The organism is Massilia oculi, assembly GCF_017582745.1.
GTDB classification, from domain to species: domain Bacteria; phylum Pseudomonadota; class Gammaproteobacteria; order Burkholderiales; family Burkholderiaceae_D; genus Telluria; species Telluria oculi_A.
This window is the reverse complement of sequence record NZ_JAFVIM010000013.1, coordinates 1-57,671: the sequence shown is the minus strand read 5'-3', so window position 1 is coordinate 57,671 and position 57,671 is coordinate 1. Positions and strand designations below refer to the sequence as shown.

Below are 57,671 nucleotides of genomic sequence, written 5' to 3'. Positions count from 1 at the left end.
CCCCAGCGTGCCGACCCGCCCCAGCTCGACCGTGGTGCCGGCCGCGCCGAGGTGCTCGGACGTGAAATAGCTGTAGGTGCCGGCGGAGGCCGGATTCATGATGATGGCCTGGATCCCGGCCTCGCCCATCCACGCGATCAGGTTTTCGCGGGCCCGGTCCTCGATCAGCTCCGGCACGATCGCGAACATCGGATAGTGCGAAGGCCGGATCGCCGTGTGCAGGTCGAGGTGCCAGCGCTGCGGCCCGCTGCCTTCGAAGAAGGCGCGGGTGACGTCGATCAGCACGTCGGCGCGGCCAGCCTCGAAAGTGCCGGCCAGCGAGCCACGCTCCAGCCGGAACATGCGGTTCAGGTCCGCATCGATGAAGCGCTTGGCCGAACGGATCGCATCGATATTCCCGACGCACAGCATCAGGTCCACCGCCAGCGCCTCCGGCGTCCGCGACAGCGCCTCGACCAGCCAGGCGACCATCTCGATCGGTCCGGTCTCGTCGCCATGCACGCCGACCGACACCAGCACGCTGGGACGGCCGGCATCCGGCGTCGCCGCCTTGACGGTCAGCACGCCGGACGCCGGCTGCGCGACCGCGAAGCCGGCGCTTTCGAAGCGCTGCGCAACCGAGGCGAAATCCGCCTCGGCCAGCGCGCGCACTGCTTCAGGCAATGCGCTCACGACTCAGGCCGCCAGACGTTCCGGGTTCAGGCCTTCGGACAAGGCCCACACGTCCAGCATCGCCTGCTCCAGGTCGGCCGGCTGGGCAAAGCCGGTCAGGCCGCGCGCGGCCATCACTTCCTCGACCGCCGCTTCCATATTGCCGTCCTGGCCGGCACGCTCGATCACCTGCAGCAGCAGGCGCTGCTGGGCGCGGCGCAGCGACTGCAGCGCATAGTTGCGCAGCTGTTCCTGCGACTTGCTCTGCGCCGGCAATTTGAGGCCCAGTTCCAGCGTATCGATGCCGACCTTCTGGCGCAGCACGGTGCCGATCTGCAGGAACTGCAGCAGGGTCATGCCGCCCGGACGCTGCACCGACACGGCCGCGAACAGGAATGATGCCTGCGATTCGATGATCTCGACCGCCTTCCAGGCCGCCGCGAACGGCACCGGCAGGCCGGTGTGGCCGTCGGCTTCCGAACGGATCTGCGGCGCCTGGCTCTGGTCGGCCTCGGCGAACAGGGTCGACAGTTCCTTCAGGCCTTCCGAATTGGCCGGCAGCGACAGCACGCCTTCGACCACGGCGCGCAGCATGGCGCGGCTGCGGTTGTCGACCGAGACCGACACGTCGCGCGGCACCACCAGCGCGTCATGGTCGAGCGCATCGAATACCGGCGCCAGGTGCAGGGCCGCCCAGGCGCGCGCCCATGCCTTGACCACTTCGGTCTCGTCGATGCGGTGTTCCAGCGCCAGGTCGCGCAGCATCAACGGGCCGCAGCGGTTGACCGCTTCGTTGGCCAGCACGGTGGCCAGGATGGTGTTGGCCAGCGGATGATCGAGCGGGTCGCGGGTCGCCACCAGCTGGGCCGGGAAGTAAGGGCGCAGCAGCGAGTCGGCCCACGATTCGCCCGTCAGCTCGAGCGCCGCCAGGGTGCGCTTGAAGCGGTTCTTGACGTTGGCGATGACCACCGCCAGCTCCGGCGCCGTCAGGCCCAGGCCAAGCGACTTGCGACGCTGCAGCTCGACGTCCGTCGGCAGCTGTTCCAGCTCGCGCGAGACCGCGCCTTCGGCTTCCAGGTTGCCGATCAGGGTGATGTAGCCGTCGACCACCGCGCTATTGGCTTGCGCCTGCACTTCGCGCGTCAGCAGGTGGGTCTGCAGCGTATTGTCGCGCAGGACCAGGCGCTCGATCTCGCCCGTCATCTCGTTCAGGATGCGGTTGCGGTCGCCCTCCGGCAGCTTGCCGGCGTTGACTTCGGTGTCGAGCCAGATCTTGACGTTGACTTCGTGGTCCGAGCAATCCACGCCGGCCGAGTTGTCGATCGCATCGGTGAAGATGCGGCCACCGGCCAGCGCGAATTCGATGCGGCCGGCCTGGGTTGCGCCCAGGTTGCCGCCCTCGGCCACTACCTTGCAGCGCAGTTCGTTGCCGTTGACGCGGATCTGATCGTTGGCGCGGTCCTTCACTTGCGCATGGGTCTCGGTCGAGGCCTTGATGTAGGTGCCGATGCCGCCGTTGTAGAACAGGTCGACCGACGCCTTGACGATGCGGTGCATCAGTTCCTGAGGCGGCAGCGAGGTTTCCTCGATGCCCAGCACTTCACGGATCTGCGGCGACAGCTCGATCGAGCGGGCGTTACGCGGATACACGCCGCCGCCAGCCGAAATCAGGTTCTTGTCGTAGTCTTCCCACGACGAGCGTGGCAGCGCGAACATGCGCTCGCGCTCCTTGAACGAGACTTCGACATCCGGGGTCGGATCGAGGAAGATGTGGCGGTGATCAAAAGCGGCCACCAGTTTCAGCTGGCGCGACAGCAAGACGCCGTTGCCGAACACGTCGCCCGACATGTCGCCCACGCCGGTCATGGTGATCGGGTTGTTGGCCAGGTCGTGGCCCAGTTCGTAGAAGTGGCGCTTGACCGCTTCGAACGCGCCCTTGGCGGTGATGCCCATCTTCTTGTGGTCGTAGCCGTTCGAGCCGCCCGAGGCGAAGGCGTCGCCCAGCCAGAAGCCGCGTTCCACCGCGATGCTGTTGGCGATGTCGGAGAAGGTCGCGGTGCCCTTGTCGGCAGCCACCACCAGGTAAGGATCGTCGCCGTCATGGCGCGTGGTGGCCGCGGGCGGCACGATCTCGCCCTGCACGCGGTTGTCGGTCACTTCCAGCAGGCTGGCGATGAACAGGCGATAGACTGCCTCGCCCTCGGCCGCCACGACGTCGCGCGCGGCGCCGGCCGGCATCTGCTTGCAGACGAAGCCGCCCTTCGAACCGGCAGGCACGATGACGGCGTTCTTGACCATCTGCGCCTTCACCAGGCCCAGCACCTCGGTGCGGTAGTCTTCCATGCGGTCCGACCAGCGCAGGCCGCCGCGGGCGACCGGGCCGCCGCGCAGGTGCACGCCTTCGAAGCGGCGCGAGAACACATAGATCTCGCGGTAGGGACGCGGCTCCGGCGCCAGCGCCAGGTTGCTGGTGTCGACCTTGAAGATGATCTTCTCGCCGCTGTTCTGGAAGTAGTTGGTGCGCACGGTGGCCAGCGCCATGTCGACCAGCGCGCCCATGATCTCTTCGGTGTCGGCATGATTCACGCTCGGCAGGCCGGTCTTGAGGGTGTACAGCTTGCTGCTGCCCTCGTTGCGTTGCTCTTCGCTCAGGCTCGGGTCGAAGCGCTGGATGAAGCCGGCGACGAATTCCTTCACCAGGGCCGGCTGGGTGCGCAGGGTCTCGGCCATGTAGCGCACCGAGAACTTCGAGCCCAGCTGGCGCCAGTAGCTGATGTAGGCGCGCACCAGCTGCACTTCGCGCAGCGACAGGCCGCCTTCGATGGTCAGGCCGTTCATGCGGCCGTCTTCGGCTTCGTCGTTGAACAGGGCGCTGAACAGTTCTTCGGCCACCTGGGCGATGCCCGGCTTGGCCAGCTTGGCCGCGCTCTCGGCATCAACCGTCAGCGCGGTCACGTAGCGGCGCACGCCGTCCAGGCCGGTGTGGCGGTAGGTCTGCTCGCGGTCGACCGCGATGCCGGCGTTCTGCAGCGCCGGCAGGATGCGCGACAGCGACGGCACGGTCTCGCTCGAATACAGGCGGATCGAGGCGCCGGCGGCGTCATCGTTCTCGATGCGCGCGGTCACACGGTCCGGGCGGCATTTGGTCAACAGCGCGTGCACGTCGCGGAACGCGGTTTCGGGCGCGGTCGCGGTCACGAAGTTGACCGGCAGGGTCGGCACGATCTTGCGCATCAGGCTGCGCTGGCGGCTCTCGTCGACCGAGTTGATCAACTCGGCGAAGCGGTCGTGCCAGCCATCGAGCACGCCCAGCAGCGGACGCTGGATATCGCTTTCCAGGTCGAGCGGATAACGCGCGGCGTGGGCGGTCAGGTAGACGCGCGCCAGCGGGCCGTCGGCCACCAGGGTCTGGACGTCGACGTCGCGCGCGCCCGAGCTTTCCTTCAGGGCGGCGGCCAGGCTGGATGCGACGGCGGCGGAAAAGCGCTCGCGCGGCAGGTAGACCAGCACGTTCAGGTGGCGCTGGTAGACATCGCGGCGCGCGAACACCTTCGCGCGCGGCTGCTTGTACAGCGAGACCACGGCGCCGCAGACTTCGGCCAGCCATTCCGGCTCGGCTTCCAGCGCCTCGGTGCGTGGCAGCGATTCGAGGATCTCGATGAATTTCTCGGCGCGGAAGCCTTCTTGGCGCACGCCGGCGATGGAGAGCACCTTGGCCACGCGGCCGCGCGCGAACGGCAGGCGCGCCAGCGGGGTCGAGGTGGCAGCGCGGGTGAACAGGCCGATGAAGCAGTGCTCGCCCAGGATCTTGCCTTGCGCATCCAGGTCGCGCACGCCGATGAAGTCCAGCGGCGCGTCGCGGTGCAGGGTGCCGGCCACGTCGGCCTTGACGATCGACAGGTTCTCGGCGCGCAGCGACAGGGTTTCGAAGTCGCCCGGAATGCTGGCCAGGCAGGTGCCGTAGACCGGGTGCGCGGTGTCCTTCAGCACGCCGATGCGGCTCGGGATGTCGCGTTCGAGTTCGCGCGCGCCCGGCTTGACGACGTAGTAGGCGTAGCCGAACGGCTCGAATCCCTCGTTCTTGGCCCATTCGAGGAAGGCCGCGACTTCCTGGCCTTCCGGGGTGCCGGAGGCAGCGGCGGCGGCGGCCACGGCGGTCATGCGGTCGCCCATGGCGACGGCGTCGCGCTGCACGGTGGCGGCGTCGTTGGCGACCATGCGCAGGCGCGCGGTCAGCTTGTCCAGTTCTTCGAACTGCAGTTCATCGTTCAGCAGGCACAGGACGATCGATTCCAGCGGGCTGCCGGCTTCGCCGACGGCGACGAAGGCGCCATTGGCGTCGCGGCGCACCGGCAGCACGGCATTCATCACGCCGGCGGCGGTCAGGCGTTCCTTGCGCAGGGCCATGACGAAGGAGTCGACCAGGTAGGGACGGTCGTCGTTCAGAATCAAGAGTGCGGTGGCGGTGCCGCCGCGGCCGTCCAGGTAGCGCATGGTGGCGATCTGCGCGCCGGGGCCGCTGCGCTGGGCCAGTTGCGAGAACCCTTCCACCAGTACCGGCGCCAGGCTTTGCGGCGCGGTGCCGGCCAGGTCTTCGTCGTCGAGCGATCCGAGCCAGGCGGCGGTCAGGGCATTGACCTGCGCGCTGTTGGCGGACTGGTTTGCACCGACCAGAGCGAGCGTCTGGTTGCGCAAATCGTTGGGCATGTCTTTCATCTTGCTTCTCCAAAGTTGTGTGCCTGGTGCGTCGACTGCTCGTGGCCCGACGCGGCCCTGCTTATACAGGACAGGGATCTTCCCGCCCGAATACTACATCGTTACAAGTCGTACAGCCCCGGCAATCCGAGGATGCGGGTGAGTTCTTCCAGTGCGGCCGCGCATTCCAGCGCCAGCTGCGGGTCGGCCAGGTCCTTCGGCTCGATGCGGTCGCGGTAATATTGCTCGACCCAGGCAACCAGACGCGCGTACAGCGCCTCGGTCATGATCACGCCCTGGTGCATGGCGGCGGCTTCCTCGTCGGTCAGCACCACGCGCAGGCGCAGGCAGGCCGGTCCGCCGCCATTGCGCATGCTCTGGCGCAGGTCGAATTCGACCAGCTCGTCGATCGGTCCGCCGCTGGCGACCAGGCCGGCCAGGTAATTCGACACGGCCGCGTTCTCGCGGCATTCGTGCGGCACCACCAGCGCCATGCGGCCGTCCGGCTTCGAGAGCAGCTGGCTGTTGAACAGGTAGCTGGCCACGGCGTCGGCCACCGGCACCTGGCTGCTCGCCACGCGCACCGATTGCAGCTCGGTATCGACGCCGTCCAGGGCGCGCCGGAGCAGATCCAGGGTGCCCGCTTCGTCGGCGAACGCCTGCTCGTGGTGGAACAGCACGTTGCCGTTGCCGACCGAGATCACGTCGTTGTGGAACACGCCCTGGTCGATCACGTCCGGATTCTGGGCGGCGAACACGGTGCGCGCCGGGTCCAGGCCATGCAGGCGCGCGATCGCCTGCGACGCCTCGAGCGTCTGGCGCGCCGGGTACTTCTTCGGCGCCGGGGCGGATGGATCGAACTCCACGCGGCCATAGACGAAGAACTCGACGCCGGGCGCGCCATGGCTGGCGGCGAAGCGCGTGTGGTTGGCGGCGCCCTCGTCGGCGAAGGCCGGCACCGACGGCAAGGTGTCGTGCACCACGAAATGGTTGCTGTCGGCGAAGATCGCGCGCAGGGTGCGGGTCGCCTGCAGGTGCTCTTCGGAGCGATGCAGCTTGTTGTTCAGGTTCGCGGCAGTAAAGTGCACGCGGCCGTCGAGCGAGTCGGCCGACGGGCTGACGGTGCCGGCATTCGCGGTCCACATCGGCGCGGCCGACCAGGCGCAGGCCAGGATCACTGGCGCTTCGCGGTAGGCGCGCGCCAGGACGTCGGCGTCGGTACCCGAGAAGCCCAGGCTGCGCAGCAGGCGGAAGTTCGGACGGCCCTGCGGCGGCATCACCGCCTGGGCGAAGCCGCGCGCGGCCAGTTCGCGCATCTTGGCCAGGCCCTGCAGCGCGGCCTGGCGCGGATTCGAGGCCGAGCGCACGTTGTTGAACGAGGCGACGTTGCCGAACGAGAGGCCGGCATAGTTGTGCGACGGGCCGACCAGGCCGTCGAAGTTGAATTCGCGGGCGTCACGCATGCTCAGGCTCCTTGCGCCGGAAAGGCCAGGCCGGGCGACAGCCTGGCCGGCATCTCGAGTTGCGCCGTCTCGATCGAGGCCACCGGATAGGCGCAGTAGTCGGCCGCGTAATAGGCGCTCGGACGGTGGTTGCCCGACTTGCCGACGCCGCCGAACGGCGCCGAGCTGGCCGCGCCCGTGGTCGGACGGTTCCAGTTGACGATGCCGGCCCTGGCGCGCACGGCAAACCGCTTCCACAACTCTTCCGACGGCGACAGCAGCGCGGCAGCCAGGCCGAATTCGGTGGCGTTGGCCACGCGCAGGGCTTCATCGAAGTCGCTCACGCGGATCACCTGCAGCAATGGGCCGAACCATTCTTCGTCCGGAATGCCTTGTGCATCGGTGGTGTCGACGATGCCGGCGGTGACGAAGCCGGCGTCCTTGTCGAGCTGGCGCATCTGCAGCAGGATTTTTCCACCTCTCGTCGCCATATCGGCCTGCGCCTGCACCAGGCGCGCCGCGACCGCGCTCGAGACCACCGGCCCCATGAACGGCTGCGGCTCGGCGTTCGACGGGCCGACTTGCAGCTGTGCTGCCACTTCGACCAGACGCGCAAGGAAGGCCTGCCCCGCTTCGTTGTCCTGGATGACCAGGCGGCGCGCGCAGGTGCAGCGCTGGCCGGCCGAGATGAAGGCCGACATCACCGTATGGTGGACAGCGGCGTCGACGTCTTCCACGTCCCACACCACCAGCGGATTGTTGCCGCCCATTTCCAGCGCCAGCATCTTGCCCGGCTGGCCACCGAACTGCTTGTGCAGGGCCGCGCCGGTCTGGCTGCTGCCGGTGAACAGCACACCATCGACCAGCGGTTCCTGGCCCAGCGCGATGCCGGTCTCGCGGCCACCGTTGACCAGATTGAGCACGCCCTTCGGCAGGCCGGCCTTCTCCCACAGTTCGACGGTTTTCAGCGCCGTGCGCGGCGCGTATTCGCTCGGCTTGAACACGATGGTATTCCCGGCGATCAGGGCCGGCACGATGTGGCCGTTCGGCAGGTGGCCGGGGAAGTTGTACGGACCGTAGACGGCGAACACGCCGTGCGGACGATGACGCAGCACGGCATTGCCGTCGGCGACCTTGGCCAGGCTTTCACCGGTGCGGGCGCCATACGACTGGACCGAGATGTCGATCTTGTTGGCCATGGTCGCGACCTCGGTACGCGCTTCCCACAGCGGTTTGCCGACTTCCTCGGCGATGGTCGCCGCCAGTTCCTCGGCGTTTTCCTTCAGCAGGTCACGAAAACGGGTGGCGACGGCGATACGTTCTTCCAGGGGGCGCAGGGCCCAGTCTTCGAAGCTGTCGCGCGCCGCCTGGGCCGCGCGCGCCACGTCTTCCTGGGTCGATTCGCCGCTGGTCCAGGTCTGGCGGCCGGTCGACGGATCGACGGTGGCCAGTTCGCGACCGCTGCCGGCGAGCCACTCGCCGTTGATGTAGTTCGAGAGATTAGCCATGGGAAGTCTTCCTGGTATTGAGTGTCAGGGTGCGCACGTTGTCCCCCGCGCTGCAGCCCAGCTGCGCCAGCTCTTCGGGCTTCAGGACCACGCTGGTGGCGCCCGGCACGGCGCGGGTCAGGATCATCCGGAAATCGCCGAGGCGGGTGTTCGACACCAGCATGTGCTCGGTGTCCGGGGCAGCGTCATGGTCTTCGACCGGCAGCCCTTCGGCCGCCACCGCCAGCACGCTGTCGCGCACCGCGCGCAGCTCGGACACGCGGCCCTGCAGCACCGGGCCGGCGTCGAAGATGTCGACGTAGCCCTCGTAATGCATGCCTTCCTGCTCCAGCAGGCGGCGCGCCGGCTGGGTCGAGGTGTGCACCTTGCCGATCACGTCGATCGCCGACTGCGGCAGGTAATCGACATACAGCGGCTGGCGCGGCATCAGTTCGGCGATAAAGGATTTCTTGCCGATCGCGGTCAAGCCGTCGACATGGTTGAAATCCATCTTGAAGAAATGGCGGCCCAGTCCTTCGTAGAACGGCGAATCGCCGGCCTCGTCCTGGTAGCCGCGCATCTCGGCGATGATTTTTTCGGTGAACAGGTGCTGGAACTGGGCGATGAACAGGAAGCGGCTCTTGGACAGCCACTTGCCGTTGAAGCCGGCGCGGTACTGCGGCAGCAGGAACAGCGAGCACAGTTCGGTCGAACCGGTCAGGTCGTTCGACAGGTACAGCGTTTCCATCCGGGTGAACACGTTCAGCTCGCGGCTGCAGTGCACCAGGGTGCCGATGCGGTAGTTGTAGAACGGCTCGGTCAGCCCGACCGCGCCCTTGATCGCGCACACGCCGGCGATGCTGCCGGCCTCGCCGGCAGGCCCCGTGTGCTCCAGCACGAACATGTAGTCGCGCTTCTCCGGCGCGATGGTCTCGGCGAACGAGGCCTCCGAGGTGGCCAGGCGCTGGCCCAGCATCTCCGGATCGGGTTTCAGGGTGGTCATGCCGCTGCCGGCCTGGCGCGCCATTTCCATCAGGGCGTCGAGGTCGGTCAGTCTGGAGGAACGGATCACGAGCATGCTGGTTCTCCCTGGATGCGCACGCACACCACTTCGTCGCCCGGCGCCACGCCCAGCGCCTGCTGGACGTCGCGCGGCAGCGCGATGGTGTGCGCATGTTCGATCGGCGCCGTGCGCACGGTCACGGCGCGGAAACCGTTGTCGACGGTGGCGACGGCGTAGTCGACAGGCGCCACGTCCGGCGCATGATCGGGTCCCTGAGCAGGTCCGGCGCCCACGCGCAGCCGGTGCGAGGCGCAGAACGAGCGCAGCGCGTTCTTGTGCGCCTGCAGGATCGGGCCGCCGTCGAAGATGTCGATGTATTCGTCGGCCTCGAAACCTTCCTGCGCCAGCAGGTCGAAGGCCATCTGTCCGCCGGGATGGATCTGGCCCAGCGCGGCCTGGGCGTCGCCCGGCAGCAGCGGCACGTAGACCGGATAGTGCGGCATCAGCTCGACGATCAGGGTGCGGTTGCGCGCGCCCTCGATCAGGCGTTCGGCCTCGAGGAAGTCCATCTTGAAGAACTTGCGGCCCAGCGCATTCCAGAACGGCGACTGGCCGTCGCCATCCAGGCGCCCGGCCAGCGGCACGAAGAAGCGGTCGCCGAAGCGGTGCGGCGCCAGCATGGCGTACAGCAGGCGCGCGCGCGACAGCAGCGCGGCCTCGATGCCGGCGCTGTCGCGGTGGCGCAGGAAGAATCCGGACAGCTGCGAATAGGCGGTGAGCTCGGAGCACAGGGTCAGCGCGTGGACGCTGTGGCTGATGTTCAGGTCGCGCGAGACCTGCTGGATCACGTCGTTGCGGAAGGCGAAATAGGTGCCGTTCGAGCCGGCCGAGGCGTGGATGATGGCGGTGCCGACCACTTCGCGCGAGCGCAGGTCTTCCAGCACGAACAGGTAGGATTCTTCGCTCGGGATATCGACCTGGGCCGCGAACGAGGCGATCGAGCGCTCGACCGCCGCGACAATGCCTTCTCGCGTGCGCGGCAGCGTGTGCACGCCCGGCATCGAGATGGCCGCCATCGCTTCCAGCGCGCCGATATCGGCGCGATCTACCGGACGGACAACATACATGTGTACTCCCAGGTGGTACGTCAGTGGAGACAATAAGTGGAGACAATGCCCACGGCCGGCCTCATCCTCCCAGGCGGGCCGGCCGCGACCGGAAGGTGGGGATCAGGCGCCGGCGAATTCCGCCACCGCCGCGCGCATCAGGCGGTCGGCTTCGACGATCTGCTCGTCCGACACCACCAGGGCCGGCGCCAGGCGCACGACGTCCGGGCCGGCGATCAGGAGCATCAGGCCGAGCTTCTCGCACAGCTTGGTGTAGTCCTTCGAGCGGCCCTTGAAGCCTTCGGCCATCGGCAGGCCGATGAGCAGGCCCATGCCGCGCGGCTGGCCGAACACCTGCGGATAATCCGCCGCCAGCTGCTGCAGGTTGGCCATGACTTTCGCGCTGGCCTCCTTGACGCGGCCCAGGAAGGCCGGCCGGTTGATCAGCTCGAGGACCTTGAGGCCGACGCTCGACGCCAGCGGATTGCCGCCGTAGGTGGTGCCGTGGGTGCCGACCGCCAGGTACTGGGCGATCTCGTTGGTGGTCAGCATGGCGCCGATCGGATAGCCGTTGCCCAGCGCCTTGGCCGAGGTCAGCACGTCCGGCACCACGCCCATCTGCTCGTAGGCGAACAGCGAGCCGGTGCGGCCCATGCCCGACTGCACTTCGTCGAACACCAGCAGCGCGCCGGTCTTGGTGCAGAACTCGCGCAGCGCCTTCAGGTAGTCCGGGTTGCCCGGGATGACGCCGCCCTCGCCCTGGATCGGCTCGACGATCACGGCGGCGACGTCGTCGGTGATGGCGGCGCGCGCCGCTTCGATGTCGTTGTACGGGATGTGGGAGAGGTCTTGCGGCAGCGGCTCGAAGCCTTCGGTGTACTTCGGCTGGCCGCCGACCGAGACGGTGAACAGGGTGCGGCCGTGGAACGACGACAGGCAGGACACGATGCGCGACTTGTGCGGGCCGAACTTGCCGTGCGCGTACTTGCGCGCCAGTTTGAGGGCGGCTTCGTTGGCTTCGGCGCCCGAGTTGCAGAAGAAGGCGCGTTCGGCGAAAGTGGCGGCGATCAGGGCCGAGGCCAGGCGCAGCACCGGCTCGTTGGTGTAGCCATTGCCGATGTGCCACAGGGTGTTCAATTGCCTGGTCAGCGCTTCGTTCACTTCCGGATTGGCGTGGCCAAGGGCGGTGACGGCGATGCCCGAGGTGAAGTCGAGGTAATGCTTGCCTTCCTGGTCCCACAGATCGAGGCCCGACGCGCGCACCGGCACCATCGCGGCCGGGGCGTAGGTGGGGACCAGGACCTCGTCGAAGGTCTGACGGCTAACCGGCAGCGTGGCGATACCCGAATCAAGCTGAGCGTTCATTGGCTTCTTCCTCTTGCAATGGTGAATGAACCGCGGATGATACCCGCATTGTCGGGCCATTATAGGAACGCTGAGTGACAACATCTTTTAGAAGTGCGACAGGCATTTTCATTTTTGGACGGAGAACTGACGCTCGCAGTCGTTGGCTCGATAGCAACAGTACCGCACACTGTCCTCGTGTGCCCGCAGACGCCCCCCTTGACCTCAAGTTGAGTTGAGATTTTATAGTGACCCGACCGCTGCCGTTGCAGCTTTTCCAGGGACATCCATGCATTCCGTCAACTCCACACACGCAAGGCATTCATTCATCAACCCGGCGCAGCTGTACGATCCGCGCCCCAACGCTTATACCCATGTTGTGGTAGCCAGCACACCTGCACGCATCGTCCATGTCGCAGGACAGGGAGGAGAAGACGATGCCGGTCAGTTGGCCGCTGACTTCGAGACGCAGGTAAGGCAGGCGCTGACCAACCTCGGCGCGGCGCTGGCCGCCGCCGACGCCACCTTTTCCGAGGTCGTCAAGATCACGGTGTTGATCGTCGATCACGACGCCGACCGGCTCGCCATCTTCGGCCGCGCACTCGGCGCCGCCTGGGGTGTTCATCCACCGCCGGCCTGCACCCTGATACCGGTTGCCCGGCTGGCCCTCGACGGCATGCTGTTCGAGATCGACGCCATGGCCGTGTCCACGCTGCCGGCGAGCCTGACGTGACGCCCGGCGCAGCGTATCGCGCCGGCACGCCGCCGGCTGCCGCGCCGGCAGCGCTCGCAACGCCGGTGTTGCTGTTGATGGCGGTCGCCACCGGCCTGTGCGCAGGCAGCAATTACTTTAATCAACCGCTCCTGCACTCGATTGCACAAGGCTTGCACGTGAGCGAAGCGACCGCCGCCCTCACCGTCACCCTGTCGCAAATGGCGTATGCCAGCGGCCTGCTGTTGTTCGTCCCGCTGGCGGACAGCCTGGAACGGCGCTCGCTGACCGTCGGACTGATGCTGCTGTCGGCGCTGGGACTGTCGCTCAGCGCCTTTGCCAGCAACTTCGCCATGCTGGCGGCCGGCACCCTCGTTACCGGCCTGTTCTCCGTCGCCGCGCAGACGCTGGTGCCAATGGCTGCGGCGCTCGCCGCGCCACAGCGAAGCGGCCGCGCCGTCGGGATCGTCATGACCGGCCTGCTGAGCGGCATCCTGGTTGCGCGCAGCGCCGCCGGACTCTTGTCCGACATCGGCGGATGGCGCACGGTCTACCAGGCGGCGGCGCCATGCATGGTCGTACTGGCCTTCATGCTGTGGCGTACGCTGCCTCGTTCGCGCAACACGGTACCGATGCGTTACGTGGAGATCCTGCGCTCGCTGCTGACCTTGACCGCGCGCCATCCGCGCCTGCGCAGCCGCGCGCTGCTCGGTGCGCTGTCATTCGCTTCCGTCAGCGTCCTGTTGTCGAGCACCACGTTATTGCTGTCGGGCCCCGCCTTCGACATGAACGACAGCAGCATCGGCCTGGTCGGACTGCTCGGCGTGGCTGGCGCCATCATGGCAAGCGTAACCGGCCGCCTTGCCGATCGGGGATGGGGCCAGGCGACGTCGGCGGTCGGCGTGCTACTGCTGTTGGTTGGCTGGGCATGCCTGTCGATGGGCGCGACTATCCTCGCCTGGCTACTAGCTGGCACGCTGGCGGTCGATATCGCCCTGGCAAGCCTACATATCAGCAACCAGAGCGTGATCTACCAGCTGGAGCCGGCGGCGCGGGCGCGCGTCAATGCGGTGTACATGACATGCTATTTTGCCGGCGCCGCGACCGGTTCGGCACTGGCCTCGCTTGCCTGGAGCCAGGGCGGCTGGCGAGGCGTCTGCGTGGCCGGCGCCGGCCTGGCCGTGTTGAGCGGGTGCGCGCTTGCCCATGACCATATGCTGGTCCGCGCTGGCGCCCGACAGTGACCGTTCGCCGTCGGAACAGCGCGGCAGCGGCGGCCTGTCGCGTTGACTGCCCAGGCTTACTGCGCCAGCTTTCGCTGCCGCTCTTCCCTCGGCGTATTGCCGAACAAGGCCCCGAATGCCGTCGAGAAATGCGACCCGGAGGAAAAGCCGCACATCAGCCCGACCTGCACGATCGAGTGATTGGTGTCGAGCAGGAGTTGGCGCGCGCGGCGCAGGCGCAGTTCGAGGTAGTAGCGCGACGGCAGGCTGCCCAGGTATTGCTTGAACAGGCGCTCCAGCTGGCGCCGCGAAATGCCGGCCAGCTGGGCGATCTCGTCGGTCGAGAGCGGCTCTTCGATGTTCGCCTCCATCAGCGCCACCGCCTCGGACAGCTTCGGCTGCAGGGCGCCGAAGCGGGCCTGCAGCGCCACCCGCTGGCGCTCGTCCGGGCCGCGCACGCGGTCGATGCACAGGGTTTCCTTCACCTGTGCCTGGACCGTGGCGCCGAACAGCAGCTCGACCATGGTCAGGGCGAAGTCGATGCTGGCCGCGCCGCCGCAGCAGGTGAGGCGGTTGGCGTCGAACTCGTACAAATGGGGGGTGAGAAGGGCCTGCTCGGCCTGGGCGTTCACGTCCGGATACAGGGCCCAGGGCAAGGCGGTGCGGGCGCCGTGCAGGACGCCGGCGTCGGCCAGCCACAGCACGCCGGCCCCGACCCCGCCCCAGTACGGCGCGGCGCGGCAGCGCTCGACCAGGGCGCGCAGATTGGCCGGGCGCAGGGCCGCCTCGGCCTCGTCGGCCACCAGCAGCACCAGGTGCCAGTGGCGTCCGGGATCGCCCATGAATTTGTCCGGGCCGCGCACGTCGACGTGCAGCCGCTCCGGCCCCAGCACCTTGGCCGCCAGGCGCAGCGGCTGGTACAGCCCGGACCAGGTCAGCGCATCGGGTTCGCCGGCGTTCACCAGCAGGACGCGCAGCGGCCGCTCCTGCGCCAGCAGGGACAGGTCAGGCTGCATCGTGGCGGGTGATGGATGCCATTGGAGAGGTGGATTCGCGGCGGACGTGATGAAAGAACATGGTCGTCTATCATACCGGAGATCAATCGGAGCGTTTCGAGCCGGCTATGCCTCTCGCAGAATCTTGCGTAGCGGGCAACGGAAGGCGCGGCGGACGGCTATAATCCCGGCCCATGGGGGAACGATATCTAAAAAGCATCCGGCTGCTGGCCGAGTGCATGCAGGGCTTCGAGCGCGTCTCGGGCGACGCGGTGCGCCAGAACGGGTTGACGCATGCGCAGTTCGATATCATCGCCACGCTGGGCAATACCACCGGCATGAGCTACAAGGAACTGGGCGAACGTACCCTGATCACCAAGGGCACCCTGACCGGCGTCATCGAACGCCTGGAACAAAAAGGCCTGGTGCTGCGCGAGCGCAGCTGCGACGACAAGCGATCGTTCTTCGTGCGCCTGACGCCTGCCGGCGACCGGGTGTTCTGCGATGTGTTCCCGAAAGTGATTGCACGTGGAAAAGAATTATTCACCGCCTACAGCGATGCCGACTTCGCCGCGCTCGAAGACGCGCTCGGCCTGCTGCGCGCGCGCATCCAGGCCGGCGCCCGGCATGACGCCGGCGGCGATGGCGACCGCCCCACTCCCTCCCCATTCCACCTGAAGGAAACGCCTTGAAAACCTCTCTCATCGACGGCAAGAAGCCAGCCCATTTCGACAAGCACATTATTGGCAACATCCTGCTCGACGTCGCCCCACTGGACGAAGTGCGCGAGGAACCGATGCTGATCGGCGTGCGCAACGAAGCCGGCGAGATCTATCGCCTCATCGGCGCAACCAAACTCAATAGCTACATGAACGCGGTCGAGGAACTGCTCGACCTCGGCCTGGTCGACGAGCTGGAAAACCTCGAAGAACAGAAGGAAGGCTGCGACGCCATCTTCAGCGAAGAATAAAGACGCCTGGATACGACGGTCCCGCTGAGATCGATACCATAGAGCAATATTTTTGCAAGCAAGGTGTTGTGTTGGGGGTATAATTTTTTCATGGACCAAGTCTCCGCACTCGACAGCATCGCCGCCGAAGCCAGCCGCGGCGAACTTGCCTTCCCCACCAGCGTCAACGCCTCGCTGACCCTGCAGCGGGCGCTGGGCGAACCCGATTGCCATATCGACGCCGCCGCCCGCCTGGTGCAGGCCGAGCCGCTGCTGGCGGCGCGCACGGTCGCGATCGCCAACTCGGTGGCCTATAACCGCAGCGGCAACGACGTCACCAATGTGCGCGCGGCGGTCCAGCGCGTGGGCTTTCGGACCCTGGGCGCCCTGGCGGCCTCGGTCATCGTGCGCCAGCTGGCCAGCGAGATCCGCGATCCGGGCCTGCGCCACAAGGCCGACCAGCTGTGGGCCCACTCGGCCCACGTGGCGGCCCTCAGCCAGGTGATCGCGCGGCGCGTCTCCTTCGTCGATCCCGAAACGGCGCTGTTCGCCGGCATCGTGCACGAGGTCGGCGGCTTCTACCTGCTGTCGCGCGCCGAAGCCCTGCCCGGCCTGCTGGACGACAACCTCGATGCCTGGCTCGACCATGGCGAAGCGGCCATCGGCCGCGGCGTGCTGCACAAGCTGGGCGTCCCGGCCCCGGTGATGGACGCGATCGAGGCGCTGTGGGACGGCATGCGCGCGCTCCCGCCGGAAACCCTGGGCGACACCCTGCTGCTGGCCAACGACCTGGCGCCCCTGCCTTCTCCCCTGTTCGCGCCGCCCGGCGCCACCACCCATGCCGCGGCGGCGACCATCGACTTCGTGTTCGGCGAAGGCACGCTCAAGGGTGTGCTGGAAGAATCGGGCGAGGAAGTGAAGAGCCTGACGTCGGCCCTGCTGTAAGGCAACCCACGAAAAAAAACGCCCGCTCGGTAAGGAGCGGGCCAAGTCCAAAACTAGGGATGTCCTGAAAGAGACAGCTTCATCTTATGCATCCGGCGTAGCGCACTCCGTACGTTCACGCACACTGGCGCTCATTCTTTTCATCTCGCCCATTCCATGCCTTTGCCGGCCCAGCCGTGCATTTCCCATCCCCGCTTTCTGCTAAGGTCGTTCCAGCCGGGCACGCAAGCGCAGAGCTGTCCGGCGTATTCACGCTCTGGAGGACATCCCATGCAAATCAGCCTGAACGACCAGGTGGCGCTCGTGACCGGTGGCGACTCCGGCATCGGCCGCGCCATCAGCATCGCCTTCGCCGCGGCCGGCGCCAAGGTGGTGGTCAACTACAACAGCAGCCAGGACAAGGCTGACGAAGTCGTACGACAGATCAAGGAAGCCGGCGGCCAGGCGCTGGCGGTGCAGTGCAATGTGTCCAGCGAAGACGACGTCGCGCGCCTGTTCGACGCCACCGGCGAGGCCTTCGGCGGCCTCGACATCCTGGTCGCCAATGCCGGCATGCAGAAGGATGCCGGCATCGCCGACATGTCGCTGGACGACTGGAAAGCCGTGCTCGACGTCAACCTGACCGGCCAATTCCTGTGCGCCCGCGCGGCAGTGAAGCGCTTTCGCCAACAGGGCAACCGCGGCCGCATGCGCGCCAACGGCGTCATCCTGTGCATGAGCTCGGTCCACGAGACGATCCCCTGGGCCGGCCACGTCAACTATGCCGCGTCCAAGGGCGGGATCGGCATGTTCATGCGCTCGCTGGCCCAGGAAGTGGCGCAGGAAGGCATCCGCGTCAACGGGATCGCGCCGGGCGCCATCCGCACCCCGATCAACGAAGACGCCACCGAAGGCGAGGCGGGCAAGAAGCTGCTCGAGCTGATCCCGTATGGCCGCATCGGCGAGACCGACGACGTGGCCAGCCTGGCGCTGTTCATGGCGTCCGACCTGGCCGACTACATGACCGGCACCACGGTCTATGTCGACGGCGGCATGTCACTCTATCCAGGATTCGAAGACAATGGCTGAACCAAACGCAACCCGCCCTCCGCGCCCGATCGCCGGCCACGGCGCCATCGGCAATATGGCCACGATCGCGCTGGTCGCGCTCGATGGCGCGGTCGACTTCCTGTGCTGGCCCGACTTCGACAGTCCCAGCATCTTCGCCGCCCTGCTCGACCCCGAGCAGGGCGGCCACTTCACCATCGCGCCGGAGGACGGGGACATGCGCGTGGTGCAGACCTACCTGCCCGCCACCAATGTGCTCCTCACCCAGTGGCTGGGTGAAGAGTCCAGCGTCCACGTGACCGACTATATGGCCGGCCCGGAACAGCTCGGCCACGGTCCGGCGCGCATGCTGCGCCGGGTCCACGTCACCAGCGGCGAGGTGCGCATCCGGGTCGACTGCCAGCCCCGCTTCGACTATGCCCGCCAGCGGCCGGAGGTCGCGGCCGGCCAGGACCAGGCGGTGTTCTCGGCGCCCGGCGCCCCGCGACTGCGCCTGTCGGCGCCCGTGGCCTTCGAGGCTGCCGATGGCGGCGCCACGGCCTCGATCGTGATGCGTGAAGGCGACGTCATCGACTTCGTGCTCGACGAAGACGGCGACCCGTCCCTGGAGGCCGGCGCCGGCGATGCCCTGCTGCGGGAGGTCGTCCAGTACTGGCAGACATGGAGCCAGCGCTCGACCTATCGCGGGCGCTGGCGCGAAGCGGTCACGCGCTCGGCACTGGTGCTCAAGCTGATGACGTCGTGCCGCCACGGCTCGATCGTCGCCGCCGCCACCTTCGGCCTGCCCGAGGTGCTGGGCGGCTCGCGCAACTGGGATTACCGCGCCACCTGGATCCGCGACGCGTCGTTCACCGTGTATGCCCTGATGCGGCTCGGATACATCGACGAGGCGAAGGCGTTCACGCGCTGGACCGCCGAACTGCCCAAGCATGATCCGAGCGACGGCCACCTGCGCATCATGTACGCGTTCGACGGCCGTCCGATCGGGGAGGAAACCGAGCTCGACCATCTGGCCGGCTATGCGAACTCCAAGCCCGTTCGCATCGGCAATGCAGCCGCCAGCCAATTACAGCTCGACATCTTCGGCGCCCTGCTCGATTCGATCTATCTCAGTAATAAGTATGGCGAGGCCATTTCTCATGCCGACTGGGTGGGGGTCTGCCAGGTGGTCAATTTCGTTTGCGACAATTGGAAGCGCCCGGATGCCGGCATCTGGGAGGGCCGCGAACCGGAGCGCGAACACCTGCATTCGCAGCTCATGTGCTGGGTGGCGGTCGATCGCGCACTGCGCCTGGCGAGCAAGCGCTCGCTGCGCGCGCCGTTCGATCGCTGGATCGCCGCACGCAACGAAATCTCGGGCTATATTTGGGAAACCTTCTGGAACAAAGAGCTCGGGCATTTTGTGCGCAGCAAGGGCTCACGCAATGTGGACGGCGCGATGCTGATGATGCCGCTGGTGCGCTTCATCGGCTCCACCGATCCGCAATGGCTGGCGACCCTGGACGCCATTGGAGACCAGCTCAGCCACGACGCGCTGGTGCAGCGCTACGACCGCGACGACGGGCTCGAAGGGCAGGAAGGTGCGTTCGCGGCCTGCTCATTCTGGTACGTGGAATGCCTGGCGCGGGCCGGGCGCATCGACCATGCGCGCAACAATATGGAAAAGCTCATCGCCTACGGTAACCACGTGCACCTGTACGCGGAAGAGTTCACCAATAAGGCTGAGCTGCTCGGCAACTTCCCGCAAGCCTTTACCCACCTCGCATTGATCAGCGCCGCGACCTATCTCGATGCGGCGATTGAAGGCAAGCTCGAGCATCCCTGGCAGTTGTAGACACTGCGGCCAAAAAAAACCCGCGCCGTTGCCGGTGCGGGTAAAGTCCAAAACTAGGGATGTCCTGAAAGAGACGAGTCCATCTTACGTTTGGCACGGCGGTAGCTCGGTGCGCTGATTCACACTTTGACATGATTTTTTAACATGTTTGTCATCTGCGATTATTTCGACCAGCGAAATAATCATGTGTCTACAGAGTCATTCCCATCGAATTCATTTGATCCCACACTGCTTGCATGGGTCGCGATCGGCGCGCTCCATCAACCAACCAGGGATCAAGAAAATGAAAATCCATCACCACCCACTGTCCGGCCATTCCCACCGCGTCGTCCTGTTCGCATCGCTCCTCGGTGTGCCGCACGAGCTGGTCGAAGTCGATCTCAAGGCCGGCGCCCACAAGAAGCCCGCCTTTCTCGCGCTGAACCCGTTCGGCCAGGTGCCGGTGCTGGAAGACGATGGCACGGTCATCGCCGATTCGAACGCCATCCTGGTCTATCTCGCGACCAAGGCTGGCCGTGACGACTGGCTTCCGGTGGACGCGGCCGGCGCCGCGGCCGTCCAGCGCTGGCTGTCGGTGGCTGCCGGCGAAGTCGCCTACGGTCCGGCGGCGGCGCGCCTGATCACCGTGTTCGGCGCCAAATACCGTGCCGACGAAGTCATCGCCCGCGCCCACGCCCTGCTCGCCCGGCTCGAAAGCCACCTGGCCGGCGGCGACTGGCTGGCCGCCGACCACCCGACCATCGCCGACGTCGCGCTCTACAGCTACCTCGCCCGTGCTCCCGAAGGCAATGTCGACCTGTCTGCCTATCCCGCCGTGCAGGCCTTCCTGCGCCGCATCGAGGCCTTGCCGGGCTTCGTTCCATTCGTCCAGACGCCGGTCGGCCTGGCCGCCGCCGCGTAACGGCGGCCCACGCACAGACAGGAGACGACATGGCCGAACAACTGGAAAAGCTGCCCACCTGGCACGAAGGCGAAAAATTCATCCAGGCGAAATTGGGAGTGGTCGAGCGCATGGACATCGTCGGCCGGCGCGTGGTGCGGGATTTCATGCCCGACCAGCACCGCGACTTCTATGCCCAGCTGCCCTTCATCGTGCTGGGCAGCGTGGATGCCGGGGGCGATGCGTGGGCAACTTTTCTTGAAGGCCGGCCGGGCTTCATGTCCTCGCCGACGCGCACCACGCTCGACCTCGCCACCCGTGCGCATCCAGCCGACCCGGCCGCCGAAGGCATGCGCGATGGCGCGCCGGTGGGCCTGCTGGGCATGGAGATGCACACGCGGCGGCGCAACCGCATGAACGGACGCTTGTCGCACACGGATGCCGGATTGCATATCGACGTCGACCAGAGCTTCGGCAACTGTCCACGCTACATCCAGCTGCGCGAGTTCGCTTTCGAGCGCGAGCCAGGCGCCCCGTTCACCGGCCAGGCCGAGCACCTGGCCGCGCTCGACGCCGAGGCGCGCGCGCTGATCGCAGGCGCCGACGCCTTCTTCGTCGCCTCCTATGCCGACCGCGCCGAACGGCGCCAGGTCGACGTCTCGCACCGCGGCGGCAAGGCCGGCTTCGTGCGCATCGCCGACGACGGCACGCTCACGATTCCCGATTTCGACGGCAACCTGTTCTTCAATACATTGGGCAATATCGTCGTCAACGGCAAGGCCGGCTTGCTGTTCGTCGATTTCGCCAGCGGCGACATGCTGCAGATGAGCGGCGACGCCGAAGTCGTCTTCGACTCGCCCGAAATCGCCGCCTTCCAGGGCGCCGAGCGGCTGTGGACGTTCAAGCCACGCCGCGTCGTGCGCCGGCGCGCCGGCCTGGCCTTGCGCTGGACCTTCCAGGACGGTGGCTGGTCGGCCAACTCGCTGATGACCGGCGACTGGCAGCAGGCCGGCGAACGCCTGCGCGCAGCCGAATTCTCCAACCGCTGGCGCAGCCTGAAGGTGGCCCGCATCGTCGAGGAAAGCACGGCGATCCGCTCCTTCTACCTAGAACCGGACGACGGCGCCGGGCTGCTGCCGCACTTGCCGGGACAGCACCTGCCGATCCGGGTCACGCTGCCGGGCACCGACAAGCCGCTCATCCGTACCTATACCCTGTCGCATGCGCCTTCGGATGGCGGCTACCGGATCAGCGTCAAGCGCGAGAGCCTGGTGTCGCGCTACCTGCATGAGCAGCTGCGCGAGGGCGACGTGCTCGAAACCCGCGCGCCGGCCGGCGACTTCACGCTCGACATGGCGACCAGCCGGCCGGTGGTGCTGCTGGCCGGCGGCGTCGGCATCACGCCGATGCTGGCGATGCTGCGCCATATCGTCTACGAAGGATTGCGCAAACAAAAGATTCGCCCCACGACACTGTTCTATGCCGCCCGCTCGAAGGCCGAGCGCGCCTTCGATGGCGAGCTGGCCGAACTGGTCGCCGCCGCGAAGGGCGCCGTCAAGCTGGTGCGCGTGCTCAGCGAACCTGGCGAGGCCGGCGAGGGCCAGGACTACGAGGCCGCCGGCCGCATCGACATGGCGCTGCTCGGCCAATACCTGTCCTTTGGCGACTACGAGTTCTACCTGTGCGGCCCGCCGGGTTTCAGCCAGGCGATCTACGACGGGCTGCGCGGCTACGGCATCGCCGACAGCCGGATCCATGCCGAAGCCTTCGGGCCGGCCTCGCTGTCGCGCACGCCCGACTGCGCCGCCGTGGCGGCCCCCGCGCGGCTGCCGCCGGCGACGCAAACGGTGCCGGTCATGTTCATGGATTCGCTCAAGGAAGCGCGCTGGACACCCGGCAGCGGCACCCTGCTCGAGCTGGCCGAGGCGCGCGGGCTGGAACCGGAATTCAGTTGCCGCGAAGGCACTTGCGGAACCTGCCGCACCAAGCTGCTCAAGGGAGCGGTGACCTATATCAAGGAGCCAGGCGCGAGTGTGGCGGACGACGAGGTGCTGGTCTGCTGCGCCGTCCCGGCGGCGCAGCCGGATGGCGACGGCGGCCTGCAGCTCGCCCTGTAAAAAGCGGCAGCGGGATGCCGGGATAAAAAAAACCCGCTTCGTTGCGGAAGCGGGTGAAGTCCAAAACTAGGGATGTCCTGAAAGAGACAGTTCCACTATAGGTGGGCCAGCCTGGGCACTCCGTGCGCTGCCACACACAACACTGTCAAATTCGTCGCGCAACGGATTCACATCAAACAAAATGCCGCCGCGGCAAGGCCGGGGCGGCATTTTTCATCCGGAGCGGGTAGTTAGACCACCGCGCCGTCGGTCTCGTCCTTCTCCTTGATCGGCTTGATCAGGTCTTCGCGCTTGACGCCCAGCCACATGGCCACCGCCGCTGCGACGAACACCGACGAATACACGCCGAACAGGATGCCGATGGCCAGCGCGATCGCGAAGTAGTGCAGCGCGTAGCCGCCGAAGAACAGCATCGACATCACCATCATCAGGGTCGAGCCGTGGGTGATGATGGTGCGCGAGATGGTGCTGGTGATCGCGTGGTCGATGACTTCCGTCGTCGACATCCGGCGCTGGCGGCGGAACATCTCGCGGATCCGGTCGAAGATGACGACCGATTCGTTGACCGAGTAGCCCAGCACCGCCAGCGTTGCCGCCAGCACCGTCAGCGAGAATTCCCACTGGAAGAAGGCGAAGAAGCCCAGGATGATGACCACGTCGTGCAGGTTGGCGACCACGGCGGCGACGGCGAATTTCCATTCGAAGCGGATCGCCAGGTAGATCATGATGCCGAGGATGGTCATGATCAGCGCGTTCAGGCCGTTCTGGGCCAGCTCGTCGCCGACCGACGGGCCGACGAACTCGACCCGCTGCAGGCTGATCAGTTCTTCGCCGGTCGCCTTGGCGCAGCTGGTGTGGTTGATCACCTCGCCCTTGTCGGTCGTGACCTGGCTCTGCTTCGGCGCACCGCCGTCGGCGGCGCAGATGGCGTTGAAGACGCGGGCCGAGGTGCTGGCCGCTTCCGTGCCTTCCAGGATCGGCAGGCGCAGCATGATGTCCTGGGCGGTGCCGAAGCTGGCCACTTCAGGGTGCGAATAGCCCATGCCGCGCAGCGTGTCGCGGATCTTTTCCTGGTTGGCCGCATGCGGATAGCGCAGCTCCATCACGGTGCCGCCGGTGAACTCCACCGAGAAGTTCAGGCCTTTGCTGAACAGGAAGAACACCGCGGCGACAAAGGTCAGCACCGAGATCGCATTGAGGATCAGGGCGTGGCGCATGAACGGGATGTCCCGTTTGATCTTGAAAAATTCCATGTCAGTCTCGAGTCCTTACTTCTTGGTGGGCGACATGCCCGGCTGCCAGACCGTGCCGATCGAAATCTTGGTCAGTTTCTTCTGGCGGCCATACCACAGGTTGGCGAAACCGCGGGCCACGACGACCGCCGAGAACATCGAGGTCAGGATGCCCAGGCAGTGCACCACGGCGAAGCCGCGCACCGGACCGGAACCGAAGATCAACAGCGCCAGGCCGACGATCAGGGTGGTCACGTTGGAGTCGACGATGGTGTCCCAGGCGTGCTTGGAACCGGCGGCGATCGCCGCCTGTGGCGGGGCCCCGGCGCGCAACTCTTCGCGGATGCGCTCGTTGACCAGCACGTTGGAGTCGATCGCGACGCCCAGCGCCAGCGCGATTGCTGCGATGCCCGGCAAGGTCAGCGTGATGCCCAGGATCGACAGCAGGGCCAGCAGGAACAGCACGTTGGCCGCCAACGCCAGCGCCGAGAACACGCCGAACAGGTGGTAGTAGACGATCATGAAGACCGCGATCGCCACGAAGCCCCAGATGGTCGAGTGCAGGCCGCGTTCGATGTTCTCGGCGCCCAGCTGCGGGCCGATCACGCGTTCCTCGACGAATTCCATCGGCGCCGACAGCGCGCCCGAGCGCAGCAGCAGGGCCAGTTCGTTGGCGTCCTGCGAGGTGCCCATATTGGTGATCTGGAAGGTCGAACCCAGCTCGCTCTGGATGGTCGGCGCCGACAGGACGTTGTACACGCCCTTCTCTTTCAGCAGGATCGCCATGCGCTTGCCGACGTTGTCGCGGGTCGCCTGGCGGATGCGGCGGCCGCCGTCGCCGTTCAGGTCGATCGAGACGGCCGGCTGCTGGTTCTGGTCGAAGCTGGCGGTGGCGCTCGAGATGTACTCGCCGGTCAGGATGATGTCGCGCGACAGCACGACCGGGGCGCCGCGGCCTTCGGTGAACAGTTCGGAATTGAGCGGGATGGCGGCCGACAGCTCGGTGCCCGGGGTCACGGTCTGGTCGACCATGCGCAGCTCGAGGGTCGCGGTGCGGCCGATGATGTCCTTGGCGCGCGCCACGTCCTGCACGCCCGGCAGCTGGACCACGATGCGGTCGGCGCCCTGCTGCTGGATGATCGGTTCGGTGGTGCCCAGCTCATTGATACGCTTGGACAGGGTCACGATGTTCTGCTTGACGCCGTCTTCGACGCTGCGCTTGATCGCATCGGGCTTGAGGCTGACGACCAGCTTCTGGTCGGCGCCGTCGGCGGCCTCTGCAAAGTTCAGCTCGTTCGAGCGCGAGGTCAGCACATTGCGTGCGGCGGAACGCGTCGCGGCATCGCGGAAGCGCACTTCGATGGTGTCGCCCACGCGCTCGATGCCGGCGTGGCGCACGTTTTCGTCGCGCAGGTTGCTGCGCACGCTGGCTTGCAGCGCCTTGACCTTGTTGTCGATCACCGCCTTGGTGTCGACCTGCAGCAGGAAGTGCACGCCGCCGCGCAAGTCGAGGCCGAGGCTCATCGGACCGGCGCCGATCTTTTCCATCCAGGCCGGGGTATTGGTGACCAGGTTGACGGTGACGATGTAATCGGGATTGGCCGGGTCGCGGTTCAGTTCGCGTTCCAGGGCCAGCTTGGCCTTGAATTGTTCTTCGGTGCCGGCGAAGCGCACACGCACCGACGTCGTGTGGCCGCTGCCTTCGAGCGAGAGTCCGGTGTGGGCAATGCCGGTACGCTTGAGCGCATCCTCGACCAGGGTAGTGGAGGCGCTGGTGATGTTCAGGGTCGAACGGCCCGATGTCACCTGCAACGCCGGCGTTTCGCCGAAGTAGTTAGGCGCCGTGTACAACGCGCCGAGCAGCAGCGCGATGACGATCATTAGGTATTTCCAGACGGGATAGCGATTCATAGTGTTCCGGCGTTCAGGTTGGGCAGTGCGGCCCGCGGGCCGCACGGGCTTGCTCTTACAGGGCTTTCAGGGTGCCCTTCGGCAGCAGGGTGGTCACTGCGTTCTTCTGCACGGTGATTTCGGTGCCGGTAGCGATTTCCAGGGTGACGTAGGCGTCGGTCACTTTCGAGACGCGGCCGACGATGCCGCCGGCGGTCACGACTTCATCGCCCTTGGTCAGTGCATCCATCATCGCTTTCAGCTCGCGCTGACGTTTCTGCTGAGGACGGATCATCAGGAAATACATGACCACGAACATCAGGATCAGCGGCAGGAAGGTCGTCAGGCTGCCCATGATGCCTGGGTCAGCGGCGGCGGTTTGCGCGTAAGCGTTGGAAATGAACACAAGAACTCCGATTGTGAAGTTAAAAAAATAAGCGGTGTATTCTAGCATCGGCCAGTCACCGAAAACCAAATCTGGAGGTAGGTGATCTTGCTTTTCGGTATTGCAAGAGCTTGCTAGAAATTAAATTCCGGCGCCGCCGTCAATACGGCAGCGCCGGGCTCAGCGCGTGAGCAAGTGCTTACACGCCGCGTGCGCGGCCCGCATTGAACTCGATGCGGAACTCGTTGAAGCGGTCGGCATCGATGGCATCGCGCATTTCCTGCATCAGCTTCAGGTAGTAATGCAGGTTGTGGATCGTGTTCAGGCGGGCGCCCAGGATCTCGTTCGAACGGTGCAGGTGATGCAAGTAAGCGCGCGAGAAATTCTTGCAGCAATAGCAATCGCAGCTCTCGTCCAGCGGCGCCTGGTCTTCCTTGTAGCGCGCGTTCTTGATCTTGACGTCGCCGAAGCGGGTGAACAGCCAGCCATTGCGGGCGTTCCGGGTCGGCATCACGCAGTCGAACATGTCGACGCCGTTCGCCACGCCGTCGACCAGGTCTTCCGGCGTGCCGACGCCCATCAGGTAGTGCGGCTTGTTCTCCGGCAGGCGCGGGCCGACGTGGGCCAGGATGCGCTTCATGTCTTCCTTCGGCTCGCCGACCGACAGGCCGCCGATCGCCAGGCCCGGGAAATTGATGTCTTCCAGGCCAGCCAGCGACTCGTCGCGCAGGTGCTCGTACATGCCGCCCTGGACGATGCCGAACAGCGCGTTCGGGTTTTCGCCGCCGGTGAACTCGTTCATCGAGCGCTGGGCCCAGCGCAGCGACATGCGCATCGACTTGGCGGCTTCTCCCGCGGTGGCCGGACGGCCGTCGATCTCGTACGGGGTGCATTCGTCGAACTGCATCACGATGTCCGAGTTCAGCGCGCGCTGGATCTGCATCGAGATCTCGGGCGACAGGAACTGGCGCGAGCCGTCGATCGGCGAGGCGAACTTGACGCCCTCTTCCGTGATCTTGCGCATGGCGCCCAGCGAAAACACCTGGAAGCCGCCCGAGTCGGTCAGGATCGGCTTGTCCCAGCCCATGAACTGGTGCAGGCCGCCGAACTTGTTCATCACGTCCACGCCAGGACGCAGCCACAGGTGGAAGGTGTTACCGAGGATGATTTGCGAGCCGACTTCCTTGAGTTCGACCGGATCCATCGCCTTGACCGAACCATAGGTGCCGACCGGCATGAAGATCGGGGTTTCGATGGTGCCGTGGTTCAGCTTCAGGCGGCCGCGGCGGGCGTGCGACAGGCCGCTGGTGTCTTTCTTGAGTAGGGTAAATTCGAGCATCGTTTTTCTATCAACGTGAAGTGGTCGTCAACAGCATGGCGTCGCCATAGCTGAAGAAGCGGTATTCGTTGGCGATCGCATGGGCATAGGCCTTGCGGATCGGTTCAAAGCCGGCGAAGGCCGACACCAGCATCAGCAGGGTCGACTTGGGCAGGTGGAAGTTGGTGACCAGGCGCGAGACGGTCTTGAAGGTGTAGCCAGGCGTGATGAACAGCGCGGTGTCGGCGCTGCCGGCGACCAGCTCGCCGCTTTGCGAGGCCGATTCCAGCGCGCGCAAGCTGGTGGTGCCGACGGCGACCACGTCGCGGCCCGCCGCTTTCGCGGCGCGCACCGCGTCCACCGTCTCTTGCGCAATGGTGTACCACTCGGTGTGCATCTTGTGCTCGCTCAAATCCTCGACCCGCACCGGCTGGAAAGTGCCGGCGCCGACGTGCAGGGTGACGTAGGCAAACTTGACGCCTTTTTGCGCCAACTTGTCGAGCAGGGGCTGGTCGAAGTGAAGGCCGGCCGTCGGCGCGGCCACGGCGCCCGGTTCCTTCGAGTACACGGTCTGGTAGCGCTGCTCGTCGAATTCGTCGGCGGTGTGCTCGATATACGGCGGCAGCGGCAGGCGGCCGTGGGCTTCGATCAGCTCGAACACATCGCCCTCGAAGTGCAGGGTGAAGAATTCGCCGGCGCGTTCGCCGGTGGTGACGTCGAAGGCGTCGGCCAGGCGGATGCGGTTGCCGGGCTTGGGCGACTTCGAGGCGCGCACCTGGGCCAGCACGGTGCGGTTGTCGAGCACGCGCTCGACCAGCACCTCGACCTGGCCGCCGGTTTCCTTGACGCCGAAGAAGCGCGCCTTGAGCACGCGGGTATTGTTCATCACCAGCAGGTCGCCCGGCTGGAGCTGGTCGACGATGTCGGCGAAGTGGCGGTCGGTGATCTGGTCACCGTCGAGCTGCAGCAGGCGCGAGGCGCTGCGATCGGGCAGCGGCAGCTGCGCGATGCGCTCGGGGGGCAGCTCGAAGTCGAAATCGGAAAGCGAGTACATTATTCTCAATTCTGGGAAAATAAGCGCTGCCAGCTTTACAATACAGGCTCCAGCGCTGATGGCGAACCTTCTATTTTACGCCAGCGAGCGCCATTTTGCCGCGATATGCCCGCCTCCAAGACCACAAATCCACCCAAGACCCTCGAAAGCAAGCTCGCCCGCCTTGGACTGCGCAGCGACATGGACCTGGTATTGCACCTGCCGATGCGCTACGAGGACGAGACCCAGATCGTGTCCATCCGCGAAGCCTGCCTGCGCGGCGGCCATGTTTCGCAGGTCGAAGGCGTGGTGACCAAGAACGAAATCTCGTTCAAGCCGCGGCGCCAGCTGCTGGTGACCATCGCCGACGAATCGGGCGATCTGCTGCTGCGCTTCATGAATTTCTATGGCAGCCAGGTCAAGCAGATGGCCGAAGGCGTGCGCATCCGGGCGCGTGGCGAACTGAAACACGGCTTCTTCGGGGCCGAGATGGTGCATCCGCAATATAAGGTCGTCAACGAAGGCGCACCGCTGCCTTCCTCGCTCACGCCCGTGTATCCGGCCGGCGAAGGACTGTCGCAGACGATATTACGGCGCGCGATCGCCGATGCGATGAAGCGGATCGACTGGAGCGATACCGTCCCCGCGGGCATCCGCGCCAAGATGGGCTTGATCGACTTCGAGCCGGCCGTGAAGCTGCTGCACTATCCGCCGGCCGACGTCGACGAACACGCGCTGGGCGAGAAATCGCATCCGGCCTGGGAGCGCATGAAGTTCGACGAGCTGCTGGCGCAGCAGTTGTCGTTGAAACGGGCGCAGCGTGCGCGGCGCGAAAAAGGCGCGCCGCATTTGCGTGCGGTGGGCAAGCTGTCGGAAGCCTTCCTGGCGGCGCTGCCGTTCAAGCTGACCGGCGCCCAGCAGCGCGTGGTCGAAGAGATCCGTGCCGATCTGCGCGAAGGCTATCCGATGCAGCGCCTGCTGCAGGGCGACGTCGGCAGCGGCAAGACCGTGGTTTCGGCGCTGGCCGCGGCGCAGGCGATCGACAGCGGCTACCAGGCGGCGCTGATGGCGCCGACCGAGATCCTGGCCGAGCAGCATTTCAGGAAGATCGCGGCCTGGATGGAGCCGCTCGGCGTGAAAGTCGCCTGGCTCACCGGCAGCCTCAAGAAAAAGGAAAAGGCCGCGTCGAACGAGCTGATCGAGTCGGGCGAGGCGAACCTGGTGATCGGCACCCACGCGCTGATCCAGGACACGGTGCAGTTCGCGAAACTGGGCCTGGTGATCGTCGACGAGCAGCACCGCTTCGGCGTCGGCCAGCGCCTCACCCTGCGCAACAAGGGCAGCGACGGCCTGGTGCCGCACCAGCTGATGATGTCGGCAACGCCGATCCCGCGCACCCTGGCGATGACCTATTACGCCGACCTCGAAGTGTCGGTGATCGACGAGCTGCCGCCTGGCCGCAGCCCGATCGTCACGCGCGCGATCGACCAGATGCGGCGCGACGAAGTGATCGAGCGCGTCTACGCGGCGGCGCTCGAAGGCCGGCAGGTGTACTGGGTGTGCCCGCTGATCGAGGAATCCGAGGCCCTGCAATTGCAGACCGCGACCGAGACCTACGAGACCCTGGCCGAATCGCTGCCCGAGCTGCAGGTGGGGCTGGTGCATGGCCGCATGAAGCCGGCCGAAAAACAGGAAGTGATGGATGCCTTCACGGCGGGCGAGGTGCACGTGCTGGTGGCGACCACGGTGATCGAGGTCGGGGTCGACGTGCCGAATGCGTCCCTGATGGTGATCGAGCATGCCGAGCGCTTCGGCCTGTCGCAGCTGCACCAGTTGCGCGGACGCGTGGGACGCGGATCGGCGGCCTCGGTGTGCCTGCTGCTGTACCAATCGCCGTTGGGCCAGGTGGCCAAGCAGCGTTTGATGACGATGCGCGAGACCACCGACGGCTTCGAGATCGCGCGGCGCGACCTGGAGATCCGCGGCCCGGGCGAATTCCTGGGCGCACGCCAGTCGGGCCAGGCGATGCTGCGCTTTGCCGACCTGGAGCTCGATGGCTGGCTGGTCGACCGCGCGCGCGACGTGGCGCAGTATCTGCTCGATGGCGAAAAGCCCGAGAAGATCGCGGTGGTCGATGCGCACCTGGCGCGCTGGCTGGGTGGGCGCGAGGAATTCCTGAAGGTCTGATGGAGAGACGAACGATGAAGCCGGAACAAGCATTGAGTATCGATGAACTGCGTGCCCTGGCCCTGGCCTCGGCCCAGGTAGCGGACAGCTGCACATGCGAGATCGCGAGCTACCCCGGGTGGACGCGCACGCCGGTGTCGTTCCCGCAGACGCAGATGCGCCCGGCCGGCACCTTGGCCGGCGATCCCTACCTTGATCCAACCTTCGCCGAATACCATCCGCACGGGACCAATTACTGGTCGCCGGACGCGCCGATCGCCATCCACTATTTTCCATACAACCGCTGCGCGGTCCAGCAATGCAGCGTGTGCACGCGCTACTGCCTCAGCTATGTGGAAGCGGGCGGCTACTACGTCGAGCCGCGCATCCGTGCGCTCGATGTGCGGCATATCGTGGATGCGCCGGCGGCCGACTGATCAAGCTGCTGCGGCGGATAACCACATCGCAGGCAGGCTCCGTGACAATCGGTTAGAAACTTCACCGTCGATTCCGGATATCGTTGCTGCAGCGCGATATCACACTCAGCAAGTCGCGTCACTCGTTCATCATCAGACACGGAACCGACAATGCCCTTTCTTGGACTCGGACTGCATTTTCTCATCGCCCTCTTCTTCGCGATCCATGCCGTGCGCAACGGTCGCCAGCTGTACTGGCTGCTGATCCTGTTCTCGTTCCCCCTGCTCGGCAGCCTCGTCTACTTCGTCGTGGAATACCTGCCGGCCTCGCGCCTCGAACGCCGCGGGCGCATCGCCGGGCGCGCGCTCCAGAAAAGCCTTGATCCTGGCCGCGACGTGCGCGAGGCTAGGTCCGCCTTCGACCTGACGCCGACCGCCCACAACCAGATGCGCCTGGCGGCGGCCCTACTGGAGGCCGGCGAATCGGAGGAAGCCGTGCGCCATTACGACGCCTGCCTGAACGGACCGTTCGCGGGCGACCCCGAGGTCATCCTGGGCGCCGCGCGCGCTCACGCGGCGCATGGACAACCGGCGGCTGCGATCGCGCTGCTGGCGCCGCTGCAGTCGAAGCGTCCCGATTTCCGCGCCGACGAAGTCGGGCTGGCGCTGGGCCGCGCTTATGCCGCTACCGGTCGGCCGGACGACGCAGGCGTCGAATTCGAGGCCGTGGTCGAGCGCTTCGGCAGCATCGAGGCGCGCGTCGAATTGGCGCTGTGGGCGCTTGCCAATGGCAAGGAGGCGGTGGCGCAGCGCGAGCTGAAGGAAATCGGGCATGCGCGCACGCATATGGCGAAGCACACGCGCGAACTGCACCGGGAGCTGTTCAAGCGGCTGGATGCCGCCACGCCGCCGACATGAGATCGCAAGACGCGTATCGAGGCTGTAGCCATGCCATTCGTCCAATGACGCAAAGGCACTGCTAGACTTGCTGCGCCGGCGCCAGCTTGACGGTGTAATGGCCACCATCTTCCTTGGTTAGCGCGAGCCGGTTGTAGGCACGCAGCATGTCCAGCAAGCCGGAATAGCCATGACCGTCCGGAGAAAAACCGGGATCGATGCGGCGCAGATACTGTCCGAGCGTGCTGAGATGGACCTTCCCCTCCGATGAATCGCCAGCCAGCAGCGTCACGGCCTCGACCACCATTTTTGGACGACGCTTCCCCTGCGCAGGCGGCGCATTGGCCTTGCGCGTCGGGTCGATGGCAATGGCCGCTCCCGGGGCCGCCTCGGGCACCGCAGGTTCCGGTGTCCATTCGTGAAACTGGTCACTGGCGTTGCGCAGCGCAAGCGGCGTCTTCGCTTCGCCGACGATATGCACGGTAGCGCCGCGCTCACGCAGCTTGCGGCACAGGTAGACGAAATCGGAGTCGCTCGTCACGACGCAAAAGCAGTCGGCGCGATGATCGAACAAGGCTTCCAGCGCGTCGAGCGCGAGCGCGATGTCCGACGTGTTCTTGCCGGCAGCGTACTGATATTGAAGACAAGGCGTAAACGCCTGCTGGACGAGCGTCTCTTGCCATTTATTGGCCAGGGTGGCGTGGTTGCCGTATCCGCGCTTGATCACGACCCGTCCCAGCTTGGGGACGATCCGCATGGCATGGGCGACGACTGCAGGGTTGGTGTTGTCGCAGTCGAGCAGGACAGCGACTTTTGTTTCATTCGTCATGGCGTCTCCGGCGCTACAGGTCGACCTACTGTAGCAGAGCCACCACGCGTCAATATGCGCGCTTCCTCACCACTGCCGCCGCGTGGTCGAGACCATCACGCGCCGGCGAAGGTCAGCCGGTTCCCAAACGGATCCTTGACGCTCAGCTCGCGCGTCTCCCACGGCGTGTCCTCGATCCCGGGCCGCGCATAACCATATTGTTTGGCGGCCAGCTCGGCGTGCAGGCCATCGACATCATCGACCTCGATGCGCAGCGCAGCGCCGGGACAGCAATCGCCATGATGCTCACTCAGGTGCAGCACGCAGTCACCGCGCGACACCTGCAGGTAGAGCGGCATGCCGGGACCGAACCGGTGGTCCCAGTCGACCGTGAAGCCGAGGTAGTCGACATAGAACTCCCTGGCCTTGGCCTCGTCGAAGATGCGCAGGATCGGCGTGACGCTCCCGAGCTTCATGGCATCCGCCTCAAACGCGGTCGGCCGCGTAACGCAGGCCGATCTGGCGCCGGATCTCATCCATCACGCCCATCAGCGCCAGCGTCTCGCCCTGGGTCATCGACGGGCTTTCCAGCAGCCCCTGCTGCCAGCAGCGCTGGGCCTCGATCGCTTCGTGCACATAGCCGTTGCCGAGATATGGGGTCTCGATCGTGCGCTCGCTGCCGTCGTCCAGCTTGACGGTGACCGAGGTGGCGCGGTGGAACATGGTGTTCATCCGCACCTGGCCGCGCTCGCCCGACACGGTCAGCTCGGCCGGCGTGCGCGCCAGGAAGGAGCAGCTGCAGACCGACATGCCGCCGCCTTCGTGCTTGAGCGTGAAGCCGGTCTGCACATCGACACCGGTCGGGCCCATCTCGGCCTGGGCGCGCACTTCGAGCACGGGACCCAGCAGGCCGGCCGCGACCGACAGCGGATAAATGCCCAGGTCGAGCAGCGCGCCGCCGCCCAGCTCGGGATTGAAGACGCGGTGCTCGGGCCCGAAGGCGGCCGCGAAGCCGAAATCGGCGACGACCTGGCGCGGGGTGCCGATCTCGCCCGAGGCCAGGATGCGTTTCACCTCCAGGTAGGCCGGCAGGTAGCGCGTCCACATCGCCTCCATCAGGAACAGGCGTTTCGAGCGCGCCAGCGTCACCACCTGCTCGGCCTCGCGCAGGTTCATCGTGAACGGCTTCTCGCACAGCACGCCCTTGCCGGCGCGCAGCGCCATCAGGGCGTTGCCGGCATGTTCCGGATGCGGCGTGCCGATGTAGATCAGGTCGATGCCATCGGCCTGGGCCAGCAGCTCGCACGAGCCGTAGCTTGCCAGCGCGCCGAATTCCTCGGCGAAGGCCGCGGCCTTGTCCTGGCTGCGCGAACCCACGGCCGCCAGCACGGCGCCCGGCACGTCCTTCAATGCATTGGCAAAGGCACGCGAAATCTTGCCCGTGCCGAGAATTCCCCAGCGTACCGTTTCAGCCATCGGCCTCTCCCATTCAAGCCGTCCGCTTGGGACGGAACACAGTCGTATCCAGATAAAATTCAGGGTCTTGTCCGGGCCACCAGCCTGGAATGCCCAGCACCTGCAAGGGCGTGAAGCCGCCCGGCGTAAGCTCTTCATTCGCCAGGCTGGCCGCAACCTCGCGGTCGAGCCAGGCGCGGCGCGCATCGGCTGCCAGCGCAAAGTAATCGTCGCCGGCGAACACCACCCGCGTATGCGCGGTGATCGCCTTGCGCGGCGCCACCAGCTTTTCCATCAGCGCGTGGCCGAACAGCCAGACCTCGACATCCCTGCCGAACATATCACGCCGATCGTACAGGGCGGCGAGCCAGCGGTGCGCACGCAAGTCGTCGACCAGCGCCCGCCCGGCTTCATCGTCGCGCACGACCAGCAAGGCCGCGTTCTCGTCGAAGATGGTGGCGGCATCGCGCGCAGGCCCGCGCGACTTGCCGACGCCGGCCTGCGCGATCTGCGCCGCCTGCAGTGCGTTCAGCGTGCGCTTGATGCCCGGGAAAGTCTGCCACACCAGCGCATTGAAGAAATCGTGCAGGTTGTCGCGTGTCGGCACCTGGCCGGTGGCGCCGATGAATTCTTCATAGGCCATCCCTTCCGGCAGCGCGGCTTGCGGCACGAAGGACAGCGGCATGCCAACGCCATTGCGGAGGTCGAGCGCGCGCGCCGCCACGTTGAAGGCGTCGATAAAGCCGTCCGGCGGCGGCGCGGCGCGTTCAAAGCTTGGGCGCACCGAGTCGTACCACGGCTGCGCCCAGTCGATCGGCGGCAGCACGGTACTGCTTATACCATCTTCCAGTTGATGCTCTCGCCCGCGTTCAGCGGCACCAGCTGGTGTTCGCCCATCGGCACCGACTCCGGCAGGGTCCAGCTTTCGCGCTTGAGGGTGATCGTGCCCTCGTTGCGCGGCAGGTTATAGAACGCCGGGCCGTTGAAGCTGGCGAAGGCTTCCAGTTTGTCGAGCGCGCCGGCCTGGGCGAAGGCTTCGGTATACATCTCCATCGCGTGCAGCGCGGTGTAGCAGCCGGCGCAGCCGCAGGCGGCGTACTTGGTGTGCACCGCATGCGGGGCCGAGTCGGTGCCCAGGAAGAAGCGCTCGTCGCCGCTGGTGGCGGCGGTGACCAGCGCCAGGCGGTGTTCTTCGCGCTTGAGCACCGGCAGGCAGTAGAAGTGCGGGCGGATGCCGCCGCGGAAGATCTCGTTGCGGTTGTACAGCAGGTGGTGGGCGGTGATGGTGGCCGCGATCGGGCCCTCGGCCTCGGCCACGTACTGGGCCGCGTCCTTGGTGGTGATGTGCTCGAACACCACGTTCAGCGCCGGCATGTCTTTACGCAGCGGGCGCATCACGCGCTCGATGAACACGGCTTCGCGGTCGAACAGGTCGATCTCGTTGTCGGTCACTTCGCCATGCACCAGCAGCGGCATGCCCACTTCCTGCATCACTTCCAGCGTCTTGTAGCACTTTTTCAGGTCGGTGACGCCGGCGTCCGAGTTGGTGGTGGCGCCGGCCGGGTACAGCTTGACCGCGTGGATGAAGCCGGTGTCCTGGGCGCGGCGGATCTCGTCCGGATCGGTGTTGTCGGTCAGGTACAGCGTCATCAAGGGTTCGAAGCGCATCCCTTCCGGCAGCGCGGCCAGGATGCGCGCGCGGTACTCAAGGGCGGCGGCAGCCGTGGTCACCGGCGGGCGCAGGTTCGGCATCACGATCGCGCGGCCGAACTGGCGGGCGGTGTGCGGCAATACGCTGGCCATCGCCGCGCCGTCGCGCAGGTGCAGGTGCCAGTCGTCTGGACGGGTGATGGTGATGGTGTCTGGGGTCTCGATGGTGGACATGGCGGCTCTCGGAAAACGAATGGCGTATTTTACCTGCGCGACGGCGCGCCCGGTGCGCCCAACGGCCCCGAACATCGTCGAGAATTGCCGCAACGGCAAGCATGTAAGCATGCTTGACAGCACTAACAGTGCCTAGGATACTGCGGAACTTGCCATAATCTTCAGAACCAACCGGCCTTCGGTCCTCGAAAACCGGTCATTGCCCGAACAATCCGCCAGCGACAGCGCGATCCGCCGCCGCCGGCCCTGCACAGGTCCACACGACAGGAAGCTTTATGAACAATCGAAATCGCCTGACTACCTTCATCATGATCGCCCTGGTGGTCGGCATCGTGGTCGGCTACCTGGTCAACGCCAATACGGACACGGCGGGCGCGACGAGCTTCTCCGACACGATGTCGCTGATTACCACGATGTTCCTCCGCCTGATCAAGATGATCATCGCGCCGCTGGTGTTCGCGACCCTGGTGGTCGGCATCGCCAAGATGGGCGACGCCAAGGAAGTGGGCCGCATCGGCGTCAAGGCGCTGGGCTGGTTCGTGATCGCCTCGATCATCTCGCTGTCGCTGGGCCTGGTCCTGGTGAACATCTTCCGTCCGGGCGACGCGCTGCACGCGGCGGGCATGATGCCGCCGGTCGACGCGACCTCGGGCATCACCAGCGGCAGCCTGACGATGAAGGACTTCATCACCCACCTGATCCCGACCTCGATCGTCGACGGCATGGCCAAGAACGAGATCCTGCAGATCGTGGTGTTCTCGGTGTTCTTCGGCACCGCCGCCGCCGCCGTCGGCGCGCGCGCCACGCCGATGATCGACGCCATCGACGGCGTCGCCCACGTCATGCTCAAGCTGACCGGCTACGTGATGAACTTCGCCCCGATCGCGGTGTTCGCGGCGGTGGCCGGCATCATCGCCAAGAGCGGCCTGGGCGTGCTGTCGACCTACGGCATCTTCATGGCCCAGTTCTACTTCGGCATCGCGCTGCTGTGGGTCGTCCTGATCGGCATCGGCATGGCCGTGATCGGCCCGCGCATCCTGCGCCTGATCTCCGAGCTGCGCGGCCCGACCGTGCTGGCCTTCTCGACCGCCTCGTCCGAAGCCGCCTTCCCGCGCACCCTGGAAAGCCTGGAGCGCTTCGGCGTCAAGAACCGCCTGGCCTCGTTCGTGCTGCCGATCGGCTACTCGTTCAACCTGGACGGCTCGATGATGTACTGCACCTTCGCGGCCGTCTTCATCGCCCAGGCCTACGGCATCGAACTGTCGCTGGGCACCCAGATCACCATGATGCTGGTGCTGATGCTGACCTCGAAAGGCATGGCCGGCGTGCCGCGCGCCTCGCTGGTCGTGATCGCCGCGACCCTGAACCAATTCGACATCCCGGAAGCTGGCCTCTTGCTGCTGCTGGCGATCGACCACTTCCTGGACATGGCGCGCTCGGCCACCAACGTGATCGGCAACGGCATCGCCACCGCCGTCGTCGCCAAGTGGGAGGGCGACCTGGGAGAACCCAACAAGGAACCCGCCATCTCACCGCTGAAGTAGGGGTGGTGAACGGCTACCCGTAGTGCCCGAGGCCTTCCAGCAATGGAGGGCCTTTGTTTTTTCAACATCGATAATCACAACAAGGGGAAAGAGATGAAACAGATGGTTGCCGCCGGCATGCTGCTGGCCCTGAACAGCGCGCACGCCGCCACCCAGACGGTCGACTGCGGCCGGCTGCTGGACGTCCAGAAAGGCGCATGGCGCGAGCGCGTCAGCATCGTGATCGAGAACGGCAGCATCGTCTCGGTGGGACCGATGACGCAAGCTGCCGGCAATATCGACCTGTCTCGCCACAGCTGCCTGCCGGGCCTGATCGACATGCACGTGCACCTGACCAGCGAAACCCAGCCGGCGGTCGACGCCTACCGCGACCGTCTGGCCGCCAATCCGGCCGACATGGCCTATCGTTCGGTGAAGTACGCCGAGCGCACCCTGATGGCCGGCTTCACCACGGTGCGCGACCTGGGCGCCGCCGACAACCTGAACATCTCGCTCAAGCGCGCCATCGCCGCCGGCGAAGTGCCGGGCCCGCGCATGTTCACCGCCGGCAAATCGCTGGCCACCACCGGCGGCCACGCCGACCCGACCAACAACCTGTCGCACTTCCTGTCCGAGAAGATCGGCACGCCCGGCCCGACCGAGGGTGTATTGAACAGCCCCGAGGAAGCGCGCCAGGCGGTGCGCACCCGCTACAAGGATGGCGCCGACCTGATCAAGGTCACCGCCACCGGCGGCGTGCTGAGCCAGGCCGCCAGCGGCCACAACTCGCAGTACACCGAGGACGAGCTGCGCGCCGTGGTGAGCACCGCGAAGGACTACGGTTTCCGCGTCGCGGCCCACGCCCACGGCGCCGAAGGCATGAAGCGCGCGCTGCGCGTCGGGGTCGACTCGATCGAGCACGGCACCCTGATGGACGACGAGGTCATCGCGCTGTTCAAGAAAGGCGGCGGCTGGTACGTGCCGACCATCTCGGCCGGCCGCTACGTGGCGGACAAGGCCAAGGAACCGAATTATTATTCCGCCCTGGTGCGTCCGAAGGCGGCCGCGATCGGCCCGCAGCTGCAAGCCACCTTCGGCCGCGCCTATAAGGCCGGCGTGAAGATCGCCTTCGGCACTGACGCCGGCGTGTTCCCGCATGGCGACAATGCCAAGGAATTCGGCTATATGGTCGAAGCGGGCATGACGCCGCTTGATGCGATCCGCTCGGCCACCGTGAACGCGGCCATCCTGCTCGACCAGCCGAAGCGCCTGGGTGCGATCGACGCCGGCTTCGCGGCCGACATCATCGCGGTCGAGGGCGATCCCCTGCAGGACGTGAAAGTGCTCGAGCAGGTCAAGTTTGTGATGAAGGATGGCGTGGTCTACAAGAAGCCCTGATTTCCAGGGCGTCCCGCCGGTTTTAGAAAGGTAGTAACACGATGTCCAAGCAGTTCCCCCAAGCCGTACGCACCATGCTGTGCGGCTTTATGTTCATGTTCGCGGCCGCAGCCGTGCAAGCCCAGACGGCAAAGCTGCCGAACGTGACCATCCTCGCCACCGGCGGCACCATCGCCGGCACCGGCGCCACCAGCACCACCACGGTCGGCTACACCGCCGCCACCGTGGGCGTGCAATCGCTGATCGCGGCGGTGCCCGAGATCGCCAAGGTGGCGAATGTCACCGGCGAGCAGGTGTTCCAGATCGCCAGCGAGAACATCAGCGACGCGCAATGGCTGCAACTTGCCAAGCGCGTCAACGTGCTGCTGGCGCAGCCGAACGTGGACGGCATCGTGATCACCCACGGCACCGACACGCTGGAAGAAACGGCGTATTTCCTGCACCTGACGGTCAAGAGCAGGAAGCCGGTGGTGCTGGTCGGTTCGATGCGGCCGTCGACCGCGCTGTCGGCCGATGGCCCGATCAACCTGTACAACGCGGTGCGCCTGGCCGGCACGCCGGAGGCGGCGGACCGCGGCGTGCTGGTGGCGATGAACGACCAGATCCATTCGGCGCGCGACGTCACCAAGGCCAACACCACCACGACCGACACCTTCCGTACCTCGGAACTGGGCGTGATCGGCTACATCCAGGGCGGCAAGCCGTTCTTCTACCGTAACGTGGGGCGCAAGCACACGCTGGACACCGAGTTCGACGTGAGCAAACTCGATGCGCTGCCGCAGGTCGACGTGGCCTATGCGTATGCGAACGTGGGCGACGTCGCCGTGAATGCGCTGGTCGCGGCCGGCGCCAGGGGGCTGGTGCATGCGGGCGTGGGCAACGGCAGCCTGCCGGCGAAAATCAGGCCGGCGCTGGTCAAGGCGCGCAAGGACGGCGTCGTGATCGTGCGCGCGAGCCGCGTCGGCCAGGGCATCGTGGCGCGCAATGGCGAGGCCAATGACGACGAGCTGGACTTCGTGGTGGCCGATACCCTGAGCCCGCAGAAGGCGCGCATTCTCCTGATGCTGGCGTTGACCAGGACGACCGATACCAAGAACATCCAGCGGATGTTCTATACGTATTAATCACGGGCCGGTTGGACGCGTCGGCGGGAGAACCCGCCGACCCTACGTAGGGTTGGCGGCTATGCCGCCGACGCGTTCAACGGAATCCAACTCCAGCGGCGGCGACGCCACATCCTCATCCGGCCGCGCCAGCTGCCGTTCCCACATCTGCGCGTACAGGCCCTGCGCCGCCAGCAGAGAATAGTGCGTGCCGCGCTCGACGATCCTGCCGTGGTCGAGCACGATGATCTGCTGCGCATCGGCGATCGTCGACAGGCGGTGCGCGATCACCAGGGTCGTGCGGTTCTTCGCGATCTCCTTCAATTGCGCCTGGATCGCCTGCTCCGAGCGCGAATCGAGGGCCGACGTGGCCTCGTCGAAAATCAGGATCGCCGGGTCCTTGAGCAGGGTGCGCGCGATCGCCACCCGCTGCTTTTCGCCGCCCGACAGTTTCAGGCCGCGCTCGCCCACCATGCTCCCGTAGCCGTCCGGCAGGCTCTCGATGAAGTCGTGGATCGACGCCGCGCGCGCGGCCGCCACGATGTCGTCACGGCTGGCGCCGGGCCGGCCATAGGCGATGTTGTGTTCGATCGTGTCGTTGAACAGCACCGTGTCCTGCGGCACAATGCCGATCGCGGCGCGCAGCGAGTCCTGGGTGATGTCGCGCAGGTCCTGGCCATCGATGCGGATCGCGCCGCCATTCACGTCGTAGAAGCGGAACAGCAGCCGCGACAGGGTCGACTTGCCCGAGCCGCTGTGCCCCACCACCGCGGTCGTGGTCCCGGCGGGAATCGTGAAGTCGACGTCGAACAGGATCTGCCGCTTGGCTTCGTAGCTGAACTCGACGTGCGAGAACGCGACCTCGGCGCCCTTCGTCACCAGCGGCTGGGCCTTGGGGCTGTCGGCCACTTCGCGGTTCTGGTCCAGCAGCCCGAACAGGCGCTCCATGTCGGCCAGGCTTTGCTTGATCTCGCGGTAGATCACGCCCAGGAAGTTGAGCGGCACATACAGCTGGATCATGAAGGTATTGACCAGCACCAGGTCGCCCAGGGTCATGGTGCCGGCGATGACGCCCTCGATTGCGCGCCACAGGATCAGGGTGACCGCGGTGGCGATGATCAGGGACTGGCCGGTATTCAGGAACGACAAGGAGGTCTGCGAGCGCACGCCGGCGTTCTCGTAGTTCTTGAGGCCTTCGTCGTAGCGGCGCGCCTCGTAGTCCTCGTTGCCGAAGTACTTGACGGTCTCGTAGTTGAGCAGCGAGTCGATCGCCTTGGTCGAGGCTTTTGACTCCAGCTCGTTCATCGTACGCCGGAAGTGCGTGCGCCACTCGGTCACGACCACCGTGAAGGTGATGTAGGACGTCAGCGCCACCGCGGTGATGATGGTGAACCAGATATCGTAGTGGAACACCAGGTAGGCCAGCACCAGCGAGATCTCGACCAGCGTCGGCACGATGCTGAACAGCGAATACGAGATCAGGGTATTCACGCCGCGCGTGCCGCGCTCGATGTCGCGCGTCATGCCGCCGGTCTGGCGGTTCAGGTGGAAGCGCAGCGACAGCGCGTGCAGGTGGCGGAACACCTTGAGCGCGATGGTGCGCACCGCGCGCTGGGTCACGCGCGCGAACAGGAACTCGCGCAACTCGGTGAAGACCGTCATCGACAGGCGCAGCAGGCCGTAGCCGACCAGCAACCCGAGCGGCAGCACCAGCAGCGCATGCGGGTGCGCCGGGTCGATCGCCAGGCCGTCGATGATCTTCTTGAGCACCAGCGGCACGCCGACGTTGGCCAGTTTTGCGCCGACCAGCGCGGCCATGGCGGCCATCACCCGCCACTTGTAGACCCACAGGTAGGGGAACAGCGTTTTGAGGGTGGCCCAGTCGTTGCGGGGACCGGCTTTGGGATCGGGCGGGAGTGGAGCGGAGTTGCGGCGCATGACGGGGCTTCGGGATTTATGGTTCAATTCGGGTCGATTGTAGCTTTTACCGAGAATTCACGATGACCACGCCCGAAAACACCGTCACCACGCCCACCACCGTCCGCCTCCCCGCAGGCAAGATGCCGGAACTGCGCGTCATGCCCGCCCCGTCCGACGCCAATGTGTACGGCGACGTGTTCGGCGGCTGGATCATGGCCCAGGTCGACCTGGCCGGCTCGCTGCCGGCCACCCGCCGCGCCAATGGCCGCGTGGCGACCATCGCCGTCAACTCCTTCCTGTTCAAGAACCCGGTGTTCGTGGGCGACCTGCTGTCGTTCTATGCCGACATCACCAAGGTCGGCAACACCTCGGTCACCGTCTTCGTCGAGGTGTACGCCGAGCGCAACCGCCTGGCGGCCGAGGTGGTCAAGGTGACCGAGGCGACGCTGACCTATGTCGCCACCGGCCCTGACCGCAAGCCGCGCCAGCTGCCGCCGCTCGAATCGCTGGTGGCGCACCGGTAAGAAAAAGGCCGCCGGATCGGCGGCCTTGAGCATCAGGCAGTCTTCTTCTCGTCCCGCAGTTCGCGCCGCAGGATCTTGCCGACGTTCGTCTTCGGCAGGGTCTCGCGGAATTCGATGAACTTGGGTCGCTTGTAGCCGGTCAGCTGTTCCTTGCAGAACTCCTTGAGCTGTTCGGTGGTGAGGTCGGCGTCCTTCTTCACCACGTACAGCTTGACGGCCTCGCCCGAGTTCTGGTCCGGCACGCCCACGCACGCCACTTCCAGCACGCCCGGGTGCGCGGCCACCACGCCCTCCACTTCGTTCGGATAGACGTTGAAGCCCGACACCAGGATCATGTCCTTCTTGCGGTCGACGATGCGGGTATAGCCCTTGTCGTCCATGATGCCGATGTCGCCGGTCTTGAAGAAGCCGTCGGCGGTCATGACCTTGGCCGTCTCGTCGTCGCGCTGCCAGTAGCCGGCCATCACCTGCGGGCCGCGCACGGCGATCTCGCCGGCGGTGCCGAACGGGACTTCGTTGCCCGCTTCGTCCAGGATGCGCAGCTCGGTCGACGGCAGCGGCAGGCCGATGGTGCCCGTGAAATCGGTGATGTCGCAGCGGTTGGCGGTCACCACCGGCGAAGTCTCGGACAGGCCGTAGCCTTCGACGATCGGGATGCCGGTGGTCTTGAGCCATTTGTCGGCCACGGCCTTCTGCACCGCCATGCCGCCGCCCGGGCACACCATCAGGCCCGAGAAATCGAGCCTGGCGAAATCGTCGTTGTTGAGCAGGCCGTTGTACAGCGTGTTCACGGCCGGGAAAATATTGATGCGGTAGCCGCCGAGCTCCTTGATGAAACCCTTGATGTCGCGCGGGTTCGGGATCAACAGGTTCATGCCGCCGATGCGCAGGCCCAGCAGCGCGCAGACCGTGAGCGCATAGATGTGGTACAGCGGCAGCGCGCAGGCGAATTGCGGCTGTTCGCCGGACTTCAGCTTGCCGAGGGTCGGGGCGAACCAGGCCTCGTTCTGCAGCACGTTGGCGATCACGTGGCGGTGCAGCAGCACCGCGCCCTTCGACACGCCGGTGGTGCCGCCCGTGTACTGCAGGAAGGCGATGTCGTCGTGGCCGATCGCGACCGGCTTGAGGGTTTCGCGCGCGCCGTCGGCCAGCACCTTGTTGAAGCCGATCGCGCCCGGCAGCGAATAGGCCGGCACCATCTTCTTGACCTTGCGCACCACCAGGTTGACCAGCGTGCCTTTCAGGCCGCCCAGCAGGTCGCCCATGGTCGCCAAAACGATGTGCTTGACGCTCGTCTGGCGCACCACCTGCTCCAGCGTGTGGGCGAAGTTCTCGAGCACCACGATCGCCTCGGCGCCCGAGTCGACCAGCTGGTGCTGCAGCTCGCGCGGCGTGTACAGCGGGTTGACGTTGACGACCACGTAGCCGGCGCGCAGCACGGCGGCCAGCGCCACCGGATACTGCAGCACGTTGGGCAGCATGATCGCCACGCGCGCGCCCGGCTTCAGTCCACGCGCCTGCAGCCAGGCCGCCATGCGCTGCGACATCGCATCGAGCTCCGCGAACGTGATGGACTTGCCCATGCAGGCATAGGCCTTGCGGTCGGCGTACTTGCGAAACGCCTCCTCCAGCAAATGCGTCAGCGAGCGGTACTGGGTCGGATCGATTTCCGTCGCCACGCCGTTCTCGTACGACGAGAGCCAAAATTTGTCCATCTGTCCTGCCTTCCTTGTTGGTTCCAATAAAACGCGAAAGCCGCCCGACGGGGCGGCTTTCGCCGGGGTAGTCCCGTCACAATGCTTATGCCACCGTCTCCGCCTGCTTTTTCTCGTCCCTCAGCGCGCGCCTCAGGATCTTGCCGACGTTGGTCTTCGGCAGCTCGTCGCGGAATTCGATGTACTTCGGTCGCTTGTAGCCGGTGAACTGCTGCTTGCAGTAGTCCATCAGCTGCTCGGCCGTGAGGCCAGGGTCTTTCTTTACCACGAATACCTTGACCGCCTCGCCCGAATGGTCGTCCGGCACCCCGACCACGGCGCATTCGAGCACGCCCGCATGGCCGGCGATCACGCCTTCGAGCTCGTTCGGATAGACGTTGAAACCCGAGACCAGGATCATGTCCTTCTTGCGGTCGACGATCTTCACGAAGCCGGCGGTATCCATGATGCCGACGTCGCCCGAGCGGAAGAAGCCGTCGGCGGTCATCACCTTCGCGGTTTCGTCCGGCCGGTTCCAGTAGCCGGTCATCACCTGCGGGCCGCGGATGGCGATCTCGCCGATCTCGCCCGGCGCCATGTGGCGGCCTTCGTCGTCGATGATCGCGATGTCGGTCGACGGCACCGGCAGGCCGATGGTGCCGGTGAATTCGGTGCCGTCGGCGCGGTTGCAGGTGGCCACCGGCGAGGTCTCGGACAGGCCGTAGCCTTCGATGATGGCCACGCCGGTGATCTGGCGCCACTTGTCGGCCACGGGCTTTTGCACCGCCATGCCGCCGCCGTTGCAGACCCGCAGCGCCGAGAAGTCGAGGTGGGCGAAATCGGGATTGTTGGCCAGCGCGTTGTACAGCGTGTTCACCGCCGGCAGCATGTTGAAGCGGTATTTTGCCAGTTCCTTGACGAAGGCCGGGATGTCGCGCGGATTGACGATCAGGACGTTCAGGGCGCCCATGCGCATGCCCCACATCGCGCAGGCGGTGAGTGCGAAGATGTGGTACAGCGGCAGCGCGCACACGATCGTGACCTGCTCGCCGCCCGCCTCGCCCAGCGCCGGCTGCGACCATGCCTCGCTCTGCAGCACGTTGGCGATCACGTTGCGGTGGGTGAGCGTGGCACCCTTCGAGACGCCGGTGGTGCCGCCCGTGTACTGCAGGAAGGCGACGTCGTCGACCTTGAGCTCGGCCGGCTTGAACGGCATGCGCTCGCCCTGGGCCAGCGCGTCCTTGAAGGTGACCATGTTCTGCAGCGAGAACTCGGGCACCATCTTCTTGACGTTGCGGACCACGAAGTTGACCAGCATGCCCTTCACGCCGCCCAGCATCTCGCCCATGCTGGCCACCACCACATGGCGCAGCGGGGTCTTGCCCATCACCTTCTGCACGGTGTGGGCGAAGTTCTCCAGCACGATGATCGCTTCGCTGCCCGAATCGCTGATTTGATGTTCCAGTTCGCGCGCGGTGTACAGCGGATTGACGTTGACGACGCTGTAGCCGGCGCGCAGCACGGCGGCCAGCGCGATCGGATACTGCAGCACGTTCGGCATCATGATCGCCACGCGCGCGCCGGGGGCCAGGCCGCGGCTCTGCAGCCAGGCGGCCAGCCGCTTCGAATACATATCGAGTTCGCCGTAGGTGAGGAACTTGTCCATGCACACATAGGCTTTGCGGTCCGCGAACTTGCTGAAGGACTCTTCGAGCAAATGCACCAAGGAGCGGTATTGATCCGGATCAATCTCCGCCGGCACGCCTGGGGGATACGACTGCAGCCAAATTTTGTCCATCGCTCACCTCTGTCTCGATTTTTATCGTTCTGGTCGGGCGGCCGGAGGTGCTTGCCGGGCGCGCCTGCGCACGTGGCTTATAGGTTTGCCATCGCTGATGGTGATGCTATCGGGCAGCGCCCCTGTGCGCAAGCGGTTTTACCGCGATTGGAACCGGCCCTCTACGGCGACGCTCCCATGGTGCGCTGCACCACCAGCGTGCCCGGCGTGGCCGTCCCACCCAGGCGCTTGAGCACGCGATGACGCTCTTCCTTGTCGAGCTTGGCAAGTTGGTTGACGGCCTTGTAGAAGCCGCGCCACGTCTTCTCGCGGCGCAGCAAAACGCGAAACGCCGGCACGAAATCGTTATACGTCGCCACCGAGGCCAGGTGGGCATTCGACAGCGGTTCGGCGAAGAAGCGGTCGTAGCCGGCGTAGCCGCCCCAGTTCGCCTTGAGCACCTGGTAGTCGTCCTGCAGCGCCAGGAACAGGCGCGCCTTGGTGGCGCGCTTGACGCTGTCGGGCTCCATGCTCTTGTACGTACGTTCCAGCTCGCCGCGATAGCGCAGCAGCAGCGCCAGGAAGTCGCTCTTGCGGGTTTTATAGCGCTCGTATGCTTCGCTCATCTGGGGATTGCCGAAGCGCTCGAGCCAGGCTTCCACGCCGGCCTGCTCGACCGCGCTGGCAAAGGATTCGTTGAACTGCGAATCGCCCGCGACATAGACCACCTGGTGCGCCAGTTCATGGAAGATCAGGCGCGCCAGCTCGGCGTCCGGATAATTGATGAAGGTCGACATCAGGGGATCGCTGAACCAGCCCAGGGTCGAATAGGCGCTCACGCCCCCGACCTCGACGTCGTTGCCCTGCGCGCGCAGTTTCTTTGCATACGCCTGGGCCTCGGCCTTGCTGTAGTAGCCGCGATAGCTCACGCAGCCGGCCACCGGGAAGCACCACTGGATGGGCTTGAGCGACAGCTCGGGCGTGGCGACCACGTTCCACAACACGTAGGGCCGGCCGAGATTGGTGTAGTTGGTATAGCTGCCGTTGTCGGGCAGCTTCATTTCCTGGATGGCGAAGCGGCGGATCTGGCGCGCCGATTCGAGGCGGTGGCGCAGCTTGACGTTGGTGTTGCTATCGGCGATCCAGTCGTCGATCGGTCGCGCATTGGTCAGCAATTGCAGCTGGCCTTGCGCGGCCTGGGTGTAGTAGGAGAGGGATGAGCAGCTTGACAACATGAGGGCCGCGGCTGCCGCGACCATGACTGGCTTGAAGGCCTGGGAAAATCTAGAGGGTTTCATCTCGCGTCAAGGGTGCAGCTCTTTCGACCTGCACGAGGGTGTCGTAGAAAGTGGGCGCCCGGCCCATGTCGGTCAAACGCTGGCTGGTGACTTCATTGGCGTTCTTGCCGTCGCTGGCGAGTTTCTTCCACCAGACTGACAAGCCCACCACCAATCCAGCACGCGCCTTGTCGGTCACGCGTGCGCGGGCGATGAACGAACCGCGGTCGTTAAAAATACGCGCCATGTCACCGTGGGCGATGCCGCGTGCCGCAGCGTCGTTCGGGTGGATGTCGAGGTGCGGTTCGCCCTCAGTTGCGCGCAAGCTCTTTACATTGACAAACGTCGAGTTGAGGAAGTTCCGTGCCGGCGGAGAAATCATCGCCAGCGGGTACTTTTCGGCCAAGTCAGGGTTAGAAGCAACAGACTCGTAAGGCGGAATATAAGTGGGCACCGGATCGAGCCCATCGGCCAGCATGCTCTCGGAGAAGAACTCGCACTTGCCGGACGGGGTCGTGAAACCGCCCTCGGCGAAAGGCGCGGCCGGCATGTTCAGCTTTTTCCAGCCGCTGCGCTTGAGCGAATCCCAGTCGAAGTGGATCGCGCGCGCATCGCTTTTATTGAAGGCCTGGGCCGCGATCTCGTCGTCGCTCTCCTGGAAGCACGGGTCGTCGTAACCCATGCGCGCCGCCAGCAGGCGGAAGAATTCGGTGTTCGGCTTCGATTCGCCGATGGGGGCGATGGCGGCATTATTCGCCATCATGTACAGGTGGCCATAGGCCAGGTGCGCATCGACGTGCTCGAGCTGGGTGGTGGCCGGCAGCAGGATGTCGGCATAGTCGGCGCTATCGGTGTGGAAGTGCTCGAGCACCACGGTGAACAGGTCTTCGCGCTCGAAGCCCTGCTGCACCTTGCGCGAATCGGGCGCGATCGCCAGCGGATTGGCGTTGTAGACGATGACGGCCTCGATCTTCGGGCCGAACTCGGGCGACGCCTCCCTGAGCAGGTCGTCGCCGATGGTGGTCATATTGATCGTGCGCGGCGTGCGGCCCCCCAAGAGATCCGGGCGCTGCAAGGCCGGGCGGTTGGTCGGGAACGACGCCGAGGTCGACAGCTGGATGCCGCCGGCCGGCAGGCGCCAGGCGCCCACCAGCGCCGGCAGGCAGGTGATGTTGCGCACCGCCATGCCGCCGCCGCGCACGCGCTGGATGCCATAGTTGACGCGGATCGCGGCTGCATCGCCATTCTTGACGGTCTGCCCGTACAGGCGCGCCAGGTTGACCACTTCGTCGACCGTGATGCCGCAGGTTTGCGCGGTGCGTTCCGGCGTCCACTCGAGCGCGCGCGCCTTCAGGGGCTCGAAGCCCAGGGTGTATTGCTCGATATAGTCGTGGTCGAGCAGGTCTTCCTTGATCAGGACGTGCATCATGCCCAGCGCCAGCGCCGCGTCGGTGCCCGGCAACAGGGCGATGTGCTGATGGCATTTTTCTGCGGTCAGGGAGCGATAGGGATCGATCGCGATCAGCGTCGCGCCACGGCGCTTGGCCTCTTGCGCGCGCATCCAGAAATGCAGGTTGGATGCGATCGGGTTGCCGCCCCAGATCAGGATCAGCCTGGCGTCCTGGAACTCCTCGAGGTCGGTGCCGATCGAACTGCCGATGGTATAGCGATAACCGGTGGCGCCGGCGGTGGCGCAGATGGTGCGATCGAGCAGCGAGGCGCCCAGTTTATTAAAGAAGCGCAGCGACATCGATTCGCCCTGCACCAGGCCCATGGTGCCGCAGTAGCTGTAGGGCAGGATGGCTTGCGGGTCGCGCGCGGCGATCGGCTTCAGGCGACTGGCGATTTCATCGAGGGCTTCGTCCCAGCTGATGCGTTCGAATTTCCCTTCTCCCTTGCGGCCCACGCGGCGCATCGGATACAGCACGCGGTCCGGGTGATAGGTGCGCTCGACATAGCGCGACACCTTGGTGCACAACACCCCGGCCGTGGTCGGATGCTCCGGATCGCCCTTCACTTCTTTCGCGACACCGTCTTCGACTTTGACGAGGATGGCGCAGGTGTCGGGACAATCGTGGGGGCAGGTCGCACGGACGTGGGTAATGGTCATTTTCTTATGAGGCTACGGTGAAAAAACTGCGTGAATCCAATACTTTATCCGATTCCGGCAGGCTTCGTGACCTCCTCTGTCAAGTCTGTTTGAGGCACGCTACAATAGTTAAAACGATGCCATGCAAAGGCTGGACAGCGTGGTGACACATTCGCAAACAGCGAGGAGAACACGATGAAACTAGTGGAACCTATCCTGGCATCTCAAGCAGAGATCCAGGCCATCCGACGTGACCTGCATGCCCACCCGGAGCTGTGCTACGAAGAACACCGTACCGCCGAAATCGTTGCCGAACGCCTGAGCGCGTGGGGCATTCCCGTGGTGCGCGGCCTGGGCGTGACCGGCGTGGTCGGCATCATCAAGAACGGCACCTCGGAACGCGCGATCGGCCTGCGCGCCGACATGGACGCGCTGCCGATGCAGGAATTGAACGGCTTCGCGCATGCCTCGACCCACGCGGGCAAGATGCACGCCTGCGGCCATGACGGCCACACCGCGATGCTGCTCGGCGCCGCCCACTACCTGGCGCAGCACCGTAATTTCGACGGCACCGTGTACCTGATCTTCCAGCCGGCCGAGGAAGGCGGCGGCGGCGCGAAGCGCATGATCGACGACGGCCTGTTCGAGCGCTTCCCGATGGACGCCGTGTATGGCATGCACAATTGGCCAGGCATTCCGGAAGGGCATTTCGGCGTCGTCTCCGGCCCGATGATGGCCTCGAGTAACGAGTTCCGCGTGACCGTGCGCGGCAAGGGCGCGCACGCCGCGCAGCCGCATCGCGGCATCGATCCGGTGATGGTGGCGGTGCAGATCGCGCAAGCCTGGCAGACCATCGTCTCGCGCGAGAAGAACCCGCTGCACACCGCGGTGCTGTCGATCACGCAAATCCATGCCGGCAGCGCCACCAATATCATCCCCGATGAAGCCGAGCTGGTCGGCACGGTGCGCACCTTCACCACCGAAGTGCTCGACCTGGTCGAGCGCCGCATGCAGGAGATGGCGAATGGCATCGCGGCCGGCTTTGGCGCCAGCATCGACTTCGGTTTCAAGCGCAATTACCCGCCGCTGGTGAACCATCCGGAACAAACCGCGTTCGCGATCGAGGCGATGCGCGCGGTGGCGGGCGCGGCCCAGGTCAATGCCGATGTCGAGCCGACCATGGGCGCCGAGGACTTCGCCTTCATGCTGCAGGCCAAGCCTGGCTGCTATGTCTTCATCGGCAATGGCGAAGGCGACCACCGCGCCGGCGGCCATGGGCTCGGCCCTTGCCAGCTGCACAATGCCAGCTACGACTTCAACGACAACCTGCTGCCGATCGGCGCCAGCTACTGGGTGCGGCTGGCGGAGATGAGCCTGCCTGTGGCCTGAGGCTTAGAACAGCCCGAGGAATTTCTTCCGGGCCGTGTTCTTGCGCGCCGGGTCGACCACGTCGGTGACGTCGTACTCGTTGAACTTGTCGATCAGTTCCGCGAAGCCACGGCGGCGCGCCAGGTTCAGCTCTTCCTTGTAGAGCGGCACGACGCAGTGGAAATAGACGTCCTTGCCGTCGACCATGACCGAGTGGAATGGTTCCGGGCTCGATACCGGCGGCAGCACGACGGCGCCGCAGAAGCCGATGCCGGCGATGTACGGCTTGGCCGGGTTGCCGTTCGGCAGGGAGTGGCCGAGGCCGATCCAGGTACGCTCTTTATGCGGATAGTGCGCCAGGTGGCGCAGCAGGGCGACCGGCCAGTACCAGCGCTCGTCCTGCATCGCGGCCTCGTCCAGCTGCCAGTTCGCCGGCAGGGCCATCATGAGCTCGGCATAAGCCGGCGCGCCTTCCGGCACGTTCATTGGCTGCTTGCTCATGCCCGACGTCACCAGGCGCACATAGGGATAGGATTCGGTCGGCCCGATCACGTGGATGTCGACCTGGACGCCGTCGGCCTGGGTCTCGTGGAAGTACAGGGCGGGCTTGCCGAGATGGGCGGCGATATGCTCGCCCACCGGATCGTGCGGCAGCACCGCGGGTTCGGGCTGGCGCGCCATCGGAGCGGCGAGCGGGTACAGAGGAGCGATCGTGGGTTCGATTGGTTCGGCCATTGTTATTGATGTGGGTCGGTTGCGGCGGGCGTCTATGATACCTTCGCTACATGGTTGCGTGGCCGCCAGCACGCTATTGTTCTCGCTAGTACAATAGCGCATCAAACAAGAATGTCGCTTTTTCCTTTCCAAGGATAACCATGCTCACTACCAAGAAAATCGGCGCCCTGGCTGCTCTCTGCGCCGCGCTGTTCGCTCCGTTCGCCTCTGCCCAGTCCACCGTCGGCAATGGCTACATCGACTCGGCTTCGTTCGAAGTCGGCACCAACCCGCAGCAGCGCATGTACCGCATCGCGGTCCAGTCCGATTGGGACAAGCGCTGGTTCGCCGGCAACGGCCGTCACCTGTCGGGCTACTGGGAAGGCAACCTGGCCCTGTGGCGCCTGAATTCCTACGAGAACGTGCGCGGCCAGAACAAGAACATCGGCGTCATCGGCTTCACCCCGGTGTTCCGCTACCAGAATGACAACAAGCTCGGCCTGTATGGCGAGATCGGTATCGGCGTCAACCTGTTCTCGACCCTGTACAAGAACGAAGACAAGGAACTGTCGACCGCCTTCCAGTTCGGCGACCATATCGGCATCGGCTACACCACCCAGAAGTGGGACTTCGGCCTGAAGTACCAGCACTACTCGAACGCCAGCATCAAGAGCCCGAACGCGGGCGCCAACTGGTTCATCGCCAAGGCGGCTTACCGCTTCTGATGTCCACGATGCGCGCATGGGCCGGCAGCGGCCGGTCCATGGCGCGGCCGTCTTGCAGTTTGTGACACAATCGGGCCTCTGGCGGCCACTGCCGCCTGCCGTTTTCACGAGGCCCGATTGACCCCTTCGCCCACCCTCAAGCGCTATCTTCCCTGGCTCGTCGCGACCGCCCTGTTCATGGAGCAGCTCGATGCGACCATCGTCAATACCGCCATTCCGAGCATTGCCGCCAGCCTCGGCGTCACCCCGCTGAGCCTGAAATCGGTCGTCACCAGCTACATCCTCGGCCTTGCAGTCGGCATTCCCTTGAGCGGGTGGATGGCCGACCGCTTCGGCACCCGGCGCGTATTCTTCACGGCCATTGCCGTCTTCACCTTCGCATCGGTGCTGTGCGGGCTGTCAGTGAGCGCCCACATGATGACCGGCGCCCGGCTGCTGCAGGGACTGGGGGGCGCCATGATGATCCCGATCGGCCGCCTGTCGATCGTGCGCACCTTCCCCAAGAACGAGCTACTGGGGGCGATGAACTTCGTCATCATCCCTGCCCTGATCGGACCGCTGCTGGGGCCGACGGTCGGCGGCCTGATCGTGCACTGGACCTCGTGGCGCGTTATCTTCTTCGTCAATATCCCGGTTGGACTGGCTGCGCTGTATTTTGTCTGGCGCCATATGCCTGACTATCGCTCCGAACAGCGGCGTCCGCTCGATGTAGTTGGCCTGATCCTGTTCAGCAGCGGCACCGCCCTGCTGTCCTGGGTGCTGGAAGTGTTTGGCGAGCATACGCTCGATGGCATGACGGCCGGCCTGCTGTTCCTGCTGGCAATCGGCCTGCTGGGCGCCTATGCCTGGCATGCCTGCCGCATCAAGTTCCCGCTCTTGCGCCTGACCTTGCTCAAGGTGCGCACCTTCCGCATCGCCGTGCTCGGAGGCTTCCTCACCCGTCTCGGCGTCGGCGGCCTGCCCTTCCTGCTGCCGCTGCTGTACCAGCTCGGCCTGGGACTGCCGGCGTGGCAATCGGGCTTGCTGATGATGCCGGCCGCGCTGGCGGCGATGGGCATGAAGGTGTTCGCGCCCGGCTTGCTGGCGCGCTTCGGCTATCGCCGGGTGCTGCTGGTGAATACGATCATGATCGGCGTGACCATCGCGATGTTCACGCTGGTGGATGCCGGCACGCCGCTGGCGGTGATCGTCGGCATCGGCCTGATGCAGGGCTTCTTCAACTCGCTGCAGTTCTCGAGCATGAATACGCTGGCCTATGCCGACGTCGAGCCGGCCGATACCAGCATGGCCAGCACGATTTCCAGCTCGTTCCAGCAATTGTCGATGAGCTTTGGCCTGGCGGCCGGCTCGATCGTCACCGCCTGGTTCCTGGGCGGCGTATCGCAGACCAACCAGGGCCAGGTGACGCAGGCCCTGCACCATGGCTTCGCCGTCCTGGCGGTGCTGACCCTGCTCTCCTCGGCCGTGTTCTGGCGCCTGCGCCGCAACGATGGCGACAGCATCAGCCGCGGGCAAAGCGTGGCTCCGGCGGCCGAGCCGGTGACGGTGACGGCGCAGTAATTCAGGCGGGCGCAGCAAGGAGGCGCGCCGGCCGGCGCCGCCGCCGACAACTTATGGTGAGCGCATACCGCCGACTTTCCAGCGTAATCAACTCCGTGATTCTTTTCCGTAAGACATGCACTAGTGCATTAGCGGGCCGTAATCTGGCGATCCACAAAAAAGATTACGGAGACGAGAATGAACAGGCATACAGCAATGCATTGCCGTACACGGCGTCTGTCCGGTGCGGTTGCGATGGCGCTGGCTTCGCTTGCAACCGGCACACCAGTGCACGCGCAACAGGCCGGGCAAACGGAGCAGGATACGACGACAAGCAGTCCCGCCAGTGCCCCCACCACCGTACGCGTGGTGGGTACGCGGCAGGCCCAGGAAAGCGCGATCGGCAGGAAGAAAAAAGCCGACACCGCCCAGGATTCCATCGTGGCGGAAGACGTGGGCGCCTTCCCGGACCGGAACGTGGCGGATGCGATTTCCCGGATCGCCGGGGTGGCCGTGGACCGTGGCGACTTTGGTGAAGGAATCTCGGTCTCGATCCGGGGCAATGGTCCGGAACTGACCCGTGTGGAACTCGATGGACAGGGCGTACAGTCCGCTGGCGGCGCCGACCTGCTGGGCGGGATGAACGCCGGCTCGGACCAGGCCGGTGGACGCGCCGTCGAGATGCGCCAGCTGTCGTCCGACCTGATCAAGAGCGTGGACGTGGTGAAAGGCTCCACGGCCGACATGGTGGAAGGATCGCTTGGCGGCTCGGTGCGCATCACCACCCGGAATGGCCTGGACTTCAAGAAGGATTACCTGTCGATGCGTGTCGCGGGAATGCAGAACACGCTCAACGAGAAACTCAATCCCAACCTGAACCTCGTCGGCGTAAAAAAACTGATGAACGACCGGCTGGGCGTGCTGGTCAATCTTTCCAGGAGCAAGGTTGCCCAGGAGTCGCACTCGATCAACCAGGGCGGCAGCAGCAGTGCCGTCGGCGCCTATCGTCCGCTCGATTTCGACAACTCGCCGGAAAAAACGTTCTCGTTCCAACCGAATACCGTCAAACTGGACGATCCGCTGTCGACGACACCGCTGCTGACATCGAATCTCATCGGTGGCGGCACGTTCAATGCAGCCACACCGCAGGAAATCGTGGCCAAATCGGCCGCTGCGCAAACCAAGGCGGCGTGTTACCAGGCATTTCCATTGCTGACCGAAGCCCAGGCGAACGCCATCGTGGCTGGCGCCACCCGTACCAATGCGATCAACCAGCGCCAGACGGAGCTGCTGTCCTGCCTGGGGCAATGGAATGATTACGTGCCGAGCAGTACCCGCTACTTCGTGAATCGCCAGGACGAAGATCGCAACTCGGGCGACATCCGCCTGGATTTCAAGGTCAGCGACGGTCTGCAGGTCTACGTCAAGCACAGCCGCTCGTCACGCAATATCGTCTCGGAAGCGAGCAGCGCGGGCTATGGCGGCCCGGCCTTCAACGTCAACTCGGTCACCGGTCCGAATGGCTATATCGGCCCATCCTTTACCGACGCGGTGTCGACGACCCAGTTGCCGAACGGCGCATGGGCGACGCGAAACGTGGCCCTCGGGTCCGGCTATTTCCTGTATCCGGACCTGAGCTGGCGTGCCGGGGGCGCCGCCAACGGGTCGACGTCGAATATTGATCCGAACTCGGTCACGGTCGACGCGAACCACCATTTGAAGGGCTACACGATTGCCGATGGCGGTTTCGGTGTCGAAAACACCATGCTCAATATTCGGGAAAAATCGCGTTACACCCAGGCTGGCGGCACCTACAAGAATCGCTATGTATTCGCCGAGCTGTTGTTAGGCGATGCGCGCAGCGACTTCTCGCGCTACGAGCGGCGCGCCGGCCTGAGCGGCTACACGGGGCCCGTCCAGGCAACCTTGTTATCGAACGGTATCTGGGATTACAAGCCGACCGGGAGCTTCGACCCCAACAATCCCAACAACTACTTCGCGCTGCGGCCGCAGCCTGCGCTCGCCGCGTTCGCCGGCAGTGCATTCGCACCGGCGACGCCCGCCTATACCGCGGACCAGTTACCGCTGATCGATCCGGCGCGGACGCTGTCGCTGCAGAATGCGCGCATCAACGAGCAGACCGAGCGCACCGTGAAACTCGATGTGGCCTTCAACACCAGCGATTTCACCAATGGCTATCTGCCGCGCTTCAAGATCGGCTACAACCGCCGCAAGAGCGACTACTCGGCCTGGGGCACCGGCGGCATGACCGTCCAGGAACCCCAGGGCACCTGGGGGACGCCAGGCTATATTCCCGGCATTTACGTCCCCAACAAAAACCTGCGCACCACCTACCAGATTTGCGAAGACACCCCCGGCTCGCTGGGGGCAGGCGGGCGGCCATGTCAATACGGCTATACCCCCAATGCCGACCCGCGCGCCAACCTCGGCGGGACGATCCAGATCACCGCCGACCAGTTCCGGGACATTTTCGCGCAAGTCTATACGAAGCAGCCGACATCCCAGTTCTACGGTGGCGATCCCGATCGTCCGGCAGGGCTGATCAGCGGCTGGACCGAGATCGACATCGGCAAGCTCTATGACCTGCTCGGCGTACCGAACTACAACCTCGATTGCGTGAAATCCTGCGCCGGCAGCGACGGCCAGATGTATGCCCAGCCGATGAACAAGCTGGTGGAAACCGTCGATGCGGGCTACCTGATGACGGACTTCAGCCTGGACCGCATACCGTTCAGCGAACGTCCGCTGCCGTTCGGCATCGCCTTCGATGGCAACGTCGGCGTGCGCATCGTGCGCACCGGGGTGGTCGGCACCGGACAGCTGACCTTCCAGTCGACGGTGAAGAACCCGAGCTTCAATCCCGCCGACCCGGAGAATGCCAACGGTGTGACGACGGCGATCTACCGCCGGGATACCGAGATCTCGGACGTCAGCACCGACTACCTGCCCTCGATCAACCTGAACACCTGGTTCCTGCCCAACGAACTCGTACTGCGCTACAACTGGGGCAAGACCGTCGCACGTCCGCCCGGCGGTCGCCTGATCCCGAGCGGCACCTGCTTCTACGACGAGCGCTTCACCGACCAGCTCGATGCGGACGGCGAGCCTCGCGCGCAATATTGCTCCGGCACCATGGGCAATCCGTCGCTGGAGCCGATGACTAACCACAACCAGAACCTGTCGCTCGAGTGGTATCCCAACAAGAACTACATGCTCGCCGGCGCCGTCTACCGGCAGGAGGGCGTCATCGGTGCACCGACGCTGATCGAGGCGGTCAGTGCGGCCGCGCTGTTTGCCGGCTCGGACCAGGTGGACGGCCAGACCGGCAAGCCGCTGGCAGACCAGCAGTTCGACTACCGTCGCTGGATCAATCAATTGCCGAACACCCGCACGGGCTACGAGGTATCGGGGAAGGCCGCATTCACCTTCCTGCCGTGGTATCTGCGCTATCTTGGCGTGGACGCCAACTACACGCGCAACAAGTCCAAGCTGACCGGGACCGCCGTGCGCGACCTGCTGACCGGTGCCGTCATGCCGGTGGCCGGCGAGCCCCACCATTCCTGGAATGCGTCGCTGTGGTATGACGATGGCAAATTATCGGCCAGGGTGGCGGTGCAGTTCGTGGCCGAGAAGTTCAATTGCATATCGGGGTGTAATTCGACCGCTATCAACAATTATCCGGCGCAGGGGCTGACCACTGTTCGCAATCCGGTATATGCGCCCGGGGCGCCGAGCTTCCGGCTGGGGACTCGGTATATCGATGCGAAAATCGGGTATCGGGTCAATCAGAATATCGAATTGTTCCTCGAGGGGCGCAATCTCGGACGGATTCATACGGGGAACACGACGGGGGGATTTGCGCAGTTTGCGGATGGGACGCCGAATGTGTACACCGATGCGTATGCGGGGGCGACGTATATGGCGGGGGTGAATTTCAGGTTCGAGTGAAGGCGGGCACGGTTAAAGCAAAAAACCCCACCGAGATCACTCGATGGGGTTTTTCTTATAACTAGCCTGACGATAACCTACTTTCACACTGGTTGCAGCACTATCATCGGCGCAAAGTCGTTTCACGGTCCTGTTCG

44 protein-coding genes (1 of these 44 running past the window's edge) are annotated in these 57,671 nt (G+C 65.4%); 20 read left to right on the top strand and 24 right to left on the bottom strand.

Going from position 1 to position 57,671, the window contains the following annotated elements; translation table 11 throughout:
* The 7 genes from J3U95_RS15980 to J3U95_RS15950 form a co-directional block, all read right to left on the bottom strand.
* On the bottom strand, nucleotides 1-672 hold the 5' portion of the coding sequence (locus J3U95_RS15980) for a succinylglutamate desuccinylase (RefSeq protein WP_208279648.1). 315 nt of this gene lie to the left of the window's left edge; 672 of the gene's 987 nt are visible here — the first part of the coding sequence; the start codon lies at nucleotides 670-672; the stop codon falls past the left edge of the window.
* Nucleotides 673-675: 3 nt separating this feature from the next.
* Nucleotides 676-5,367: an NAD-glutamate dehydrogenase domain-containing protein gene (locus J3U95_RS15975; RefSeq protein WP_208279646.1), complete on the bottom strand. Its 4,692-nt coding sequence runs from the start codon at nucleotides 5,365-5,367 to the stop codon at nucleotides 676-678.
* Between the two features lie 101 nt (nucleotides 5,368-5,468).
* Nucleotides 5,469-6,809 (bottom strand): N-succinylarginine dihydrolase, encoded by a 1,341-nt coding sequence (astB, locus tag J3U95_RS15970; protein ID WP_208279644.1) that lies wholly within the window; start codon nucleotides 6,807-6,809, stop codon nucleotides 5,469-5,471.
* A 2-nt stretch (nucleotides 6,810-6,811) separates the two neighbouring features.
* Nucleotides 6,812-8,296 (bottom strand): succinylglutamate-semialdehyde dehydrogenase, encoded by a 1,485-nt coding sequence (gene astD / locus J3U95_RS15965; RefSeq protein ID WP_208279642.1) that lies wholly within the window; start codon nucleotides 8,294-8,296, stop codon nucleotides 6,812-6,814.
* Nucleotides 8,289-9,353: an arginine N-succinyltransferase gene (astA, locus tag J3U95_RS15960; protein WP_208279641.1), complete on the bottom strand. Its 1,065-nt coding sequence runs from the start codon at nucleotides 9,351-9,353 to the stop codon at nucleotides 8,289-8,291. The genes astD and astA overlap by 8 nt, the downstream gene beginning before the upstream one ends.
* Nucleotides 9,344-10,405 (bottom strand): arginine N-succinyltransferase, encoded by a 1,062-nt coding sequence (locus J3U95_RS15955; RefSeq protein WP_208279639.1) that lies wholly within the window; start codon nucleotides 10,403-10,405, stop codon nucleotides 9,344-9,346. Before J3U95_RS15955 ends, astA begins: the two co-directional genes overlap by 10 nt.
* 102 nt (nucleotides 10,406-10,507) lie before the next feature.
* The gene (locus J3U95_RS15950) at nucleotides 10,508-11,749 is read right to left on the bottom strand and encodes an acetylornithine/succinyldiaminopimelate transaminase (RefSeq protein ID WP_208279637.1); all 1,242 of its coding nucleotides are present in this window, start codon (nucleotides 11,747-11,749) and stop codon (nucleotides 10,508-10,510) included.
* A gap of 268 nt (nucleotides 11,750-12,017) precedes the next feature.
* Between J3U95_RS15950 and J3U95_RS15945 the strand changes: the two genes are divergently transcribed.
* Together J3U95_RS15945 and J3U95_RS15940 are read left to right on the top strand one after the other, a co-directional pair.
* Nucleotides 12,018-12,461, top strand: a complete 444-nt coding sequence (locus tag J3U95_RS15945; protein ID WP_208279635.1) for a RidA family protein — start codon at nucleotides 12,018-12,020, stop codon at nucleotides 12,459-12,461.
* Nucleotides 12,462-12,538: 77 nt separating this feature from the next.
* Nucleotides 12,539-13,684 (top strand): MFS transporter, encoded by a 1,146-nt coding sequence (locus J3U95_RS15940; RefSeq protein WP_208279781.1) that lies wholly within the window; start codon nucleotides 12,539-12,541, stop codon nucleotides 13,682-13,684.
* Nucleotides 13,685-13,740: 56 nt separating this feature from the next.
* On the opposite strand, the gene J3U95_RS15935 is transcribed toward J3U95_RS15940, so the two are convergent.
* Nucleotides 13,741-14,679 carry a GlxA family transcriptional regulator gene (locus J3U95_RS15935; protein ID WP_208279633.1) on the bottom strand — a complete coding sequence of 313 codons (939 nt, stop codon included), beginning with the start codon at nucleotides 14,677-14,679 and terminating at the stop codon, nucleotides 13,741-13,743.
* Between the two features lie 173 nt (nucleotides 14,680-14,852).
* Here J3U95_RS15935 and J3U95_RS15930 point away from each other — a divergent pair, with 173 nt between their 5' ends.
* The 7 genes from J3U95_RS15930 (at nucleotide 14,853) to J3U95_RS15900 (ending at nucleotide 22,430) form a co-directional block, all read left to right on the top strand.
* On the top strand, nucleotides 14,853-15,350 hold the full coding sequence (locus J3U95_RS15930) for a MarR family winged helix-turn-helix transcriptional regulator (protein ID WP_208279631.1): 498 nt from the start codon (nucleotides 14,853-14,855) through the stop codon (nucleotides 15,348-15,350).
* Complete coding sequence (locus tag J3U95_RS15925; RefSeq protein ID WP_208279629.1) at nucleotides 15,347-15,628, top strand: hypothetical protein; 282 nt, start codon at nucleotides 15,347-15,349, stop codon at nucleotides 15,626-15,628. The genes J3U95_RS15930 and J3U95_RS15925 overlap by 4 nt, the downstream gene beginning before the upstream one ends.
* A gap of 90 nt (nucleotides 15,629-15,718) precedes the next feature.
* Nucleotides 15,719-16,552: an HDOD domain-containing protein gene (locus J3U95_RS15920; protein ID WP_208279627.1), complete on the top strand. Its 834-nt coding sequence runs from the start codon at nucleotides 15,719-15,721 to the stop codon at nucleotides 16,550-16,552.
* A gap of 270 nt (nucleotides 16,553-16,822) precedes the next feature.
* A complete protein-coding gene (locus tag J3U95_RS15915; protein WP_208279625.1) occupies nucleotides 16,823-17,620 on the top strand; it encodes a glucose 1-dehydrogenase in 798 nt (265 codons plus the stop codon).
* Nucleotides 17,613-19,433 carry a glycoside hydrolase family 15 protein gene (locus J3U95_RS15910; protein WP_208279623.1) on the top strand — a complete coding sequence of 607 codons (1,821 nt, stop codon included), beginning with the start codon at nucleotides 17,613-17,615 and terminating at the stop codon, nucleotides 19,431-19,433. The genes J3U95_RS15915 and J3U95_RS15910 overlap by 8 nt, the downstream gene beginning before the upstream one ends.
* A gap of 283 nt (nucleotides 19,434-19,716) precedes the next feature.
* On the top strand, nucleotides 19,717-20,334 hold the full coding sequence (locus J3U95_RS15905) for a glutathione S-transferase family protein (RefSeq protein ID WP_208279621.1): 618 nt from the start codon (nucleotides 19,717-19,719) through the stop codon (nucleotides 20,332-20,334).
* Nucleotides 20,335-20,363: 29 nt separating this feature from the next.
* Nucleotides 20,364-22,430 (top strand): 2Fe-2S iron-sulfur cluster-binding protein, encoded by a 2,067-nt coding sequence (locus J3U95_RS15900; protein WP_208279619.1) that lies wholly within the window; start codon nucleotides 20,364-20,366, stop codon nucleotides 22,428-22,430.
* A gap of 230 nt (nucleotides 22,431-22,660) precedes the next feature.
* Here the strand turns inward: J3U95_RS15900 and secF are convergent, their stop codons facing one another.
* The 5 genes from secF to queA form a co-directional block, all read right to left on the bottom strand.
* Entirely contained in the window at nucleotides 22,661-23,683 is a 1,023-nt protein-coding gene (gene secF, locus J3U95_RS15895; protein ID WP_208279617.1) for a protein translocase subunit SecF, read from the bottom strand.
* A 15-nt stretch (nucleotides 23,684-23,698) separates the two neighbouring features.
* Nucleotides 23,699-25,573 carry a protein translocase subunit SecD gene (gene secD / locus J3U95_RS15890; protein ID WP_208279615.1) on the bottom strand — a complete coding sequence of 625 codons (1,875 nt, stop codon included), beginning with the start codon at nucleotides 25,571-25,573 and terminating at the stop codon, nucleotides 23,699-23,701.
* 55 nt (nucleotides 25,574-25,628) lie between these two features.
* Nucleotides 25,629-25,958, bottom strand: a complete 330-nt coding sequence (yajC, locus tag J3U95_RS15885) for a preprotein translocase subunit YajC (RefSeq protein WP_005664704.1) — start codon at nucleotides 25,956-25,958, stop codon at nucleotides 25,629-25,631.
* A gap of 178 nt (nucleotides 25,959-26,136) precedes the next feature.
* Nucleotides 26,137-27,276 (bottom strand): tRNA guanosine(34) transglycosylase Tgt, encoded by a 1,140-nt coding sequence (gene tgt / locus J3U95_RS15880; RefSeq protein WP_208279613.1) that lies wholly within the window; start codon nucleotides 27,274-27,276, stop codon nucleotides 26,137-26,139.
* Between the two features lie 10 nt (nucleotides 27,277-27,286).
* Nucleotides 27,287-28,309: a tRNA preQ1(34) S-adenosylmethionine ribosyltransferase-isomerase QueA gene (gene queA, locus J3U95_RS15875; RefSeq protein ID WP_208279611.1), complete on the bottom strand. Its 1,023-nt coding sequence runs from the start codon at nucleotides 28,307-28,309 to the stop codon at nucleotides 27,287-27,289.
* Between the two features lie 105 nt (nucleotides 28,310-28,414).
* Here queA and recG point away from each other — a divergent pair, with 105 nt between their 5' ends.
* From recG to J3U95_RS15860, 3 genes are all read left to right on the top strand, one after another.
* Nucleotides 28,415-30,475: an ATP-dependent DNA helicase RecG gene (gene recG / locus J3U95_RS15870; protein ID WP_208279609.1), complete on the top strand. Its 2,061-nt coding sequence runs from the start codon at nucleotides 28,415-28,417 to the stop codon at nucleotides 30,473-30,475.
* Nucleotides 30,476-30,489: 14 nt separating this feature from the next.
* A complete protein-coding gene (locus J3U95_RS15865; RefSeq protein ID WP_208279607.1) occupies nucleotides 30,490-30,891 on the top strand; it encodes a hypothetical protein in 402 nt (133 codons plus the stop codon).
* A gap of 150 nt (nucleotides 30,892-31,041) precedes the next feature.
* Nucleotides 31,042-31,788, top strand: a complete 747-nt coding sequence (locus tag J3U95_RS15860; RefSeq protein ID WP_208279605.1) for a tetratricopeptide repeat protein — start codon at nucleotides 31,042-31,044, stop codon at nucleotides 31,786-31,788.
* A 61-nt stretch (nucleotides 31,789-31,849) separates the two neighbouring features.
* Here the strand turns inward: J3U95_RS15860 and J3U95_RS15855 are convergent, their stop codons facing one another.
* The 5 genes from J3U95_RS15855 to pyrC all read right to left on the bottom strand — a co-directional run bounded on the left by J3U95_RS15855 (nucleotide 31,850) and on the right by pyrC (nucleotide 35,914).
* Entirely contained in the window at nucleotides 31,850-32,596 is a 747-nt protein-coding gene (locus J3U95_RS15855; RefSeq protein ID WP_208279603.1) for an NYN domain-containing protein, read from the bottom strand.
* A gap of 95 nt (nucleotides 32,597-32,691) precedes the next feature.
* The gene (locus J3U95_RS15850; protein ID WP_208279601.1) at nucleotides 32,692-33,051 is read right to left on the bottom strand and encodes a glyoxalase superfamily protein; all 360 of its coding nucleotides are present in this window, start codon (nucleotides 33,049-33,051) and stop codon (nucleotides 32,692-32,694) included.
* Between the two features lie 10 nt (nucleotides 33,052-33,061).
* Nucleotides 33,062-34,051, bottom strand: coding sequence for a Gfo/Idh/MocA family protein (locus tag J3U95_RS15845; protein WP_208279599.1), 990 nt, complete (start codon nucleotides 34,049-34,051; stop codon nucleotides 33,062-33,064).
* Between the two features lie 13 nt (nucleotides 34,052-34,064).
* Nucleotides 34,065-34,856 (bottom strand): DUF3025 domain-containing protein, encoded by a 792-nt coding sequence (locus tag J3U95_RS15840; RefSeq protein WP_208279597.1) that lies wholly within the window; start codon nucleotides 34,854-34,856, stop codon nucleotides 34,065-34,067.
* Nucleotides 34,857-34,864: 8 nt separating this feature from the next.
* Nucleotides 34,865-35,914 (bottom strand): dihydroorotase, encoded by a 1,050-nt coding sequence (gene pyrC / locus J3U95_RS15835; RefSeq protein ID WP_208279595.1) that lies wholly within the window; start codon nucleotides 35,912-35,914, stop codon nucleotides 34,865-34,867.
* Between the two features lie 275 nt (nucleotides 35,915-36,189).
* Here pyrC and J3U95_RS15830 point away from each other — a divergent pair, with 275 nt between their 5' ends.
* The 3 genes from J3U95_RS15830 to J3U95_RS15820 all read left to right on the top strand — a co-directional run bounded on the left by J3U95_RS15830 (nucleotide 36,190) and on the right by J3U95_RS15820 (nucleotide 39,959).
* Entirely contained in the window at nucleotides 36,190-37,458 is a 1,269-nt protein-coding gene (locus J3U95_RS15830; RefSeq protein ID WP_208279593.1) for a dicarboxylate/amino acid:cation symporter, read from the top strand.
* 93 nt (nucleotides 37,459-37,551) lie between these two features.
* Nucleotides 37,552-38,835, top strand: a complete 1,284-nt coding sequence (locus J3U95_RS15825; RefSeq protein ID WP_208279591.1) for a metal-dependent hydrolase family protein — start codon at nucleotides 37,552-37,554, stop codon at nucleotides 38,833-38,835.
* A gap of 89 nt (nucleotides 38,836-38,924) precedes the next feature.
* Complete coding sequence (locus J3U95_RS15820; protein WP_229519880.1) at nucleotides 38,925-39,959, top strand: type II asparaginase; 1,035 nt, start codon at nucleotides 38,925-38,927, stop codon at nucleotides 39,957-39,959.
* 42 nt (nucleotides 39,960-40,001) lie between these two features.
* Here the strand turns inward: J3U95_RS15820 and J3U95_RS15815 are convergent, their stop codons facing one another.
* Nucleotides 40,002-41,876 (bottom strand): ABCB family ABC transporter ATP-binding protein/permease, encoded by a 1,875-nt coding sequence (locus J3U95_RS15815; protein WP_208279587.1) that lies wholly within the window; start codon nucleotides 41,874-41,876, stop codon nucleotides 40,002-40,004.
* 62 nt (nucleotides 41,877-41,938) lie between these two features.
* On the opposite strand from J3U95_RS15815, the gene J3U95_RS15810 reads away from it, so the two are divergent.
* A complete protein-coding gene (locus tag J3U95_RS15810) occupies nucleotides 41,939-42,382 on the top strand; it encodes an acyl-CoA thioesterase (protein ID WP_071361140.1) in 444 nt (147 codons plus the stop codon).
* 32 nt (nucleotides 42,383-42,414) lie between these two features.
* On the opposite strand, the gene J3U95_RS15805 is transcribed toward J3U95_RS15810, so the two are convergent.
* The 4 genes from J3U95_RS15805 to J3U95_RS15790 all read right to left on the bottom strand — a co-directional run bounded on the left by J3U95_RS15805 (nucleotide 42,415) and on the right by J3U95_RS15790 (nucleotide 49,240).
* On the bottom strand, nucleotides 42,415-44,097 hold the full coding sequence (locus J3U95_RS15805; protein WP_208279585.1) for a long-chain-fatty-acid--CoA ligase: 1,683 nt from the start codon (nucleotides 44,095-44,097) through the stop codon (nucleotides 42,415-42,417).
* An 85-nt stretch (nucleotides 44,098-44,182) separates the two neighbouring features.
* Entirely contained in the window at nucleotides 44,183-45,874 is a 1,692-nt protein-coding gene (locus tag J3U95_RS15800; protein WP_208279583.1) for a long-chain-fatty-acid--CoA ligase, read from the bottom strand.
* A 161-nt stretch (nucleotides 45,875-46,035) separates the two neighbouring features.
* Nucleotides 46,036-47,112 (bottom strand): aminopeptidase, encoded by a 1,077-nt coding sequence (locus tag J3U95_RS15795; RefSeq protein WP_208279780.1) that lies wholly within the window; start codon nucleotides 47,110-47,112, stop codon nucleotides 46,036-46,038.
* 25 nt (nucleotides 47,113-47,137) lie between these two features.
* On the bottom strand, nucleotides 47,138-49,240 hold the full coding sequence (locus J3U95_RS15790) for a molybdopterin-containing oxidoreductase family protein (protein WP_208279581.1): 2,103 nt from the start codon (nucleotides 49,238-49,240) through the stop codon (nucleotides 47,138-47,140).
* A 174-nt stretch (nucleotides 49,241-49,414) separates the two neighbouring features.
* Here J3U95_RS15790 and J3U95_RS15785 point away from each other — a divergent pair, with 174 nt between their 5' ends.
* On the top strand, nucleotides 49,415-50,608 hold the full coding sequence (locus J3U95_RS15785; protein WP_208279579.1) for a M20 aminoacylase family protein: 1,194 nt from the start codon (nucleotides 49,415-49,417) through the stop codon (nucleotides 50,606-50,608).
* A 3-nt stretch (nucleotides 50,609-50,611) separates the two neighbouring features.
* Here J3U95_RS15785 and J3U95_RS15780 read toward each other — a convergent pair whose 3' ends face one another.
* The gene (locus J3U95_RS15780) at nucleotides 50,612-51,322 is read right to left on the bottom strand and encodes a suppressor of fused domain protein (protein ID WP_229519875.1); all 711 of its coding nucleotides are present in this window, start codon (nucleotides 51,320-51,322) and stop codon (nucleotides 50,612-50,614) included.
* A gap of 140 nt (nucleotides 51,323-51,462) precedes the next feature.
* Here J3U95_RS15780 and J3U95_RS15775 point away from each other — a divergent pair, with 140 nt between their 5' ends.
* From J3U95_RS15775 to J3U95_RS15765, 3 genes are all read left to right on the top strand, one after another.
* Nucleotides 51,463-52,026, top strand: coding sequence for an acyloxyacyl hydrolase (locus J3U95_RS15775; protein WP_208279577.1), 564 nt, complete (start codon nucleotides 51,463-51,465; stop codon nucleotides 52,024-52,026).
* Between the two features lie 117 nt (nucleotides 52,027-52,143).
* Nucleotides 52,144-53,586, top strand: coding sequence for a DHA2 family efflux MFS transporter permease subunit (locus J3U95_RS15770; protein ID WP_208279575.1), 1,443 nt, complete (start codon nucleotides 52,144-52,146; stop codon nucleotides 53,584-53,586).
* A 267-nt stretch (nucleotides 53,587-53,853) separates the two neighbouring features.
* The gene (locus J3U95_RS15765) at nucleotides 53,854-57,534 is read left to right on the top strand and encodes a TonB-dependent receptor (RefSeq protein ID WP_370662078.1); all 3,681 of its coding nucleotides are present in this window, start codon (nucleotides 53,854-53,856) and stop codon (nucleotides 57,532-57,534) included.
* The last annotated feature ends 137 nt before the right edge of the window (nucleotides 57,535-57,671 follow it).

What these genes read in the sequence shown, in the direction of transcription:
- J3U95_RS15820 (WP_229519880.1), top strand. Translation starts at nt 38,925, where the DNA reads ATGTTCATGTTCGCGGCCGCAGCCGTGCAAGCCCAGACGGCAAAGCTG.
- astD (WP_208279642.1), bottom strand. Translation starts at nt 8,296, where the DNA reads ATGGCTAATCTCTCGAACTACATCAACGGCGAGTGGCTCGCCGGCAGC.
- J3U95_RS15780 (WP_229519875.1), bottom strand. Translation starts at nt 51,322, where the DNA reads ATGGCCGAACCAATCGAACCCACGATCGCTCCTCTGTACCCGCTCGCC.
- J3U95_RS15935 (WP_208279633.1), bottom strand. Translation starts at nt 14,679, where the DNA reads ATGCAGCCTGACCTGTCCCTGCTGGCGCAGGAGCGGCCGCTGCGCGTC.
- secD (WP_208279615.1), bottom strand. Translation starts at nt 25,573, where the DNA reads ATGAATCGCTATCCCGTCTGGAAATACCTAATGATCGTCATCGCGCTG.
- J3U95_RS15845 (WP_208279599.1), bottom strand. Translation starts at nt 34,051, where the DNA reads ATGGCTGAAACGGTACGCTGGGGAATTCTCGGCACGGGCAAGATTTCG.
- pyrC (WP_208279595.1), bottom strand. Translation starts at nt 35,914, where the DNA reads ATGTCCACCATCGAGACCCCAGACACCATCACCATCACCCGTCCAGAC.
- J3U95_RS15810 (WP_071361140.1), top strand. Translation starts at nt 41,939, where the DNA reads ATGACCACGCCCGAAAACACCGTCACCACGCCCACCACCGTCCGCCTC.
- J3U95_RS15905 (WP_208279621.1), top strand. Translation starts at nt 19,717, where the DNA reads ATGAAAATCCATCACCACCCACTGTCCGGCCATTCCCACCGCGTCGTC.
- astA (WP_208279641.1), bottom strand. Translation starts at nt 9,353, where the DNA reads ATGCTCGTGATCCGTTCCTCCAGACTGACCGACCTCGACGCCCTGATG.
- J3U95_RS15955 (WP_208279639.1), bottom strand. Translation starts at nt 10,405, where the DNA reads ATGTATGTTGTCCGTCCGGTAGATCGCGCCGATATCGGCGCGCTGGAA.
- J3U95_RS15850 (WP_208279601.1), bottom strand. Translation starts at nt 33,051, where the DNA reads ATGAAGCTCGGGAGCGTCACGCCGATCCTGCGCATCTTCGACGAGGCC.
- J3U95_RS15815 (WP_208279587.1), bottom strand. Translation starts at nt 41,876, where the DNA reads ATGCGCCGCAACTCCGCTCCACTCCCGCCCGATCCCAAAGCCGGTCCC.
- J3U95_RS15945 (WP_208279635.1), top strand. Translation starts at nt 12,018, where the DNA reads ATGCATTCCGTCAACTCCACACACGCAAGGCATTCATTCATCAACCCG.
- J3U95_RS15790 (WP_208279581.1), bottom strand. Translation starts at nt 49,240, where the DNA reads ATGACCATTACCCACGTCCGTGCGACCTGCCCCCACGATTGTCCCGAC.
- secF (WP_208279617.1), bottom strand. Translation starts at nt 23,683, where the DNA reads ATGGAATTTTTCAAGATCAAACGGGACATCCCGTTCATGCGCCACGCC.
- J3U95_RS15865 (WP_208279607.1), top strand. Translation starts at nt 30,490, where the DNA reads ATGAAGCCGGAACAAGCATTGAGTATCGATGAACTGCGTGCCCTGGCC.
- J3U95_RS15800 (WP_208279583.1), bottom strand. Translation starts at nt 45,874, where the DNA reads ATGGACAAAATTTGGCTGCAGTCGTATCCCCCAGGCGTGCCGGCGGAG.
- J3U95_RS15860 (WP_208279605.1), top strand. Translation starts at nt 31,042, where the DNA reads ATGCCCTTTCTTGGACTCGGACTGCATTTTCTCATCGCCCTCTTCTTC.
- J3U95_RS15785 (WP_208279579.1), top strand. Translation starts at nt 49,415, where the DNA reads ATGAAACTAGTGGAACCTATCCTGGCATCTCAAGCAGAGATCCAGGCC.
- J3U95_RS15775 (WP_208279577.1), top strand. Translation starts at nt 51,463, where the DNA reads ATGCTCACTACCAAGAAAATCGGCGCCCTGGCTGCTCTCTGCGCCGCG.
- recG (WP_208279609.1), top strand. Translation starts at nt 28,415, where the DNA reads ATGCCCGCCTCCAAGACCACAAATCCACCCAAGACCCTCGAAAGCAAG.
- tgt (WP_208279613.1), bottom strand. Translation starts at nt 27,276, where the DNA reads ATGCTCGAATTTACCCTACTCAAGAAAGACACCAGCGGCCTGTCGCAC.
- J3U95_RS15805 (WP_208279585.1), bottom strand. Translation starts at nt 44,097, where the DNA reads ATGGACAAATTTTGGCTCTCGTCGTACGAGAACGGCGTGGCGACGGAA.
- J3U95_RS15825 (WP_208279591.1), top strand. Translation starts at nt 37,552, where the DNA reads ATGAAACAGATGGTTGCCGCCGGCATGCTGCTGGCCCTGAACAGCGCG.
- J3U95_RS15830 (WP_208279593.1), top strand. Translation starts at nt 36,190, where the DNA reads ATGAACAATCGAAATCGCCTGACTACCTTCATCATGATCGCCCTGGTG.
- J3U95_RS15930 (WP_208279631.1), top strand. Translation starts at nt 14,853, where the DNA reads ATGGGGGAACGATATCTAAAAAGCATCCGGCTGCTGGCCGAGTGCATG.
- J3U95_RS15950 (WP_208279637.1), bottom strand. Translation starts at nt 11,749, where the DNA reads ATGAACGCTCAGCTTGATTCGGGTATCGCCACGCTGCCGGTTAGCCGT.
- J3U95_RS15915 (WP_208279625.1), top strand. Translation starts at nt 16,823, where the DNA reads ATGCAAATCAGCCTGAACGACCAGGTGGCGCTCGTGACCGGTGGCGAC.
- J3U95_RS15940 (WP_208279781.1), top strand. Translation starts at nt 12,539, where the DNA reads ATGGCGGTCGCCACCGGCCTGTGCGCAGGCAGCAATTACTTTAATCAA.
- astB (WP_208279644.1), bottom strand. Translation starts at nt 6,809, where the DNA reads ATGCGTGACGCCCGCGAATTCAACTTCGACGGCCTGGTCGGCCCGTCG.
- J3U95_RS15795 (WP_208279780.1), bottom strand. Translation starts at nt 47,112, where the DNA reads ATGGTCGCGGCAGCCGCGGCCCTCATGTTGTCAAGCTGCTCATCCCTC.
- J3U95_RS15900 (WP_208279619.1), top strand. Translation starts at nt 20,364, where the DNA reads ATGGCCGAACAACTGGAAAAGCTGCCCACCTGGCACGAAGGCGAAAAA.
- J3U95_RS15910 (WP_208279623.1), top strand. Translation starts at nt 17,613, where the DNA reads ATGGCTGAACCAAACGCAACCCGCCCTCCGCGCCCGATCGCCGGCCAC.
- queA (WP_208279611.1), bottom strand. Translation starts at nt 28,309, where the DNA reads ATGTACTCGCTTTCCGATTTCGACTTCGAGCTGCCCCCCGAGCGCATC.
- J3U95_RS15975 (WP_208279646.1), bottom strand. Translation starts at nt 5,367, where the DNA reads ATGAAAGACATGCCCAACGATTTGCGCAACCAGACGCTCGCTCTGGTC.
- J3U95_RS15855 (WP_208279603.1), bottom strand. Translation starts at nt 32,596, where the DNA reads ATGACGAATGAAACAAAAGTCGCTGTCCTGCTCGACTGCGACAACACC.
- J3U95_RS15920 (WP_208279627.1), top strand. Translation starts at nt 15,719, where the DNA reads ATGGACCAAGTCTCCGCACTCGACAGCATCGCCGCCGAAGCCAGCCGC.